Raw genomic sequence first — 54,622 nt, forward strand, 5'->3', positions numbered from 1 at the left:
CGTTGATGACGGGTTTCATGGATATCCTCTCGTCTTGGCGCCAGGCAAGGGCCGGGCATGTTGGCTTGGTTCGGCGCGGACGGCTTGCAGCAGGCGCGCCATGGTGATTTCGGTACTGGTGTCCGCAATCGGAAAAGCGCGGCTCCAAAGGCGCGCGCGCTGATCCGCCGCAGCGGCCGGAAACTGGACCACGAGGCGCAACCGCCTCAGGAACGCGCTGTCCAGGTTGGACTTCAAACCCGCGGCCCGTAGCGTCAGGCCGCGGTATGACTCCATGGGTTGCAGCAGATAGTTGACCTCGATATTGGCGTAGCGGTCATGGCTATTCTTGATGTCGGCGCGCTTGCCGAAAAGCGCGTCGGCTTCGTCAAAGAACAGAACGGCGCCGCGTTGCTCCACCGATTCGAACAGGCGGTTCAGATTCTTTTCGGTCTCGGCGATGTACTTGCTGACGATCTTCGACAAGTCGATGCGACGCAGCTCCAGTCCCGTTTCCCGCGCCAGGGCCTCGGCCGCTTCGGCGGCCTGCGCCAGCGCGCGCGGGCGGCTCTGGCTGCCCGTGTCCCACAGCGCGAGGATGCGCGATTCGGCAGGCACGTTCATGGCTGCTGTCCTTCTGTCCGGCCCGCGCGTTGCCGGACGCGGATGACCACGAACTCGGCCGGCCTGAGCGGCGCGAATCCCACCAGGATGTTGACCACGCCACGATCGATGTCTTGCTGCGTGGTGGTTTCGCCATCGCACTTGACCAGATAGGCGTCGCGCGGCGTGCCGCCCTGGAAGGCGCCCTGGCGGAACAGCCCGTTCATGTAGGCGCCGACGTTCAGCCTGATCTGCGCCCAGAGCGCTTCGTCGTTGGGTTCGAACGTGGCCCACTGCGTGCCTCGGCCGAGCGATCGCTCCAGATGCAGCGCCAGCCGCCGCACCGGCACGTACTTGTATTCCGAGGCGAAGTGGTCGGTGCCCTGCAAGGTTCGCGCGCCCCAGCAGACCGCGCCGTGCCCGGGGAAAGTGCGCAGGCAATTGACGCCCAGCGCATTCAGGTTCCGGCTTTCGTCATCGCTGACCGTGGCGGCCAGCGACAGGACGCCGGTGAGGCTGGCATCGGTGCCGGCCGGCGCTTTCCAGACGCCGCGATTGCTGTCGGTACGCGCATACAGACCGGCGATGGTGCCGCAGGGCGGAGTCAGGCGGGGCTGGCCGATTTTCAGCGGATCGGCCGTCCGGGTCCAAGGGAAGTACACCGCAGCATGGTCGGACTTGGGCAACGCCGTACCCATGACCGCCGCCGCCATGAAGGCTGCATCGGTTGCCTCCGGCGGAGCATCGACGATCATGAAGGCGCGCCGCTCCTTGCAGTAGGTCGCGGCAGCGGCAAGCACGCCGCCGTCCGTGACCCCGGGGAGGCATAGCAGATTGAACGGATGGGCCTGGTCCAGCGCATGGAGCCCCAGGCGTTGCGCGGGCTGGCCGATGAAGGCGGCGTGCACATCCTGCGGTCCGTTGTGCGTGGGCAGTTCCACGCGCACGACCCAGGCTTCGGCGCCGCCGTTAAGGAAGAATTGAAGCACCGCATAGCCGAGTTCGCAGTCCTCGACCAGGCCGCCGAACTCGCGTTCGTAGTCGGCAAAGCCCAGGATCCGGACCGGCTGGTTGAGCGGTCCGCGCACGGCCGTGCCCAGGAATGCGGCAACCGAGGTCGGCGCGCCAGCAATGCTGGGTACGCTCGCGGGCATTTCCTGGATATACACCCCGGGATGATTCAGGGCTGGGGCCATGAACTGCTCCTTTCCACGGCTACTTGACGGCGTGTGCTTGCAGCAGGAAAGTCTTCGAGGGACGGCCGGGATGCCGCGGACAGAGGTCCGGGCCTGGGCGCGACGCGCGGGAGTGCCGGCGTGTGGCGGGCGTTGCGCCGCGCTTCTAGTTGGATTGCAGCGGAAAGGCAATCGGGCAAAAGCAGCAGCCCTGATGAGATGTTTTATAGAAGGTCTGAGAAAAGCGGGCAATAGCTTTTCAGCGGTGTTAACGTTCTGTTGCTTATTCAAAAGCCAGCCCAGCCAGGACGCATGATTGGGGGGCCGGCAGACGCATGGCCCGTGGCGACGGCGCTGCGGGAAATCCGAGTGGCCGGGGGCCCGACTGGCGGCTGCGGCCCTCAACGAGGAGCGCAAGATGCATAGCCTGACCCGACTGTGGCGCGTGCGTGATTTCCCGGCAACCTCGTCAGCGGCGGCAGGCCCGCCTGGACGCCTTTCACGTCTTGCCCTTGCTGTAGCCATGGCAGGCATGGCCTGTGGCGTCAGCCTGGCGCCGACCACCGCGGCGCAGGCGCAGGGACAGACCCCGACCCAGACGTCGCCGTCACCATCCGATGCCCAGGCTGAGGCCGCGCGGTCGCTGCAGTGGCCGCGCAGTTTCGAGGCTGCCGACGGCACGCGGGTGGAACTCTATCAACCGCAGATCGACAGCTGGAAGGCCGATCGCATTTCGGGCCGCATGGCGGTGGCGGTCGGCGCCGCCAAGGGCAATCCGACCTACGGCGTGGCCGACTTTTCCGCCCGGGCCGAGGTCAACAAACCGGCTGGCCTGGTGCATCTGTCGGACTTCCGGATCGAGCGCGTGCAGGTGCCCACCGCGCCCCAGGAGGCCGACAGGCTGCGCAAGCAGCTCGAAGCGCGCCTGCCCGCCAAGGGCGTGGTTACGCAGCTTGATGCGCTGCAACTCAGCTATACGCTGTCCCAGAACAATCCGGCCACCAAGACCGTCCCGGTGGACAATGCGCCGCCGCGCATCATCTACCGCACGGTGCCTACTGTGCTGGTGCTGATAGACGGTGAGCCCGTCCTGGCCGAGGTGCCCGACGCGGCGGGCTGGCGCCGGGTGGTCAATACGCGTGCGCTAATACTGGCCGATGGCGCGGACCGTTACTTTCTGCAGGCGGCCGGCCATTGGTACGAAGCGCGCGGCGCCGCCGGGCCGTGGACGGACCACCCGCAGCCGTCCTCCGCATTGCTGGCCGCCGCCGACGCGGCGCGGCGCAAGTCCGAGCCCGACCCCTTGATGCCACATGGCGGCAAGCCGCCGCACCGGGCCCCTGCCATCGCGGCGTCCACCACGCCGGCCGAGTTGTTGGTGACTGTCGGCCAGCCGGAAATGCGACCCGTGCCGGGAACCTCGTTGCTGTCGGTGGCCAACGCCGATCATGCCCTGTTCATGAATCCCGGCGACAACCGCTACTACCTGCTGGTGTCCGGCCGCTGGTTCCGCGGCGCCAGCCTGGACGGGCCCTGGTCCTTCGTGCCGGGCAAGCAATTGCCGCGCGATTTCGCGCGGATTCCGGCCCACGATCCGCAATCGGGCGTGCTGGCTTCGGTGCCTGGCACGCCGCAGGCCAAGGAGGCGCTGATCGCCTCGACCATTCCGCAGACCGCCACGGTGTCGCGCAGCGCGGCGAAACTGCAGGTCGAATATGCCGGCGGCGAGCCTACGCTGCGGCCCATCGAGGGTACGGCGCTGTATTACGCCGCCAACTCGCAGGTGCCGGTGATCCAGGCCGAGGGGCGTTACTACGCCTTGTCGCGCGCCGTGTGGTTCGTTTCGGACTCGGCCCGGGGACCGTGGCGCGTGGCCGACCATGTACCGGCCGCCATCTACGCCATACCCGTCAGCTCGCCGCTGCACTACGTCACCTACGTGCAGGTGTACGGCTCCACCGCGCAGACTGTGGTGTTCGGCTACACGCCGGGTTACATGGGCGTGGTGGCCAGTCCGGACGGCACCGTGGTGTACGGCACGGGCTACGCCTACCCGCCGGTCATCGTGCAGGACACTTGGGTCGGCTATCCGCCCAGCTATGGCTACGACGCGGCCTTCGCCACGGCGACGGGCTTCGCTTTCGGCTTTGTCGCGGGCGAGACCTGGGGCGGCGCCGCGCCCTATTGGGGACCTTATTGGGGTGCGCCCTATTGGGGCGGCGTTAACGTCAACAAGGTGGACGTCTACGGCGCCTGGGGCGGTTCCGGCGTGGTCACGCATGCAGCCGGATGGAACGGCTGGACCGGCACCGAATGGCAAGGCACGCACGCCGAAGGCTACAACCCGCAGACCGGCGCGGCCTTCGAAGGCTCGCGCGGCGCCGCCTACAACGAGTACACCGGCAATGCGGCGGCCGGGCGGCGCGACGCCTACAACAACCCCGCGACGGGCGCATCGGGCGCGGGGCGCGCGGGCGTGGTCGCCAACGATGACGGCCAATGGGCTGCCGGCCGCCAGGATGTGCGCACCAACACGAACACCGGCCGCAGCACCATATCGTCCGCCACGGCGACCGGCACGGCCGGCGACGGCGTCAGCAGCATGGACCGGCGCGGCGCCACCTACGACCGCAACACGGGCAGCGGCATGGCGTGGAACAACGGCAACGTGTATGCCGACCACAACGGCAATGTCTACGAGCACAACGACAATGGCTGGCAACAGCACACCAGCTCGGGCTGGCAATCGGTGCAGCCCAGCGCGCAATCCGGTAGCAACTACCTGAACGGCCAGCGCCAGGCGCGCGATTATTCCAGCGAGCGTACCGGCGGCATGGACGGCGGCGGCTGGCAGGATCGCGGCATGCAGGGCGGAGGCTGGCAGGGCGGAGGTTGGCGCGACCGCGGCATGGGCGGCGCGGAGGGCGGCGGCTGGCAGGGGCGCGGCCGGGGTGGCTGGGGCGGCGGCTTCGGCGGCTTCCATGGGGGAGGATTCCGGCGCTGAGTCTGGCGCTGTTCGATCAAGCGCCTGGGCGGCTCGCGGGGCTTTTGCGGGCCCCGTCTTTCGTCCAGGCGCATTTGCGCACCCCTCTGCCGCGGACTAGACTGGCCGCTTTCCCCTCTCTTACGCATTCCGTCATGGCGCTGCATAGCTGGCTCATCTATCTGGTCGCGGTCATCGGTTTGTCGGTCACCCCAGGACCGAATACCCTGCTTGCGCTGACGCATGGCGCGCTGCACGGACACCGCAAGGCGTTGTGCACCATTGCCGGCGGCGCGGTGGGATTCGTGGCGCTGATCGCTTTGTCGATGCTGGGCATCAGCGCCTTGCTCAAGGCCTGGGGGCCTGCGCTGACGGTGCTGAAGTGGGCGGGCGGGGCCTATCTGATCTGGCTGGGCATCCAGCTCTGGCGCGCGCCGGGTGTGCAATTGCGGCCTGCCCCGGACATGCCACGCATAAGCGGCATGCGCATGTTCAGCCAGGGCCTCCTGTCAGCAATCTCCAATCCCAAGGCGCTGCTTTTCTACGGCGCCTTCCTGCCGCAGTTCATCGACCCGGCCCGCAGCCTGTACACGCAGTTCGCGGTCATGGCCGCGACTTTCGTGGTGGTCGAGTTCCTTGTCGAATATGTGCTGGCGCGCCTGGCGCATCGCGTGCGCCCCTGGCTGGAACGCTCCGGCCGGCGCTTCAACAAGGTGTGCGGCGGCCTGTTCGCCGCCATGGGCGCGGCGCTGCCGGGGTCCTGATCGCCGGCCTGCCCACCGGGCTTCCATAGCCGCCGATTCAATTTCGCTATGTGGACCTTTCATATGGTCTTTCCAGATCGTTCCAGATAATTTGTCTGGGAGAGCTCATGCCTGACTCTCGATGGGTGGTTCACACAGGGAGACATGGACGGTGGCGGATCTAAGTGGAAAGGGCACGGCCGGGGTCGCGGCGATTGCCGGCACGGGCCATACGGATTGGGTGGAGGACTACCGGCGGGTCCGCAATGGCGAAAAGCCGTTCGATTCCTACGGCTATGCGACGCTGGCGTTCAAGCGCGCGCTGGACGACGCCGGCCTGCGGCGCGAAGACATCGACGGCCTGATCGTCGGGCCGACCACGGCCTATGAGCGCATGGGAGAAGTGCTGAACATCGATCCGCGTTGGGGCGGACAGGCGGACGCGGTGCAGGCGGTGTTCCAGGCGGTGATGGCCATCCGGTCAGGCTTGGCGGAAGTGGTGGCGCTGGTCTATGGCAACGACCAGCGCTCGGCCGCGGTGCAATATGGCGGCCCGGAAGCGATGGGTGGCGGCGCCTTCCTTTCATACGTTTATCACAGTCCCTGGGGGCTGACTTCGCAGGGCGCGTTGTACGCGTTGATGTTCCAGCGCTACAAGGAGCTTTGGCAGATCAGCGAGCGCGACCTGGGCCAGGTTGCGGTAGGCCAGCGCCAGTGGGCGAGCCTCAATCCCAACGCGATCATGCGCAAGCCGATCACGCTTGATGACTACCTGGCCGCCGACTACATCGCGCAGCCGCTGCGCTTGAACGATTACTGCCTGATCAATGACGGCGGCGTGGCGCTGATCGTGATGGAGGCCGGCCGGGCGCGCAAGACGGCCGCGCGGCCGGTACTCATCGAAGGCATGGGCCGCTCCGACCTGAACCATCACGCAACCAGCCTCGGGCCGCGGTTGATCGATTTCTATCGTCCGGCGCAGCAGCGCGCGGCAGAGCAAGTGTATGCGGCTGCAGGCGTGGGACCGGCGGATATCGACGCCTTGCTGGTGTACGACAGCTTCAGCCCGCACATCCTGTTCGCGCTGGAGGGATTCGGCTTTTGCGGGCAAGGAGAAGCCGGTCGTTTCATCGCTGAACAAGGCATCGGGGTCGGCGGCAAGTTGCCGGTTAATACCAGCGGCGGGCATCTGTCGGAATCGTACATGCAGGGCTGGAACCACCAGGTGGAGGCGGTGCGGCAAGTGCGCGGCGGCCTGGGCGCGCGCCAGGTGCCGAATTGCCGGCATGTCCAGTACGTGTCCGACGTGGCCGGCAAAGCCATGTCCATCATCTACGGCCGATGAATCCGCCTGCCAGGAAGCAAACCATGAGCGCAACCCCCCGCCTGTATTCGCCCTACGATGCGCCAATGTGGGACAGCATCAATCAAGGACAGATGCGCCTGCAGCGCTGCACCGAAAACGGCGTCTTCCGCTATCCGCCAGGGCCGGCCTGCCCTGAATCGCTGAGTCTGGACTACGAATGGGCTCCTGTCTCGGGAAGGGCGAAGATCCTGTCCTGGACGGTTTTTCATCGCAAGTATCTGCCAGCCTACCCGGCGCCCCACGTGGTGGTGGCGGTGCAATTGGAAGAAGGCCCGATCATGATCTCGTACATGGATCGCCGAGAACTCGGCCGCCTCGAACTGGATGCCGCCGTACGCATGGTCTATGCCGATCATCCCGACGGCTACCGGGTGCCCAAGTTCACGTTGGCTGAGTGAGCCCACCCGCGGCGGCCGGATATTCCATCTCGAACCGAGGCATGGACATCGCCTGGAATCGGAAAATTCCAGGCGATGTCCATGGTTCAGCTATTTCATATGTTGGACTATTTGCGGCTTGCCTTGCCTGGATGCGGGAGGCGCCGTTGGATATCATTTCTGGCATGTCATCGGTGTCCGATACAGTCCAGAACGTGGACCATTCAAGGGAGCGCTCGCAAGGGCGGGAGGCAAAGTGAGCGTAGCGTTTCAACGGGTCGGGTTCATCGGACTGGGCGTCATGGGCGAACCCATGTGCCGCAATTTGTGTCGCAAGGCCGGGCTGCCCGTGCATGTGCATGACATCCACGAGCAGGCGGTGGGGCGTGTGCTGAATGACGGTGCGGTGGCGCACCAGTCCGTTCGGGATTTGGCCGGGCACGCCGAAGTGGTATTCCTGTCCCTGCCCAGCATCGATCATGTCGAGCAGGTCTGCCTGGGCGTCGACGGCTTGCTGTCCGGCGAGCGCAAGCCCCGCCTGATCGTGGATACCGGCACCAGCGATGTGGCGGGCACGCGGGCCCTGGCGGTCCGCCTCGCCGAACAGGGCGTGAGGTTCCTGGACGCGCCCGTGGCGCGCATGCCCGAAGCGGCGCGCGACGGCACCTTGCTGATCATGGTGGGGGGTGCGCAGGAAGACCTCGATGCCGTGCGGCCGCTGCTGGATTGTATGGGTAGCGACGTGGTGCTCTGCGGCGGGACTGGATGCGGGCAGATCGTCAAGATCGCCAACAACATGGTGCTGATGATGAATGTGGCCGTGCTGGCCGAGACGCTGCTCATCTGCGAGCGCGCCGGCATAGACGGCAAGCAGCTGCTGGACGTGCTGTCCACCGGGTCCGCCGCCAGCCAGGCGCTGAACGTCGTCGGCATCCGCGCCCTGGCGCCGCGCGAATTCTCGCAGGGGCGCTTCTCCACTGCGTATGCGCTCAAGGACGTATCGCTGGCCGCGTCCCTGGCGGAAGCTTCCGGTGTGGACGCCGCGATTCTTGCGCGCACGCGGGAACTGCTGCAGAGCGCGGTGGCGCAGGGCGACGGCCAGGCTTACTTCCCGATCTTCATCAACCAGATCGCGACGAAATGAAATGGCGGCCGGACAGCGCGTCGCGCGGATCGGCCATTCATGAAGAAGTCATCCGGAAAACAAGTTCCGGGCCGGCGTGATCGCGCGCGTCGGCATCACTCAACGACAGCACCGAAAGCGCCTGCGCCGCGATGCGTGGAGCGCAAGCACAGGAGACCATAATCATGTCGAAGAACGCCATGGAATATCCGCGGCTGGCGCTATACATCAACGGCGAATGGCTGGATGGGGCGGGGCGAGAGCAGAGCGAGGTCCTTGACCCCGCAACGGAGCAACCGCTGGGCGCACTGCCCCACGCCACGGATGCGGACGTCGATGCCGCCCTGCAGGCTGCCGACGCCGCCTTCCCCGCCTGGCGCCGTACCGCGCCGATGCAGCGGTCGGCCATTCTGCGCAATGCGGCGCAACTGCTGCGTGAACGTTCGGAGGCGCTTAGCTGGATCATTACGCGGGAACAGGGCAAGCCCTTGACCGAGTCCCGGGTTGAAGTGGACAAGACGGCGGAATTGTTCGAGTGGTCGGCCGAAGAGAGCCGCCGCATCTATGGCCGCATCATCCCCGCGCGCGAACCGCGCATGCGGCAGATGGTCGTCCCCGAGCCCATTGGTCCCGTGGCGGCGTTCTCAGGCTGGAATGCGCCTGCGATCACGCCCAGCCGCAAGATCGCCAGCGCGCTCGCGGCCGGTTGCACCGTAGTGATCAAGCCGGCGGAGGAAACGCCCGCCACGGCCCTGTTCCTGGCCCGCGTGCTGCACGACAGCGGTTTGCCTGCCGGGGTGCTCAACATGGTGTTTGGCAATCCGGGCAGGGTATCCGACCGGATGATCCAATCGCCCCTGATCCGCGCCGTTACCTTTACGGGCTCGACCGAGATCGGCACGAAAGTGGCCCAGATGGCGGCCGCAGGACTCAAGCGCAGCGTGCTGGAACTGGGCGGCCATGCGCCGGTCCTGGTGTTCGGGGATGTCGACCCCGAAGCCGCGGCGCGCACCCTGATCCAGGCCAAGATGCGCAACGGCGGCCAGATCTGCGTCTCGCCCACGCGCATGCTGGTCCACGAATCCATTGCCGAGCCGTTCGCGCGCAGCATGGCCGAGCTTGCGCGCCACTGGCGCGTCGGTCCGGGCACGGAAGAAGGCGTGCAGATGGGACCGCTGGCCAATCCGCGCAGGGTCGAAGCCATCCAGTCCATGGTGGAAGATGGCCGTGCGCGGGGTGGCCGGGTCCTGGCGGGCGGCGAGCGCATCGGCAGCCGGGGCTACTTCTTCCAGCCCACCGTCATGCAGGGCTACGACGACACCTGGCGCGCCGCCAACGTGGAGCCCTTCGGCCCGTTGGCCATCGTCGGCACCTTCTCGACTTTCGACCAGGCCATCGCCGAGGCGAATCGCCTGCCGTTCGGTCTGGCTGCCTATGTGTTCACCAAGCAGGCGGACACGATCGCCGATGCGACGGACGCCATTGAAAGCGGCACGATCTGCGTCAACCACTGCCAACACTCGCTGGCTGAAACGCCGTTTGGCGGGGTCAAGCAGAGCGGACTAGGCAAGGAAGGCGGCGTGGAAGGGCTGTCCGAGTTCTCACAGTTCAAATACGTGGCGCAGTGTTGAACTGATCCGCTTCATTCCTCAAGCAGCCACAAGCCGGACTCCGGGTCGATAGCGGCGCGCGCGCCGTTCACCCGGATCTGTTCCTCGTCCAGCTGCGGCGCCGTCACGGCATCGACATCGAATTCGATGCCGAGCGCGCCCGCGACGCGGGCGTCTTCGATGGGCAGTTCCCAGGTCAGGAACAACTGCGCCAGATCCAGGCCTTCCGCGAAGTCGGCCTCGCGAAAGCCCATGCCGCGCCGCAGGATGACGCCATGCGGCTGGCCGGTGTCGAAAATCATGGCGGTGCCGCGGACCAGGGGGATGCGCAGGCCGGTGGCCGGGAAATGCACGTCCAGGCCCCGGTTTTCGCTCAGGAACAGATTGCAGAAGGCGGCGCCGCCGTATTGCGTGCCGTCATGGTGGTAGCGGGCGCCGCGGCAGGCCATGAGGGCGATGTCGGCGGATGCCAGCACGCCGGGCAATCCCAGCGCTTGCGTCCAGTCGCGCATGGCTTGCAGGCAAAGGCCGTAGTCGGGCCAGCGCGCCTGCGTGCGTGCCAGGGGCATCTGCTCCACGTCTCCGGCTTCCAGGAACAGGCGCGAGGCCATCTCGCGCTCCCAGTCCGCCTGCACGCGGGCGGGCGGCACGGGCAAGTCCAGCGTGGCGCTCAGCACGGTATCGCTGACGCTGCGGCTGCGCATGGCGTCGCCGCTCCAGTAGTAGGACGTCAGGCGGCTGGATGGGCGTTGCGGTGGCGGGACGTGGTGCATCGGATGCGGGAGGATCCGGGCGGGCAGGGTTGCGCCGCGCAGGAACCGGCCTGGATAACGGCTGTGGAAAGCCGTTATCTTAACGGCGCCGCCATCCGCGCCCCGTCCGGCGGGCGCATGGCGGGACGCTAGTCCCGCATCAGCGCGGCCAGCCGCTGCACCTCGACCGCCAGCCGATAGACGCGTTTCAGGTAAAGCTGGGCGTCGTGCTCCCAGGAGAAGCCTATGCCCCCATGCACCTGGATGGAGAGCTTTACAGCGCGCCGCGCCGCGCTGGCGGCCAGGCGCGCGGCCAGCGCCGCAAGCTCGGGATCGGCCGTGGCGCGCGCTGCCTGCAAGGCCTCCACGGCATAGCGGCTGTTGTCCAGGCCGGTCCAGGCGTCGACCAGGGCATGCTTGATGGCCTGGAACTGTCCGATGGGCCGGCCGAACTGTTCGCGCTCCTTGGCGTAGGCGATGGCCAGGTCGAGCGAGGTTGCCGCGGCGCCCACCAGTTGCGCGAGCAGGAAGGCCAGATGGTTCTGCAGCGCAGGCAAGACCCGCGCTGCGGGTAATTCGGCCCGCGCCAGGGCAGGGCCGCGCAGGCGGGCCAAGGCCACGGTGGGATCCAGACCCTGCACCGATTCGAGCATCGCCGGGTCGTACCGCGCCAACAGCCAGACCTGGTCCTGACGGCTCAGGCGCAGATACTGGGCCGTGGGGCCGTAGGCGTCGATCCAGCCCTGCTCGTCGCCGGCGCGGTCGCAGCGGATGCTGGCCGGATGCGCGGCCAGGTCCAGCAGCACGTCCGCCACGGCGGGCGTTTGCGCCAGCAAGACGCTGGCGAGAAAGGCCGAAGCGCCATAGGGCAGGGTGAGCAGGGCGCGTCCAGCCCATTCGCCCATGAGCGGGGTGCCGGGGCCGTACTCGGCCTGGAAGGCTTCCGAGCCTGCTTCCAGCCAGCCTCCTTCTGCCAGCTCCTTCCACAGAGCGCGCTGGGCGGCGTCGTCCGCCGGCAGCGCGCGGCGGGCGTAGGCGGCGGGATGCTGTTCTTCCAGCAGGCGGCCGAAGGTGGAGGACAGCAATGTCCTGATTTCGCTATGCATGTTGTCCCCTGTCCTTGGGCAGGCCGAGCAGGCGTTCGCCCACGATATTGCGTTGGATTTCCGAGGTGCCGGCTACGATGGTTTCGGCGCGCGACCACAGGAATTCGCGCAGCACGCTGGCCTCCCCGGCATGGGGCGCGCCGGCTTGGGGGCCGAGGATGGCGGCCTCGCCCAGAAGCTCCACGCGTTGTTCCCAGACCCGTTGGCGGGTTTCGCTCCACAGCAGCTTGAGCATGGCGCCGTCGATGCCGGGCGTGTTGCCCGCGGCGACCTCGCGCAGCACACGGTCCACGCGCCAGCGTATGACCTGGCACAGGTCCGCCAATTCGCGCACGCGGCGCGCCTGCACGGCGCGCTCGTCCGGGGACAGCGGGGCCTGCGCCAGTGCCGTGGTCAGTTTTTGAAGCTCGTCTTCCAGCAGCACGACGCGCGGCATGAAGTAGATGCCGCGTTCGTACTCGGCGGCGGCCATGGCGATGCGCCAGCCCTCGCCGGCTTCGCCCAGGATGCGGCCTGCAGGCACCGGCGTGGCGTCGAACAGCACTTCGTTGTAGTCGGCCTCGCCGGTCATCTGGCGTATCGGCTCGACTCGCACGCCTTCGGCCTGCATGTCGATGAGCATGAAGCTCAGGCCACGATGGGCCTGGCTGTCGGGATCGGTCCGCACCAGCGCGAAGCACCACTTGGCCAGATGCGCCTGGGTGGTCCAGATCTTGCGGCCGCTGACGTTCCAGCCGGCGGCTTCGGCTTTGGCGCGGGTGCGCACGGAAGAGAGGTCGGAGCCGGTCTGGGGTTCGGAGTATCCCTGGCACCAGATCTCGCTGCCGTCGCGGATGCCAGGCAGGAACTGCGCCTTTTGCGCGGGCGTGCCAAAGCGCAGCAGGGTGGGCGCCAGGATGGCGTGCGCGATGCTGTTGATGGGTTGCGGCGCATGCAGGCGCGCGCACAGTTCGTGGAAGGCGATCAGCGTTGCGGTGCTGAGCTCGCGTCCGCCATATTCGCGCGGCCAGGTCAGCGCGATGAGGTCGGCCTCGCACAGCTTGCGGTTCCAGGCCTGGCGGCATTCCTGGGTATGCGAGGCAGTGACCGGATACTGCTCGCGCAGCTGGACCAGCGCGGCGCGCAGCCAGGCCTCGGCGTCTTCGAGAAAATGTTCGGTGCGTATCATGGTTGAGAGCAATCAGGAGTTGGGATGCAGGACGCGCGGCGCGTCCTCGACGCGTACCGGCGCGTCGATCCAGCGGTGCAGTTCGGAAGGCAGCAGGCCGTCCACCAGGGCCAGGGGCACGAAGGCCCCATCGCGCACGTCGAAGATGCCGATGTCGGCATAGACGCGCCCGACCACGCCCGCGCCGGTCAGGGGCAGGCCACAGCGGCTGCGCAGGCGCGGGGCGCCCTCGCGGGTCAGCGCTTCCATCATGACCCAGACATTGCGCGCGCCTACCGCCAGGTCCATGGCCCCGCCCACGGACGGCATGGGATCGTCCGCGCCCAGCGACCAGTTCGCCAGGTCGCCGTGGCAGGACACTTCGAAGGCGCCCAGCACCGTGATGTCTATGTGGCCGCCGCGCATGATGGAGAAGGAATAGACGTGGTCGAAGATGGCGGCGCCCTCGGTCAGCGCGATCGACTGCTTGCTGGCGTTGATGAGATCGCCGTCGGCGGTCTCGTGGTCTTGCAGCAGGCGCATGCCGAGGATGCCGTTCTCGCTATGCAGCTGCACGCCGCGCGCGGGATCGAGGCGGTCGGTGACCATGGTGGGCATGCCTATGCCCAGGTTGACCACGGCATAGGCCGGCAGGTCGTCGGCCACCAGGGCGGCCAATTGCTCGCGTGACAGTCTTTTCATTGCGGACTCGCCAACAGGCGGTGCACGAACAGGCTGGGCGTGACGATGGCGTCGGGATCGAGCGCGCCGCAAGGCAGGATCTCTTCGACTTCGACGATGGTGCTGCGGGCCGCCATGCACATGACTGGACCGAAGTTGCGCTGGGCGCGCCGGTAGACCAGATTGCCCAGCTGGTCGGCCCGGTGCGCGCGGATGAAGGCGTAGTCCGCGCGCAGCGGCTCCTCCAGCACGTAGCCGCGGCCGCCGAACACGCGCGTTTCGCGGCCTTCGGCCAGGGGCGTGCCATAGCCTGTCGGCGAGTAGAACGGCCCCATGCCCGCGCCGCCGGCGCGGATGCGTTCGACCAGCGTGCCTTGGGGCATGACTTCCACCGCCAGCTTGCCGGCCTGCACCCGCTCGCGGATGACGTCGTTGCCCGGCATGCGCGGGTAGGAGCAGACGATGCGGCTGACGCGGCCCGAGGCCACCAGGGCCAGGAAGCTTGCCTCGCCCGCGCCGGCGTTGTTGTTGATCAGGGTCAGGTCGTCCACACCTTGCTTGGCCAGCAGGCCGGCCAGCAGGCGCGCGGGTATGCCCGAGCCGCCAAAGCCACCCACGAAGATCACGGCGCCGGATTCGATGCCGCGCAGGGCTTCCTCGACGTTTGCGCAAGTCTTGTCTTTCATTGTTCCTCCTCGGCCCAGGCCGCGCGGCCCTGGGCGCACAGGGCGCCGGCCTGGTGGCAGGCCAGGGCCAGGCCTTGCGGCTGGCGCCATAGCGATACAGCCACATCCAGGCCGGGATAGACCGGCGCCATGAAGCGCAGGTCCAGTTCGCCCAGGCGCAGGCCCGGCAATTGCCGCAGGCAGGCTTCGAGGGCGCGGTTGACCATGCCCAGCAGCGCCGCGCCGTGCAGGATGGGGCGTTCATAGCCTGCTCGCCGCGCGGCAGCCGGATCCACATGCAGCGGATTGCGGTCAGCGTTCAGGCGGTACAGCGCGCCCTGGTTGCGGCTGGTGGGCAGGACGATGATGCTGTCCGGCGGCGTGGCGGGCGGCGCCGGGATGGGCACGGCCAGCGCATCGCTGAGCGCGGCGTCGCCACCCGAGTAACCGCCGTCGCCACGGCAGATGTTCAGCTGTTCGATGACGGCGATTTCCTTTCCCGTCGCCGCGTCGCTCAGCGTGCGCTGCGTTACGACGAAGGCGCCAGGGCGCTTGTCGGCGATGCGCGCGACTGTCATCTGGCAGATGACTTCGCCGCCTGCGGGCAGGCGGCGCGCGAAGCGCATGCGCTGTTCGCCATGCACCACCTGGCTCCAGTCCAGGCCGTGGCGCGGATCGCGCATCCAGAAGCCGGGGTAGGCCAGCACGCAGGCCATGGCGGGCAGGGCGCGCAGGCCCTGCTCGTAGATGAATTGCGTTTCGTCGCCGACCGTCTCGTCGTCGGACAGGCCGGCGCCCACGCCCAGGGCGTAGAGGATGCAGTCATCCTCGCCGTAGGCCTGGCGTTCCGGCGCGAAGACGTGCGACTTCAGACTGCGGTAATCCAGCGCCATGGCGGCCTCAGACCGGATCCCAGGCGAACACCTGGGCCGAGGTGTCCAGCGGCATGAACGACGCGCGCAACGCGGCCATGCCGTGCTCGGCGATGCTCTCCGTGGTCCAGCCATCCGAGCGATGCACCGAGCGCACCGGGCGCGACTGGCTCATCAGGAAGATCTCGTTCAGGCGGATGGCGAAGACCTGCCCAGACACCTCGGCGGAAGCGTCCGAGGCCAGGTAGCAGATCAGCGGCGCGATGGTTTCCGGACCCATGCGGCGGATCTTCTCGACGTGGCGCGCCTGTTCCTCGGTCTTGGCTGGAATGGTCTCCGTCATGCGGCTCCAGGCCAGCGGGGCAATGCAGTTCGAACGCACATTGAAGGCGGCCATGTCCAGCGCCATGGCCTTGGACAGGCCGACGATGCCGAGCTTGGCGGCGCAATAATTGGCCTGGCCGCGGTTGCCGATCACGGCTGAATTGGAGGTCATGTTGACCAGGCTGCCGCCGCCCTGTTCGCGGAAGTGCCGCGCGGCGGCGTGGCTGAGATTGAAGCAGCCGTACAGATGCACCTTGACCACGGCATCGAAGTCCTCGGGCGTGAGCTTGTGGAACATCTTGTCGCGCACGATGCCGGCATTGTTCACCACGGCGTCCACGCGGCCATAGGTGTCGGCGGCGGCTTCGATGATGCGCTGGGCGCTGGCGTATTCGGCCACCGAGTCGCCATTGGTGATGGCTTCGCCGCCCGCTGCGCGGATTTCCTCGACCACCTGAGCGGCCGTGCTTTGCGAGGCGCTGGTGCCGTCCAGCGACACGTTCAGGTCGTTGACCACCACGCGGGCGCCCTGCGCCGCCAGGGCCACGGCCGCGGCGCGGCCGATGCCGTTGGCAGCGCCGGTGACGACAACTACTTTTCCTTCCAGCATATTGAGTCTCCCTCAGTTCATCCAATTGGTCAGCACGGTGGTGGCCTGGGCGCTCAGCACCCCGCCGTTGCCGTGCACGAGCGCGGTGCGCGCATGCTTGACTTGCCGATCGCCGCATTCGCCGCGCAGTTGGCGTACCGCTTCCACCAGGCCGAACATGCTGTACATGCCCGGGTGCACGCAGGACAGCCCGCCGCCGTTGGTGTTCACCGGCAGTTCGCCGCCGGGAGCGATACGCCCGCCGGACACGAAGGCGCCGCCTTCGCCCTTGGCGCAGAACCCCATGTCCTCCAGGAACAGGATGGGGTTGATGGTGAAGGCGTCATAGAGCTGCACCAGGTCGATGTCTGCCAGCGCCACGCCGGCCCGCTCACGTGCCAGGTCGGCGCTTTGCCCCGCCACGGTACGTGTCAGGTCGGCCATGCAGGCGATCTGGCGATGCGAGTGCGCCATGGCCGTGCCTTGCACATACACCGGCCGTGCGGCGTCGGCGTGGTCTGCGGCGGTGACCACGATGGCGCCCGCGCCGTCGGTTACCAGGCAGCAGTCGCGCGCGGTCAGCGGCGAGGAGATCACGCGCGCGGCCAGCACTTCGGCGATGGACAGCGGCTCGCGCTTGTAGGCTTCCGGATTCAGCCGCGCCCAGGCGCGCGCGGCGACCGCCACTTCGGCCAACTGTTCGCGGGTGGTGCCGTACTCATGCATGTGGCGGCGCGTCGCCAGCGCGTAGCTGGTGGGCGGGTTGAAGGGCTGGAACGGTTCCTCGTAGGGAAACGGATCCAGCCGGGCGCGGGCGCCCGAGGTCGCCGAGACGCCGTTGCCGCCGCGCGGGGCGGCGCCGTAGGCGATCACGATATTGCGGCACAGGCCGGCCTGGATCGCCGCCGCGGCGATCAACAGGTGCCCGACGAAGGAGGCGCCGCCGATCTGGGTGCTATCCATGAAGCGCGGGTACAGGCCCAGATACTCGGAAAGCTTGTTCAGCCACATCGATGAGGACAGGCTGGCGCTCATCAGGCCGTCGATGTCCTCCATGCGCAGTCCGGCATCGCGCACGGCGGCGTGCACCGCCAGGGAGGTGATTTCCAGGTCGTTCAGTCCGCCCGCGTCGCCTATGCCCGCCGTGGCGCAGCCGGTGATGGCGATGGCGCCGCGCAGGTTCTTGTTCCAGTCCGTCATGGCGCTTCCTTTCCAAACACCACTCGGGCGCGCTGCGGGTCGGGCCGGGCCGTCAGCCGCATGCCGATGCGCGGCTCGCCCTCGTCCAGCAGCGTGGACATCATGCGGAAGCCTTCGTCCATGTCGGCCAGGATGACGTTGCGCGCGGGCGCCTGCGGCGTGGCGGGGATTTCCGAATAGGAATAGAGCGTGGCGCCGGCGCGCATGGGCCGCCAGGCATATTCCTGCGAACGGCAATGGGTGCAGTGCGTGCGCGGGAAGAAGAACGAGAGGCCGCAGCTGCGGCACACCTGGACTTCCAGGCGTCCCGCACGCAGCGCCTCGGCAAAATAGGCTTCCGGCGACAGCGAGCCGATGCGGACCTCACTCATCCTTGACCCCGGCCTGGGTGATGACGGCCTGCCACTTGTCCATTTCGTCGCTGACGAACTTCTGGTACTGGCCCAGATCCATGTCGCCCGGCTCGGAACCGGTGGAGCGGATGTACTCCTGCGTGGCCGGCTGCATCACCGATTTGCGGATCTCGCTGTTCAGCGTCTGCACGATGTCGGCGGGCGTGCCGGCCGGGGCGTAGACGCCTACCCAGGTGCTGAGGTCGAAGCCCCTGTAGCCCAGCTCGTTGAGCGTGGGCACGTCGGGATAGCGTGACTGGCGCTGGGCCGAGGCGATGGCCAGGGGCACGATCTTGCCGGATTGCAGATAGGCGTTGGCGGTGACCGACTCGGCCATGCCGACCGGCACCTGTCCCGACACCAGATCCGTCATCGCCGGGCCCGCGCCGCGATAGGAGACGTGCATCAGCGGCAGGCCGCTTTGCGCGCGCAGCAGTTCGCCGACGATGTGGGGCGCGCCGCCGGCGCCGGCCGTGCCGTAGGGCACCGACGGCTGTTTCTGCGCATAGCTCTTGAAGTCGGCGAAAGTCTTGATGCCCAGGTTGGCGTTGACCAGCAGGAAGTTCGGGCTGACCGCCAGCAGCGCCACCGGGGCGAAATCCTTGCGGGCGTTGTAGGGCAGCTTCTTCAGCACGGGGTTGATCACGTGGCTGGTCGCGCCCACCAGGATGGTGTAGCCGTCCGCCTTCTGCCGCGACACGTACTCGGTAGCGATCTGGCCGGTGGCGCCCGGCTTGTTTTCGACCACGAAGGGCTTGCCCAGGCGGGTCTGCAGATCGGCTGCGATGCGTCGCGTCAGGATGTCGGTCATGCCGCCGGGGGCGTAGGCCACCACCAGGGTGACGGGTTTGGCCGGATAGGTCTCGGCGGCGGCGATGGCGGGAACAACGGCGAGCAGCGTCAGCAGCTGCTTCAGGCCAGGCTTGAGTGTCATGTCGGAGGTCTCCTCGTGCTGCGGGCTGATTTGCCCTGCATGGTTATGGCGTCGAGGTGACCGTCTGGATAGCGCGTGGGGTGCGGGGCCTCGACGCGCTAATGATGGAAGCGGTCCATCATGCAAACAATTGATTAATTATCATGAAGGCATTCAGGAAAGAGATTAATCGCCGGCCGCGGCGGGCTGTCCCTGTTCACCAAGATGCGCTTCGAAGGCGGCAAGAAACGCCGCCGCGGCGCGCGACAGCCGGTAGTCGGCCCGGCGCAGGACGGACAGCTCGTGCAGGGCCTGAGGCCGGTCGGCGATGCACAGCGCCTTCAGGCCCATTTCCTGGCAGACCTTGCGCACGTAGCCCGGCATGACGGTAATGCCCATGCCGCCGCGGATCATGGCGAAGGCGGTGGTCAGGCTGCCGGTCTGGGCCACGCTGCGCACCGTCAGCCCCTGGTCCTGCAGGATCTGGTCCATCTTGCGGCGCACGGTGTAGGTGCCGCGCAGCAGGATGTGCGGGTAGCGGGCGAGTTCGCGCCAGCGCGTCTCGTCGCGCCGCGCCAAGGGGTGGCCGGCGGGCACCACGGCATACATGGGGCCGCGATAGACCACGCGGCAGTCCAGCCTGGGGTCCTGGCTTTCCATCGCCACCAGCCCCAGGTCGGCCTTGCCGTGCAGGACGTGCTCGGTGGCCTCGTCGCCGGTGAGTTCATGCAGGTCGAAGACGATGTTGGGGTGGCGCGCATGGAATTGCGCCACCACCGGCGCGATCAGCGTGTGCATCATGATGGGTGACGCCGCGATGGAGACCTCGCCGCGCTCCAGCCCCGCCAGACTGCTCAGGCTGCGTTCGGCGGCGCGCAGCGAACCGAAGGTTTCCTGCGCGTAGGCATACAGCTCGGCCGCGCCTTCCAGCAGTTCGACGCCGCGCGCCGAGCGCTCGAACAGCGCCATGCCTATCGCCCTTTCCAGTTCGGAGCAGAGCTTGCTGACGGTCGACTGCGTCAGGTTGAGCGCCTCGGCGGCGCGGGTGAAGTTCTTCAGCTCGTACACGGCGCAGAAGGCCCGGAGCTGGCGCAGCGTGATACCCATGGTGCGACTCCCGCAAGAGGCGGCTATCGTAACCAAGCCGCCGGGGCTACGGTATTTATTCCATTTAAGACTTATTTCATGAAAATTACTCGTTTGTTGTGATGAAACCCTGCCCTTAGCATCGGTGGCCATAACCCTAGCTGGAGTTTCCATGACTGCGCCTATCCCTGCTTTCGCCCATGCCCTCGTGACCCGCGACGAGCGCGGTGTCTATACCCTGCAGATCCACGACGCCAAGAGCCTGAACATTCTGGCCTCGGCGGTCACGCTGAGCCTGACCGAGGCCGCCCGCTGGATCGCGGTCCAGGACGATGCCCGCGCCGTGGTCATCCGCGGTTCGGGCGAGCGCGCCTTCGTGGGCGGCGCCAACATATATGAGATGGCCGAGCTTGATCCGCAGGGCGCGCGCGAATTCATCACCCGGCTGCGCGATCTGTGCGACGCGGTGGCCGCGATTCCCGTGCCCACCATTGCCCGTATTCCGGGCTTCTGCCTGGGCGCGGGCATGGAGTTGGCCGCGGCCTGCGACATCCGCCTGGGATCGAAGGACGCGGTCTTCGGCATGCCCGAGGTGCGCGTGGGCATCCCGTCCGTGATCCACGCCGTGCTGTTGCCGGCCATCATCGGCCCCGGCCCCACCAATTGGCTGCTGCTGACCGGCGAGACGGTGGACGCTGCGCAGGCGCAGCAGTGGGGCTTCCTGGAATTCGTCAGCGAAACCGGCGCGCTGGACGCGCTGGTCGAACGCACGGTGGCGCCCATCGCCGAAAGCGGCCCGATCGCGGTGCGCTCGCAGAAGGCGCTGCTGCAATACTGGAGCGAGTCCACCGTGGAAGCCGGCCTGGACCGCAGCGTGGCCGCGTTCGGCGAGGCCTTCACCACCGACGAGCCGCGCCGCTACATGGCGCCCTTCGTCAACCGCAAGAAGCAGCAGGAGGCCAAGTAATGGCTGGCCCGCTCGCGGGCGTGCGGGTCGTCGACATGACTTCGGTGGCCATGGGGCCGTACGGCACCCAGATCCTGGCCGACATGGGGGCGGAGGTGATCAAGGTCGAGGCGCCCGAAGGCGACGTGTTCCGCACCTCGGCCCCGGCGATGAGCCCGGGCATGGGGCCGGCCTACCTGAACCTCAACCGCAACAAGTACAGCGTGACGCTGGACGCCAAGACGCCGGCCGACCGCGACAGCCTGCTGCGCCTGATCGACGGCGCCGACGTGTTCGTGTCCAACGTGCGCCCGGCGGCCCTGGCGCGCCTGGGCCTGGACGCGGACACGCTGCGCGCGCGCAACCCGCGCCTGATCCATTGCTCGGCGGTGGGCTTCGGCCAGGACGGCCCCTACGCCGCGCGTCCGGCTTTTGACGACATCATCCAGGCCATGAGCGGAATGGCGGACCTGCAAGGCCGCAACAGCGGCGCGCCGGCCTATGTCAACACCATCATCGCCGACAAGGTGGCGGGGTTGACGCTGGCGTATGCGATTCCCATGGCCTTGTACGAGCGCGAGCGTTCGGGCCAGGGGCAGGCAGTCGAAATCCCCATGTTCGAAACGCTGGTCTCCTTCACCCTGGTCGAGCACATGAGCGGGCACAGCTTCGTGCCGCCGCTGGGACCCATGGGCTACAGCCGGGTGCTGTCGCCGCAGCGGCGTCCCTACCGCACACGCGACGGCTATCTGGCCTTGCTGCCCTATACCGATGCGCAATGGCGGCGCTTCTTCGCCCTGGCCGAACGCGCCGACCTGGCGGCGGACGCGCGCTACGTCGACGCGGCCTCGCGCGCGCGGCACTTCGACGAGCTCTACCAGGACCTGGCGGACATCGTCGCGCTGCGCGGCACCGGGGAGTGGCTGGCGCTGCTGGCGGACGCGGACATTCCGCATTCGCGCGTGAACACGCCGGAAGCCCTGTTCGAGGATCCGCACCTGCAGGCGACGGGGTTCTTCCAGCGCGTGGAGCACCCGACCGAAGGGCCTTTGATGGCCGCGGGCATCCCGGTGCGCTTTTCGCGCACGCCGGGCGAGATCAAGCGCCAGGCGCCGCGCCAGGACGCCGATCGCGATATGCTCGAGCCTGCGCGCTGAGGCCGGCATGGCCGGCGGCGCCTGGCGGCGACTTCGACCATGAACATCACTCTCAAGCAATTGCGCGTGTTTTGCGCGCTTTACGAACTGCGCAGTTTCACGGCGGCCGCGCGCGCGGCCTTCGTGACCCAATCGGCCGTCAGCAAGCTCTGCGCCGAACTGGAGGCCGAGGTCGGCCAGCCGCTGTTCGAGCGCTCCACCCGCAGCGTCACGCCTTGCGACGGCGCGGCGGATTTCTATGCCTACGCCCAGGAAATCCTGGGCACCGTGCGCGCGGCCGAACGCAGCATGTCGGGCCTGCGCACGCTGGAACGCGGTACCGTGGGCGTGGCCACCTCGCCGCTGATGATGGTCGGGTTGCTGGGCGAGGTGGTGGCCGACTATCACCGGGCCCATCCCAGCGTGAAGCTGGACCTGTTCGAGCTGTCCACCGACGACACCATAGAACACGTGCGCAATGGCCGCGCCGACTTCGGCATCGTTTCGGTCGAAACCCCTTCGGAAGAACTGGCCACGCGGGTCATCTACCGCGACACCATGTACGCGGTATGCGCGCCGCGCCACGCTTTGACGCGCAAGCGTTCCGTGTCGTGGGCCGACGTGGCCGCCCACGACCACATCATGCTGCGCAACGTGTACAGCGTGCGGCGCAGCCTGGACCGCGTGGCGGCCGACCTGAACCTGGAATTCCGTTATCGCATCGAGGCCGGCATGCTGGTCTCGGCGCTGAAGCTGGTCGGCGCGGGGCTGGGGATAACCGTGGTGCCCGGCTATGCCTGCGACCTGGCGCGGCAGCTGGGCTTGCGCATCCTGGAGATCGACGGCGCCCGCAAGCACGGGCACGAGCTCTGGCTGATCCAGCGCCGCAACGCGCGTCTGTCGTTGGCGGCTTCAGCCTTTTTGCAGGCCACCGAAGACTATCTGCGCGAGCGCCAGTCTGAAGGCAATTAATCCTGGTTTGGAATAAGTCTATGAAAATTAGTCCCTTGTTGGGATAAGCGGGTCGCAAGCATCATACGGTCAGAGTTAAAGAGGCCGACCCGCGGCCCCTGACAGGAGACAAGCATGAATCGACCGTTCGGCGTGCGCCGCAGCCTGCTGGCCGCTGGCAGCCTCACCGTCCTGACCGCGCTGGCTGGCGCGCTGCCGCCCGCGGCGCTGGCGCAGGGCGCCTATCCCGACAAGCCCATCACCATCGTCGTGCCGTTCTCGCCGGGCAGCGCCACCGACACCAGCGCGCGGATCATTGCCGAAAAGCTCGGCCCGCGCCTGAACGTGCCGGTCGTGATCGAGAACAAGCCGGGCGCGTCCGGCACCATCGGCGCCTCGTTCGCCGCGCGCGCCCAGCCCGACGGCTATACGCTGATCCTCACCAGCAGCTCGACGCACTCGGCTACGCCGGCGTTGTTCCGCAAGCTGCCGTTCGATCCTACTGGCGACTTCACCCACGTCATCCGTATCGCCACCATCCCGATGATGCTGGTGGTGCGCGAGGATGCGCCCTACAAGTCGCTGCAGGAACTGGTCAAGGCCACGCAGGCCAAGCCCCTGAACTACGCCTACGGCTCGCCCACCAGCCAGATCGCCGGCGCTACCTTCAACACGGTGGCGGGCGCCGCCGCCAACGGCGTGCCCTACAAGAGCCAGCCGCCGGCCGTGACCGACCTGCTGGGCGGCCACGTCGACTACCTGTTCGCCGATCTGTCCGTCGTCACCTCGTTCATGCAGGCGGGCAAGCTGCGCGGCCTGGCGTATACGGGCCACGAGCGCGCCAAGGAATTCCCCGGCGTGCCGACCTTGGCGGAACTGGGTTACCAGAAGTTCGACTTGGTGGTGTGGGTCGGCGTGGCCGTGCCGGCCAAGACGCCCGACGCCATCGCGCAGAAGCTGAACCAGGAAGTCGCCGCCATCCTGCGCGAACCCGACGTGCTGCAACGCTTCGAATCCCTGGGCATGCAGGTCTCGCCCAACACCGTGGCCGAGCACCAGGCCTTCGCGCAATCGCAGCGCCAGGTCTGGACGCAACGCGCGATCGACGCGAAGATCGAACCGCAGTAAGCGGCGGGAAGCCGCAAGGGCGTCCGCGGACGCCCTTCTTTTTTTGCTCTGTTTTTGTGGTTGTTGCTGTTGCTGCGGCTCGTGCTTCGTAGGTCGCCCGTCGGCGCGGGCGGCGTGGCGGCGAGCGCCCACGATTGCGGTCCGGAGCCTTCGCTCCGGACTGCCCCATCCTCATCCTCGTCCTCGCCTTCGGCGACTCCTTCGGATTCCGTCGGGCGCATCGAGGTTGCTCGCCGCCACGCCGCCCGCACCGACGGGCTACGCGTGTCTTGGGTCGTCGCGCTGCCGGAGCTGTGGTCAGGGGCGAGTCTTGGGCTGCCCGTGTTATTCGGCCGCGCGGGCGGCCGAATAACACATACATGCTTTTTTTGATTGCTACTGTGTTCGCTGGTGCGAATGCGGCGATTGATTTTCTGATGGCGTCACCGCCCACCCCAAGAAGCTAAAGGACATCAGCAAACCGCTCACCGCGTCCGCGCCAGCGAACACAATAGAAATTTACGAAATCATGTATGTCATTCTCGGCCGCCCGGGCGGCCGAGAATGACGGGCAACCCAACCCCGCGCCTTTGCGTACTCAGAAGATCTCGAACAACCCCGCCGCGCCCATGCCGCCGCCCACGCACATGGTGACCACCGCATACTTGGCGCCACGGCGCCTGCCTTCCAGCAGGACATGGCCGGTCAGGCGCGCGCCGGTCACGCCGAAGGGATGGCCCACCGCGATCGAACCGCCGTTGACGTTGAGCCGCTCCAGCGGGATGCCCAGACGGCGCTGGCAGTACAGCGCCTGCGAGGCGAAGGCTTCGTTCAACTCCCACAGGTCGATGTCCTCGACCTTCAGACCGTGGCGCTCCAGCAGGCGGGGCACGGCGTAGACCGGGCCTATCCCCATTTCATCGGGAGCGCAGCCGGCCACGGCCAAGCCGCGGAAGGCGCCCAGCGGTTCCAGGTTGGCGCGTTCGGCGTCGCGGGCGTCCATCAGCACGCAGGCCGAGGCGCCGTCGGCCAGTTGCGAGGCATTGCCCGCGGTCACGTAGCGGTCCGGGCCCATGACGGGAACCAGACCGGCCAGGCCTTCGGCGGTGGTCGACGCGCGGTTGCAGTTGTCGGCGCTGACGGTGACTTCTTCGCGGCGGGTGGCGCCCGTCGCCTTGTCGGTGATTTCCATGGTGGTGCGCACGGAAATGATCTCGTCGGCATAGCGGCCTTCGCGCTGCGCTGCGGCGGTGAGCTGTTGGCTGCGCAAGGCAAAGGCGTCCTGGTCCTCGCGGCTGATGCCGTAGCGCTGCGCCACGATATCGGCGGTGGCGATCATGGGCAGGTAGAGGCCGGGGATCTGGTCCTGCAGCCAGCTATCGATGCCGCTGACGCCGTCGTCGCGGGTGCGCAGCAGCGAGCAGCTTTCCACGCCGCCGGCTACGACCGGGCCGGATTGGCCCATGACCACGCGCGCCGCTGCATCGGCCACGGCCTGCAGGCCGGAGGCGCAGAAGCGGTTGACGGTGGCGCCGGCGACGCTTTGCGGCAGGCCGGCGCGCAACGCCGCCTGGCGGGCCACGTTGCGGCCGGTGGTGCCTTCCGGGTAGCCGCAGCCCAGCACCACGTCCTCGATGCTGTGCGGATCCACGCCGGCGCGTTCCACCGCGGCCTGGATGGCGTAAGAGGCCAGGGTCGGTCCCTGGGTGATGTTGAACTCGCCGCGCTTGGACTTGGTGAGCGGGGTGCGCGCGGTGGCGACGATGACGGCTTCTCGCATGATGCGGCGATTCCTTATTGGGGTTGGTTCAGTTTGCCGAAGGTCGCGCCTTCGCGCGCCAGGCGCCGCAGCAGTTCGGAGGGGGCCCAGAACGTCGCGTCTTCCTTGGCATAGGATTCGATGTCGGCCAGGACGGCCGCCAGGCCGACGTCGTCGGCGTATTTCATGGGGCCGCCGCGCCAGCGCGGAAAGCCGTAACCGTTGACCAGCGCGGCGTCGATGTCCGCGGGCCGCAGCGCGATGCCGTCGTCCAGCACCTTGGCGGCTTCGTTGACCAGCGCGGCCATGTAGCGCCGCACGATGTCCTCGTCGCTGAACGGGCGGGCTTCGATGCCGCGCGCGGCGCGCTCCTCGTCGATCAGCGCCAGCACCTCGGCGTCGGGCTTGCCGCGCTGGCCGCGTTCGGGGTAGAGGTAATAGCCCCGGCCGGTCTTCTGGCCGAACCAGCCGCGTTCGCACAGCCGGTCGGCCACCTGCACGTAGCGGGCTTCGGGCGGGCGGGTGGCGGCCTTGCGCTTGCGGGTCGCCCAGCCGATGTCGCCGCCGGTCAGGTCGGCGGTGCGGAACGGTCCCATGGCGTAGCCGAAGCGCTCCAGCGCCTGGTCGATCTGGTAGGGCGAGGCGCCATCCTCCATCATGTGGTTGGCGGCCTCGCGGTACACGTAGAGAATGCGGTTGCCGATGAAGCCGTCGCACACGCCGGCGCGCACCGGCACCTTGCCCAGGCGCCGCGCCAGCGCGAAGCCCGTCGCCACCACGTCGTCGGCGACCTGCTCGGGCACCACGATCTCCAGCAGCTTCATGATGTTGGCGGGCGAGAAGAAGTGCAGCCCGATCACGTCTTGCGGACGCGAGATGCTGCGCGCGATCTGGTTGATGTCCAGGTACGAGGTATTGGTGGCCAGGATGGCGCCGGGCTTGCAGACCCGGTCCAACTGCGCGAAAACTTGCGTCTTCACGTCCATGTCTTCGAACACCGCCTCGACCACCAGGTCGACCGCGGCCAGCGCCGCGTAGTCGGTCGCCGTGCTCAGGCGCGAAAGGCGCTGCTCGCGCGTGGCCGCGTCGAGCCTGCCCGAGTTGACCTGCCGTTGGTAGACGCCGTCGATCCGCTCCTGGCCGGCCTGCAGCGAGGCGGCGTCGCGTTCGATCAGCACCACGTCCAGGCCGGCATCGAGCATGGCCACGGCAATGCCGGCGCCCATGGTGCCGCCGCCGATGACGCCGGCGCGTTGTACGGGGCGCGGCCGGGCCGCGCCAGCCGGAGATTTTCCGGCCAGTCTTTCGGCGAAGAAGGCGTGCGCCAGGCCCTTGTGCTCGGGGCTGGCCACGCATTGCAGAAAGGCCTCGCGCTCGACCTTCAGGCCCTCTTGCAGCGGCAGTTCGAGCGCAGCTTGCAGGCAATCCAGCAGCAGATGCTGGGCCGGCAGGGAATGGGGCTTGGCGGCCAGGCGCTCGCGTTGCGCTGCCACGGCGGCCAGCCCGGCCTGCTTGTCGTCGGCCGCAGCGGCGCCGCGGCGCGCGGCGGCATGGTCTGCGCACAGCGCCCGTGCCTTGCGCACGGCGCAGTCCAGCAGGCTGGCTTCGTCGCAGACTTGGTCCAGCAGGCCCAGCGTCAGCGCGGCCTTGCCGTCCACGCTACGGCCTTCCAGGATCAGGGGCAGGGCAGCCGCCGCGCCGATCAGGCGGGGCAGGCGTTGCGTGCCGCCGCCGCCAGGCAGCAGGCCCAGCTTGACCTCGGGCAGGCCCAGCCTGGCGTTGGCGGCGCCGACGCGGGCATGGGCTGCCAGCGCCAGCTCCAGGCCGCCGCCGAGGGCCACGCCTTGCAGCGCCGCGACGATGGGCTTGCTGCTGGCGGCGATGAGATTGGCGACGTCGCCGGCCCAGGGCGCCTGCCTGGGTTGGTCGAATTCGCGGATGTCGGCGCCAGCGCTGAAGTTGCCCTGTGCGCCGTGCAGCACGATGGCTTGCACCGACGCATCCTGGGCGGCGGCCTGCAAGGCTTCATGCACTTGCTGGCGCAGGGGATGGTCCAGCGTATTGAGGGGCGGGTGGTTCAGGCCCAGCAGCAGGACGTCGTCCTGTCGCGTGGCCTGGATGCGTTGGTTTGCGGGGGTTGCCATGGCGAGATAGGAAGGAATGATCAAAGCGGATGTCAGGCGTCGGCGGGCGCTGCCAAGCCTTCGGACAGCAGGGCCAGATGGTCGTCCTGCGAGCCGAAGGCCGCGTCGCAGCACAGCAGCTTGCGGTAGTAGTGGCCGATGGGATATTCGTAGGCCATGCCCATGCCGCCGTGCACCTGGATGGCCTGGCCGCCCACGTGGCGCGCGCTGCGGCCCACGGTCAGCTTGGCCAGGCTGAGATCGCGCTGCGCCTCGGCATCGCCAGCGGCGGCTTCGTCCGCGCGTAGCGCGGCCAGCAGGGTCATGGAACGCGCCCGTTCGGCCGCGATCAGCATGTCCACGTAGCGGTGCTGCAGGACTTGCAGCGCGGCCAGCGGCTTGCCGAACTGGCTGCGTTCGTGCAGGTAGTCGCGGCAGATTTCCAGCGTACGTTCGATGGCGCCCAGCGCCACCGCGCAGCTGGCCGCGAGGCCACGGTAGACGGCGCGCAGCAGCAGGGCTTGGGCTTCCTGGCCGCTGGCCAGGCAGGCCGCGGCCGGCGTGTTCTGGAACACCAGGTCGGCGCTGCGGGCGCCGTCGGCCAGCGGGGCGCCGGTACGGGTCAGCCCCGCGGCGTTGCCCTGCACCAGCAGCAGCGCCAGGCCGGCTTCGCTGCGGGCCGTCACCACCAGCCAGTCGGCGTCCGCGCCGTTGTCCACCAGCGTCTTGCGGCCGCTTACGCGCCAGCCCTCGCCGTCGCGTTCGGCGCGGGCGTTCGCCTGCAGCGGCGCGAAGCCGCGATCGGTTTCAGTCCAGGCCAGGGCCAGGCTGGCCTGGCCCGCGATTGCGGCTTCCAGCGCCTGCGCGGCAGGCGATCCCGCGGCCGCGCCCGCCAGCAGCGGCGCCGTCAATACCGCGCTGGCCAGCAGCGGTTCGGTGCTGAGCGAGGCGCCCGCGCCTTCCATCAACAGCATGGTTTCCTGCGGCCCCAGGCCCAGGCCGCCGTCGTCCTGCGGCACGGTGAGCCCCAGCCAGCCCAGTTCGCCCATGGCCTGCCAGGCGGCGCGGTCGGTCTTGGCGGGGTTGGCCAGCCGTTCGAGATGGCGGTCGAAGCCGTAAGCGGTCGAAAAATAATCGAACACGCTCGCGCGGATCATCGCTTGTTCGTCGGAGAGGTTCAGATTCATGGCGTGTCCTTGCTTATTTCTGGAATCGGCTCTTGGCGATCACGGACTTCTGGATTTCGGAGCTGCCGCCGTAAATCGTGGCCACGCGGTTGAACAGGTGGTCGCCCAGCAGGCCGTGCGCCGTGGCGTCGCCGATGGGCGACTGGGTGTAGCGGCCGGTGTAGACCATGCCGTAGCGGCCGGCGAGGTCCAGCAGCAGTTCGGTCAGGGCCTGGCAGATCTCGGAGCCTTCGATCTTCAGCATGGAAGAATCGGCGACGTCGAAGCCGGATCCCGGGCGGTAGGCCGACAAGGCGCGCAACTCGGTCAATTCCAGTGCGCGCAGGCGCGCTTCGATGTCGCACAGGCGCTGGCGGTAGATCGGGTTGTCGATGGGACGGCTGCCGTCGGCCAGCGGATGCGAGGCCAGGCGTTGCGCGCGCGCCAGCTGCATGCGCGAGCGGCCGACGCGGGCGATCATGGCGCGCTCGTGGCCGAGCAGGAACTTGGCGTAGGTCCAGCCTTCGCCTTCCTTGCCGACCAGGCCGGACTTCGGCACGCGGACGTCGTTGAAGAACACTTCGCAGATGCTGGCGCCTTCATCGATGGTGCGCACCGGCCGGACCTCGATGCCCGGGGTCTTCATGTCGAGCAGCAGGAAGGAAATGCCTTGCTGTGGCTTGCCGGTGTCGCTGGTGCGGGCCAGGCAGAACATCATGTCGGCATGGCGCCCGTGGGTGGTCCAGGCTTTCTGGCCATTGAGCAGATAGTGGTCGCCGCAATCGACCGCGCGGGTGCGCAGCGAGGCCAGGTCGGAGCCGGCGTTGGGTTCCGAAAAGCCCTGGCACCACCAGGTTTCAGAACCGAGTATGGCGGGCAGGTATTGCGCCTTCTGCTCGTCCGAACCGAAGGTGTAGATCACCGGGCCGACCATGGAAATGCCGAATGGAATGGTCTCGGGCGCGCATTGCAGGGCCAGCTCGTGCAGGAAGATGCGCTGTTTTCCCAGGCTCCAGCCGGTGCCGCCGTATTGCACGGGCCATGCCGGCGCGATCCAGCCCTGGCGGTGCAGATGCCGCTGCCAATCCACGTATTCGTGTTTCTCCAGTTTCTCGCCATACAGCACTTTGCGGCGGACGCCTTCGGGCAGGTGGGCCTGCGCGAAGCTGCGGACTTCCTGGCGGAATTCCCGCTCTTCAGGCGTGATTTCAATATCCATGGTGATGATCGCTCTATGGGGCGCCTTCAGATCGGCGAAATGGGATGGGCGGCCTTGATGTGTATGGGGACATCGGGCAGAAATTCGGCGGCAACTTCATTGACCGTGCGGGGGATATCGCGCAGGCGCGCGGCCACGTCCTGGCGCGTGCCGGCGATGGCCAGGCCCATCAGCCCGGTGTGGTCGCCGGCGCCTGGGTCGGTGACCAGCGCGAAGGAGAAGGAGGCGCGGTTGGCGCTTTGCAGCCGGTGCGAGTAGACGAAGCCGGCGCTGCGGGCCTTGTCGACAATGGTCAGGACCTGGCGCAGGGTCGTCACCGGCGATTCGTGCTCGGCGCGCGCCAGGCAGACGCTGGCAATGGCGCAGACTTCGTCGTCGGGCAACTGCGCCAGCAGCGCGTAGCCCAGGCCAGTGTCGATCAGTGGACGCACTACGCCGATGGGGACCTGGGTCTTGCGGTCCTTGGCGCCGTAGAGCACGTGGGCGTACTGCACATAGCGGCCGCTGCGCTGGCCGAGGATGATGCTCAGGCCCAGCCGTTCGCCCAGTGCGCGCATGGCCAGGCGCAGGTTGCTGCGGGGCAGGGCCAGGTCATGCACCCAGCCGCCCAGCATGTTGAGCCGCAGGCTGGGCATGTAGGTGCCATCGTCCGGGTTGTGGCACAGATAGCCCATGCGCATCAGCGTCTGCACCAGCATCCAGGTGCTGGACTGCGGATAGCCGCTGGCGCGCACGATCTCCGCCAGCGTGACGGGCCGTCCGAGCTGTTCGAGCAGCTCGATCAGTTCGAGCACGCGCTGGGCCGACTTCACCGAGCGCTGGCCCAGGTCGCGCGTGCTGTCCTTGATGGACGCGTCAGGAAGTTCGAGCCGGCGAGATGAACGGGACATGGCGTGCCTCGGGATCAGTCGGTGCGGATATTGGCCTTGTCTGCCAGTTCTGCCCAGCGCTTCAGATCGGTCTGGAAGAACGTGGCGAAGGTCTTGGGATCGCTGCCCACGGGATCCAGGTTCATGCCGACGAGCTTGGACTGGACCTCGGGCGCCTTGACCGCGTCGGCGATCTGCGTCGACATGGCCTGGACGATGGCGTCGGGCGTGCCCTTGGCCGCGAACAGGCCGAACCAGGCGCCCAGGTTGAAGCCCTGGTAGCCCAGTTCCGTCATGGTGGGCGTCTGCGGCAGGGTCGCCATGCGCTTGTCGCCGGTCACGGCCAGCACGCGCAGGCGGTCGGAATTCAGGTGCGGCAGGGCCGAGCCGATGTCGGGAAAGGCGAAGGAGACCACGCCGCCCAGCAGGTCGGACATCATGGGCGCAGCGCCCTTGTACGGCACGTGTTGGGCGCTGGTCTTGGTTTCCTGCAGGAACTGGGCGCCCAGGAAATGGCCGGTCGAACCGTTGCCGTAGGACCCGTAGCTGTATTTCTGGGGAGCGGCGCGCAGCGCTTCCACCAGGGCCTTGACCGAATCCACGTCCACGCTGCTGCGATTGACCACGAGCACGTTGGAGGAGCGGGCCACCAGGGATACCGGAATGAAGTCGCGGTCCACTTGGTACGGGATCTTGACCGTCGAGGTCGCGGGCAATTGCGACATGGTGGTGAAGCCCAGCATGAAGGTGTAGCCGTCGGCCGGCGCGCCCAGCACGGCATTGCCGGCGATCACGCCCGAGCCCCCGGCGCGGTTCTCGACCACGATCGGTTGCTTGAGCACGCCGCCGATGTGCTGAGCCAACAGGCGCGCAACCGTGTCGGCCCCGCCGCCAGCGGCGCTGGGCACGATGAAGCGGATCGGCTTCTCGGGCCAGGCGTTGTCGGCCGCCTGCGCCGGCAGGCTGCAAACCGCGGCCAGGGCGGCGGCGGCCGCCAGGAAATGCCTTCGTGCTGCGAATTTCATGGTTGTCTCCTGTGGATGGGTATTTTGTTTTGGTGAGTCAGTTGCAATGCGCGCGCGCCATGTCGACGACGGCCTTGCGGAGGATCTTTCCATTATCTGCCGCTGGCAGCCTGGAAAGCAGGATGATTTTCTGCGGGCGCTTGTAGGGCGCGAGGCGCTCGCGCGCAAAGGCCTGCAAGGCTTCCGCCTCGATGCTGAGGCCGTCTTCCGCTTCGACGAAGGCGATGATCTGCTCGTCGCCGTCGAGTGGTACGCCAACCACGCAGGATTGGCGCACGCCGGCATAGGCGTTCAGCGCGGCCTCGACTTCGCTGGGATAGACGTTGAAGCCCGAACGAATGATCAGGTCCTTGATCCGGCCCATGACGAACAGCGCGCCGTCCGGCTCCGCGCGCAGCAGGTCGCCGGTGCGCAGCCAGCCCGCGGCGTCCAGCGCCTGCGCGGTCTGCTCGGGCGCCTTGTAATAGCCCTTCATGATGTTGGGGCCGCGCACTTGCAGTTCGCCGACTTCCCCGGACGCCACTTCCTGGCCGTCTTCACCGACGATGCGGGCCTGCATGCCCGGAATCAGATAACCCACGCTCAGGTCGGCGCGCCGTTGGCGGTAGGGCACCATGCTGATCGTCGGCGAGGCCTCGGTGAGGCCATAGCCGTTGTTGATGGGTTCCCCGAAGATTGCTTCGATGCGCGCCTTGAGCGACGGATCCAGCGGCGCGCCGCCGCAATGCAGCAGGCGCACGCGCGGCGCGGGAATCGGCGTGCCTTGCTCATGCGCCTGCAGCAGGCGCACGTACATCGCGGGTACGCCGTGCAGCATGGTGATGCCGCCGGCCAGCGCGGCGATCGCGTGCGCAACGTCGAAGCGGCTGCCCAATTGCAGCGTCGCGCCGGCGCCGAGCGCGGCCAGGGCCACGGTGCTCAGGCCATACACGTGCGAGATGGGCAGCGCCGAATAGATCCGGTCATCGCGGCTGGTGCCGCGCGCGTGGCGTGCGACGGCGGACGAATGGCCCAGGTTGGCATGCGTAAGCATCACGCCCTTGGGCGTGCCGGTGGTGCCGCTGGTGTAGATCATCACCGCCACCTGTTCGCGCGAGTCCGCTTGCGCCGGCTCGGCTTGGGCGGCGGGGTCCGCTTCGGTGCAGGCAAAGCGCAGGCCGGCAAGCTCGACCTCGCGCGCGCCATGGCGCAGGCCGTGGGCCTGGGCTTCCGTCGACAGGCCGCTGGTGGCGAGCAGCAGCCGCGGCTGGCAGTGCGCCTTGATGGCGTCGACTTCCACGCCGGTCATGCGGGCGTTGACGACCACGGCCCAGGCGTCCAGCCGGCTGCAGGCCAGCACGGCGGCCAGCTGGGTGCCGCCGCTTTCCCCGGCGATCAGCAGGCGGTCGCCAGCGCGCAGGCCCTGGGTCCGCAGATAGGCGGCCAGCGCGTCGACCACCGTGTCGAGTTCCGCATAGGTCCAGCTTCCTTCATCGGAAATCAGGGCGGTATGCGCGGCCAGGCCAGGCAGGTGCCGGCTGACCAGCTGGTGTATGCGGAAATCGGTATCGGGTAGATCAACGGACATGGTGTGGCGGGGCGTCTGTACTGGGCTGCTATTGAGCGGAATCATAGGAATGACATCTCGCCATTTCCATCACATATGTGAATTCTTCGTGAACCGCGGTGACCGCTCCTTGGCCGCGCCGCGTGCCGGCCTGGGGCAAAACGAATAAAGTGCCAGTCAGCGCCCGCGCAGTGGCCGCGGGCAATCATCGAAAAATGGAGACAGTATGGATACGGCAGGCAAGGGCGCCAGCGTGCGCGAACAGGTCAGCGCAACGGAATGGGAGGTCCGCAAGGATCTGGCGGCGCTATACCGGCTGGTGGCGCTGTTCGGCTGGGATGACCTGATCTTCACCCACATCACGGCCAAGGTGCCCGGGACCGAACACTTCCTGATCAACCCCTACGGCATGATGTTCGACGAGATCACCGCATCCAGCCTGGTCAAGATCGACCTCGATGGGCGCAAGGTCATGGACTCGGAATATGACATCAATCCGGCCGGCTTCACCATCCACAGCTGTATCCACGCGGCCCGCAAGGACGCCATGTGCGTGCTGCACACGCATTCCATCAACGGGGTGGCGGTGTCGGCGCAGAAGGCCGGGTTGCTGCCGCTGTCGCAGTTCGCGTTCATCGTGCTGCGCTCGCTCAGCTACCACGACTACGAAGGCCTGGCGTTGAATCCCGAGGAACAACCGCGACTGGTGCGGGACCTGGGCAGCAATTCTTATCTCATCCTGCGCAACCACGGCCTGTTGACCGTGGGGCAGAGCATGGCCGAAGCCTTCCAGGCCATGCACCGGCTGGAGGCCGCCTGCATGGTGCAGGTGCGGGCCCAGGCCGGCGGCGAGCTGACCTACATACCGCCCGACATTCTGCAGAACGCGACGGTGGAATCGCAGGCCGACCGGGCGCACAAGGCCATGCTGGCCTGGCCGGGCTTGCTGCGCCGGCTGGATCGCCGCAACCCCGGCTACGCGGAGTAGCGGGGATGCGGGCCCCGCGGGAGGGGCCCGCAGTGGTGGATCAATACTTGCCCATGTAATCGCGCTTGCCGATTTCCACGCCGTTGTGGCGCAGGATGTCGTAGGCCGTGGTGACGTGGAAGAAGAACTGCGGCAGGCCATAGTGCAGCAGGTAGGCGCTGCCGCTCAGCTTCTTTTCCTTCGGCGTGCCAGGGCGCAGCACGATTTCGCGGGCTTCGCTCTGCGCGAACTGTTCCGGGCCGAAGGAACCCAGGTGCTCCAAGGTCTTGGCGATCAGGGCCTGCAGGCCGGCGAAGCTGGCTTCGCTGTCCGGCCACGACGGCACTTCCGCGCCGGCCAGGCGCGAGGCGATGCCTTTGGCAAAATCCGACGCGATCTGCACCTGACGCGCCAGCGGGAACATGTCGGGGAACAGGCGGGCGCCGAGATAGGCGTCCGGATCGATGTTCTTTTCCGTGGCCTGGGCTTCTGCCTTCTTCAGCACATCGGACAGGGCCGACAGCATTTGCGTCAGGACGGGAACGGAGGCGCTGTGCATGAAACTGCTCATATCGTGTCTCGCTTGAGAGTGGGCGCCGGCGCGGGAGGCGCCGGCCGGGCCTGCGAAGACTACCAGTTGCTGGCGACTCCGTTGTAACGCGGGGAGCTGCTTGCATCATCATGACATCATGATGTTATGATGTCATGATGCAAAATCAATCCGAAAATGCCCCCCTCTATGCCCGGGTGGAAACGGCACTGGCCGCGGAAATCGCGGCCGGCAGCCTGGCGCGGGGCAGCCAATTGCCGACGGAAGACCAACTGATCGAGCGCTTCGCCGTCAGTCGCACCACGGTGCGCAAGGCGGTGGAAAACCTGGTTGCCCGCGGGCTGGTGGAAATCCGGCGCGGCAAGGGCACGTTCGTCACGGAACCCAAACTGACGCAGGCGCTGACGGCGCTGAGCGGATTCGTCGAAGACATGGACGCGCTCGGCCGCCAGGCCACGGCGCGCCTGCTGGACAAGCGGCCGGTGCCGGCCACGGCAGACGTCGCGCGCCAGCTGGGCGTGACGCGTGGCGCGCAGGTCTACCGCATCGAGCGCGTGCGGCTGGCGGACGGCGTGGCCATGTCGTTCGATGAAACCTATCTGCCGCTGGACATAGGCGTAAAGGTTGCCAGCAACGACCTGGAAGCCGAACCCATCTTCGACCTGCTGGAATTGCGCTACGACCTGCCGCTGATCGAGGCCGAATACCAGCTTGAAGCGGTGACGGCGGACGAGCGCGTCGCGCAGGCGCTGGGCGTTGCCGTGGGCAGCCCGATCTTCCTGATCGAGCGCACTTCCTACACCGAGGGACAGCGGCCGGTCGACTACGAGAAGCTGTATTACCGCGGCGACCTGATCCGGTTCACCACCCGCCTCTCGCGGCAACCGCGCAAGCGGGCCTGAGCCGGCGGCCATGGAGACGTCGACCCTTTTCTGGCTGTTCGCCGCCGCTTTCGGCGCCAGCGCGCTGGGCGGGGTGCTGGGGATGGCCAGCGGCATCTTCATCGTGCCCATCCTGACGTTGTTGTTCGGCGTGGATATCCATGTGGCCATCGGGGCCAGCATCATCTCGGTGATTGCCTGTTCCTGCGGCAGCGCGGCGCCGTTCCTGAAGGGGCGGCTGACCAACGTCCGGCTGGCGATCGTGCTGGAGACCGCCACCACGCTGGGCGCGCTGACCGGCGTGTATCTCATCGGCATTGTCTCCACCGAATTCCTCTACGGTTTGTTCGCCGCCATCCTGGCCGTGTCCGCGCAGCAGATGCTGGCACGTCGCCGCGAGGCCGTGGCAATCGCGCCCGACGCCGCAAGCTGGGCCACGGCGTTGCGCCTGCATTCCAGCTTTCCCGACCGAGCGCAGGGCCGCGAGGTGCACTATCAGGTGGACCGCGTGCCGCTGGGCCTGTCGCTGATGTATGGCGCGGGCCTGATTTCGGCCTTGCTCGGCATAGGCTCGGGCGTGCTCAAGATCCCCGCCATGGACGCCGCGCTGAAGCTGCCGATCAAGGTCTCGTCCGCCACTTCCAACTTCATGATCGGCGTGACGGCCGCAGCCAGCGCGGGCGCCTACTTCGTGCGCGGCGACATCGACATCGGCATCGCCGGTCCCGTCGCGCTGGGTTCGGTCGCCGGCGCGCTGCTGGGCGCCCGGATGCTGATGGGGCTGCCCGCCGACAAGCTGCGCATTTTCTTCGTGGTGGTGCTGGCCCTGTTGGCGATGCAGATGCTGCTGAGTGCGCTGGGTGTGCATATTCTTGGAGGCCCGGCATGACCCAGGCGGCAGAAAAGCAGGCGCGGCGCGACCGCGTCATCGCCGGGTTGCTCTGGTATGGAACATGGCTCGCCTGGGCCCTCATCGCCGCGGGCATGGCAATTGATTTCCTGCCGCAAGCGCCGGCCGGCCTGCGCGGACTCGAACTGGTCAGGGCCGGCGTGGCCCTCTTCATCCTGCTGCCGGTGGCGCGGGTGGCGCTAATGCTGGCCATCTTCCTACGCGAACGCGACTACGCCTATACGGCGATTTCCGCGTTGGTGCTGCTCATCATCGCCGCCGGCGTGGTGTCCGGACTGCGGTGAGGCTTCCGGCTTTCCTATAATCGGAGCGCGGTGCGATGGCGCATCGCCGCATACTCTCCCCAGGACTTTTCATGCTTGCCATTACCAGCCAGGATGTCTACGTGCACACCCGCCAGGGCCGTCTTTTCGCGCGGCGCTGGGACCCCGCAGGGGAGGCGGTGGCCGCGGCGCCCATCGTGATGTTCCACGATTCGCTGGGTTGCGTGGAGCTGTGGCGGGATTTTCCTGAGCAGCTGGCGCAAGCGACCGGACGCAGCGTCATCGCCTACGACCGTCTGGGTTTTGGCCGCTCCGATCCCAATACGGCAGTGTTCGAGCCTGGCTTTGTGGAAGACGAGGCCCGCGAGGGGTTCCGCAGCCTGCGCGAAGAACTGAACATCGGCGCCTTCGTGGGGTTCGGCCACAGCGTGGGCGGCGGCATGGCTGTCTGCAGCGCCGGCGTGTACGCCGACGATTGCCGCGCGCTGATCACCGAGTCGGCGCAGATGTTTGCCGAAGACCGCACGCTGGAAGGCATACGCGCGGCCAAACAGAGCTTTGCGGAACCCGGCCAACTGGACCGCCTGAAGAAGTACCACGGCGAAAAAGCCGCATGGGTGCTGGGCGCCTGGATCGACACCTGGCTGTCGCCGGACTTCGCCGATTGGAACCTGGACGAGCAACTGCGCCAGGTCCGTTGCCCGGCGCTGGCCTTGCACGGCGAAGTCGACGAATACGGCTCCCCCAGGCATCAGGACAAGCTTGTCGCCTTGGCGGGTGCGCGCCCCTTGCTGCTGGAGAACTGCGGCCATGTCCCCCACCGTGAACAAAGCCGCATCGTGCTGGACGTGGTGAGCGAATGGTTGAGGGCGGTGCCCTGACGAACCCGGTGCATTCATCCACAGTCCGCGCTTAGAATCGGACTAGCCTTTCCGCGCCGCCGCGCTCGTTTTCTTGAGGTCCCAGATCCGATGTCCGACCGTCAACCCGAATCCCAAGCCGTACACAACACGACCACCCGCCACGCGATTTTCATCGTCGCCACGCTCAACCAGGGGGCTGCCGCCGCAGGCACCGTGCGCGACTGGTGCGCCGATATCGCAGGCGTCGTCCGCACGGTGTCCACGCGCGCGCCCGAGCAGAATCTTTCCTGTGTCACCGCCTTCGGCTCCACGGCCTGGGACACGCTTTTCGGCGCGCCGCGCCCAGCTGCGCTGCATCCTTTCCGCGAATTTGGCGCGGGCGAGCGCCTGGCCGTCGCTACCCCGGGAGACCTGCTGCTGCACATCCGCGCGGATTCGATGGATTTTTGTTTCGAGCTGGCGACCTTGCTGCTAGGCGGGCTGGGCGATGCCGTGACCGTCGTCGATGAAGTCCATGGCTTCCGCTACTTCGACCGGCGCGCCATCATCGGCTTCGTGGACGGGACCGAGAACCCGGAAGGACGCGAGGCGTTCGACTTCACCGTCATCGGCGACGAGGACGCCGAGTTCGCCGGCGGCAGCTATGTGCTGGTGCAGAAATACCTGCACGACATGGCGGCATGGAACGCGTTGACGGTGGAGGGCCAAGAAGGCGTCATCGGCCGCCACAAGTGGTCCAACGTCGAACTCGACGATGACATCAAACCTACGTCTTCGCACAGCGCCCTGACCACCATCGAGGAAAACGGCCAGGAACTGAAGATCCTGCGCGACAACATGCCATTCGGCAGGCCGGGGGCAGGGGAGTTCGGTACCTATTTCATCGGCTACGCGCGTTCGCCGCGTCCCATTGAACTGATGCTGGAGAACATGTTCGTCGGGCGTCCACCCGGCAACTACGACCGCCTGCTCGACTTCAGTCACGCGGTCACGGGCGGCCTGTTCTTCGTGCCTTCGGCAGATTTGCTGGAAGAACTCGCGGAGCGCAGCCCGGCTGCCTGTACGGATGCGGACGAGCCTGCGGCGCCGACGCTCGCATCGGCGGGCAAGGCCAACTAAAGCGCATCGAGGCGCAGCCTTGGCTGCGCCAGCAAAAATTCCTGGCGCGGCCGCGATGGTGGCCGCGCCAGTTTTCATTCTGACCATGCCACGCGAAGTCGTTTCGCGGTCCGGGCAGCGTGCCTCTTGCCGCGATTATGTCCCCAAAAATCGCGCCTTTCTGCGCGGTAGTTTTAGCTTTATCAATAAAGCGCCTGAGAATCGTTTGCATTACACTTTCTTCCGATTTGAAGTTTCAAACAGGGAAAGGAAGCCAACATGCAACACCTCAGGCCTGCCGGCCGCGCTCGTCTCATCCGTCCGCGCTTCGTCCTGCGGCGCACGCCATGCCTGGTGCTGATGGCGCTGGCATGCGGCGTAGCCGCCGCGCAGGAGGAGGGCGTGGCCACCTTGCCGTCGGTGCAGGTGGTCGGCAATGCAGACAATACGACCACCGAGGGTACCGGTTCGTATACGCCGCGCGCCACCGCCGCCAGCACGGGACTGCCGCTGACATTACGCGAAACGCCGCAGTCGGTCACGGTAGTCACGCGCCAACGCATGGATGACGAGAACATGCTGTCGCTGGTCGACGTGATGGCGAGCACACCGGGTATTTCGGTGCAGAACTATGACAGCGAGCGCTATTCGTTCAATTCGCGCGGGTTCAGCGTCAGCAACTACATGTATGACGGCATCCCGACGAGCTTCGACACGGGTTACGCGGCGGGCGAATCATCGCTTGACCCCATCATCTACGACCGCGTCGAAGTGGTGCGCGGCGCGACCGGTTTGCTGACCGGTGCAGGCAATCCGTCCGCATCGATCAACCTGGTGCGCAAGCGCGCCACCAGCCGCGAGTTCAAGGCGGACATGAGCGTCAGCGCCGGGAACTGGGACACCTACCGCGCCACCGTGGATCTGTCGACGCCGCTTAACGCTGCCGGCAGCGTGCGCGGGCGCATCGTCTCGGCCTACCAGGACAATCATTCCTACCTGGACGGCTACCAAAACCGCAAGAAGATCTTCTACGGCGTGGTGGACGCCGACATCACTTCCCGCACGACGCTGAGCGTGGGTTTCAATTATCAGGACAACGATCCGAAACGCAGCAGTTGGGGCGGCTTCCCGCTATGGTATGCGGACGGCGGCCGCACCGACTGGAGCCGATCGCTGAACACGGGCGCGGATTGGTCGTCGTGGGGCAGCACCACCCAGGGGGCCTTCGCCAGCCTGGAGCACCGCTTCGACAACGGCTGGACCGTCAACGCAGTGGGATCGCACTCCAAGAACGAAATGGACGCCAAGCTTCTTTATCTCTATGGCTGGCCCGACCGCAATACCGGCCTGGGCATGGGCGCATCGCCCAGCTGGTATCTGGGAGACCGCAAGCAGAACAGTCTGGATGTGAAGGCGTCCGGTCCATTCACACTGTTCGGCCGGCGCCACGAAGCTGTCGTGGGCGCCAGCTTCAACCGCCAGCACGGCGATTTCGACTACCGTTCGGCCCTGTCAAGCGCAGCCGTGGGCAACTTCCTGGACTGGGACGGCTCGTATCCGGAACCGGAGTGGAACAGCGACTCGGTCACCGCCAACCGCTATACCACCAAGCAGACGGGCTGGTATGGCGCCTTGCGGCTGAACCTCGCCGATCCGCTCAAGCTCATCGTGGGCGGGCGCTACAGCACGTGGGAGACGGATTCGGTCGGCTTCGGCGGCGGCAGCCGCCAAGCTTTCAAGAAGAACGAATTCACGCCCTATGCCGGGTTGCTTTACGACATCAACGATACCTATACCGCCTACGTCAGCTACACCGGAATCTTCAATCCGCAGAGCTATCAGGACCGCAGCGGTAGCTGGCTCGATCCTCTCGAGGGCAAGGCTTACGAGGCCGGCATCAAAGGCGAATTCCTGGAGGGCAAGCTGAACGCCAGCGCCGCCGTGTTCCAGATCGAGCAGGACAATGTGGCCCAGGTTGATCCGGGCTACATGGTGCCCGGCACCATCAATCAGGCTTATACCGCCGCGCAGGGCACGCGCAGCCGCGGTTTCGACCTGGAAGTCTCGGGTGAGGTGATGCCGGGCTGGAACCTGGCCGCAGGCTGGTCGCACTGGACCGCGCGCGATGGAGACGGCAACGCGATACAGACCGATCAGCCGCGCAGCCTGGTGCGCGTGTTCACGACCTATCAGTTGCCCGGCGACTGGAACCGGCTGACGGTCGGCGGCGGCGTCAACTGGCAGAGCCATGTGTACACCATGGCCACCGGACCCAATGGCGAAGAGCGCGTGGGCCAGGGCAGCTACGCGATCACCAATCTGATGGCTCGCTATCGCTTCAATCGCAACCTGAGCGCCCAGCTCAATGTGAATAACCTGTTCGACCGCAAGTACTACAGCCAGATCGGGTTTTACAGCCAGGGGGCGTGGGGTGCGGGCCGCAGCGCCATGCTGACGATGCGCTATCAGTACTGATGCGTCGGCAGCCGGGACGGGGGCGCCGCGCGCCTACCGTTCCTGCTCCAGCGTCGTCTTCATCCGCACCATGCTTTCCTGGCTGACCATGATGACGCCCGTGGCGGGCTGGTCGATGTCCAGGATGAAGGTCAGCACCAGGGAAATAAGCATGGCGAACAGGCCGGTCGAGATCAGCCGCCTGCGCTTGTGCAGTCCGGTGCCGTAGGCGATGAAGCCCATGGCGCCCGCCGTGACGATGAAGAGCAGATAGAAGACGGGCTCGGGAACGTGGTTTTCCAGCGCGACGCGGCGTTTTTCGTTGACTTGCGCCATTTCGTTGATGGCCTGGATGAACATGACCGCGGAAATCGAGGGCGGATTTTCCAGGACGCTGGCCGCGGTGCTCCGGATCTGGCGCTCGATGCGCCGCGACGCCGCGCTGGCCGCTGTCAGACGTTCCTTGTCGTTGTCGGCGTCGCTGAACTCCAGCGCCGTCGTCGTGTAGTCCAGCAACAGCTTTGCGATGGGCTCGCGGGCGGCGGGAGGCAGCAGCTGCGAACGCCAGTAGGCGTTGCCGATGGCGTTGGCCTCTTCCAGCACCAGGTTCTTGCGCGTCTCGAAGCGCGTTACCGACATCGCGAAGGTAAAGCCCAGCAGCAGCGCCAGCAGGCCCAGCAGGGCGGTCTGGAGCGCGCCGATATGGGTCTTGGCGGCGTCGTCGGAGGCCCGGCGGCGCTTGCGTCCCAGCTGGAAGCCCAGCTCGATGATGGCCAGGCAAACGATGACGCAGATGAAGAACACATAGGTTTCATCAATTTCGCGCAGCACGTCGATTCCTGGTGGTTATTTGGGGATAAAGCGTATGCCGAGAGGAATGCGGCGGGCAAGGGGCGAATAACCCGCAGCCGGAGCGAGTTGCCAGGTTCTTGAAAACCGTCTTGGAGTAAGGTGTCGCTTCCCTTGTAAGCGACACCGCACGGAGCAGAAATTGAAATACCGCAAACTCGGCCGTACCGACCTGGATGTCAGCCTGATCGGACTGGGCACCATGACCTGGGGCGAGCAGAACACCGAAGCCGAGGCGCACCAGCAGCTGGACTACGCCCTGGAGCGTGGCATCAATCTGGTTGACGTTGCCGAGATGTATCCGGTGCCTCCCAAACCCGAAACGCAAGGCTTGACCGAGACCTATATCGGCACCTGGCTGGCGCGCAGCAAGCGCCGCCAGGACATCGTGCTGGCCAGCAAGGTTGCGGGCCCGGTGCGCGACGCCAAGCGCCCCGGCCACATCCGCGACGGCAAGACCCACCTGGACCGCAAGAACTTGACCGAGGCCCTGGACGCCAGCCTGAAGCGCCTGCAGACGGATTACCTGGACCTGTACCAGTTGCACTGGCCCGACCGCACGACGGCCACCTTCGGCAAGCTGTCCTATCCCTGGGTCCAGGATGAATACACCGTGCCGATCGAGGAGACGCTGGAGGTGCTGCAGGACTTCGTGCGTGCCGGCAAGGTGCGCCACATCGGCGTGTCCAATGAAACGCCCTGGGGCGTGGGGCAGTTCCTGCGCCATGCCGAGAACAAGGGCCTGCCGCGCATCGCCACCATCCAGAACGCCTACAGCCTGCTGAACCGCGTCTACGAGATCGGCCTGTCAGAGTTCTCGCATCACGAAGGCGTGGGACTGCTGGCCTATTCGCCGCTGGCAATGGGCATGCTTTGCGGCAAGTATCTGGACGGCGCGCGCCCGGCCGGGGCCCGCCTGACGCTGTACACGCGCTTCACCCGCTACAGCAACGAGCAGGCCGAGGCCGCCACCCGCGCCTATGTCGAGCTGGCGCGGGCGCACGGCATTTCGCCTACGCATCTGGCCCTGGCCTGGGTCAACCAGCGCCCCTTCGTCACCAGTAACCTGATCGGTGCCACCACCGTCGAGCAGCTGAAGGAGAACATCGACAGCATCGACGTGACCCTGTCGGCGGAAGTGCTGGAGGCGATCGACAAGATCCACGCCCGCCAGCCGAATCCGGCGCCGTGACGGGCTGAGCGTCCCGTCCGCAAGGGGGGCCAGGACCCATGATGCTCTCCGGGCGTCATGGGTTTTTTCATTGGGGACGTTGCGCCGCTCCGACCTTGGATACATTTTTTTTCGCGGCGATTGTCGATTTCGCCTGGCGCGGTTCGTCGTGTCGATGGAGCATGCAAGTTCCACCATCCACACAAGGAGACCGAGATGCGATTCATGGTTCAAGTCAGGGCCACCGCCGATAGCGAAGCAGCGGTGATGCCTACTCAGCAGTTGTTGGAGGACATGGGGCGGTTCAACGAGGAACTGGTGAAGGCGGGCGTGATGCTGGCGGGCGACGGCCTGAAACCGAGTTCCGCGGGGGCGCGGGTACATTTTTCCGGCAGCAGCCGGCAAGTGATAGACGGTCCCTTCGCCGAAACCAAGGAGCTGATCGCCGGCTACTGGCTCTGGGAGTGCGCTTCCCTGGAAGAGGCGATCGAGTGGGTCAAGCGCTGTCCCAATCCAATGCCGGGCCCGTCCGATATCGAAATCCGCCCGCTGTACGAGGCCGAGGACTTCGGCGACGAATTCACGCCTGAGCTGCGCGCCCAGGAGGAACGGCTGCGCGACCAGTTGGAGAAAGCGTCCAAGCAGTGACCGCAATGCCTGAGCGGAATGGGGAAGTTTTCAGTTGATAATACAATTGCGAATCAGTCCTATTCATTAAAATTATTGTTTCTTCCCCTCCCGCTCTGGAGTATTCAACGTGGTCCGTCCCGCTTCCGCCAGGAAGTGCCGCGCGCGCAAGCACGCGCGGCATGCAGTTGCGCCCTATGCCCTAGCCCTGACCCTGGGCATCGTCCATTCCGCGGGCGTCCATGCCCAGGCTGCCGGCGTGCCGCCGCCCAAGGGCGCGGGGGATACGCAAGGCGTGGCCCAGTTGCCCGCAGTGACCGTCAACGCGACCTCGGTGGACGACACGCTAGAGCATCTGTCTGCGCCAGTAAACAGTGGGGCGCTGGGCAACCGCAGCCAGCTGGAGACGCCGTTTTCCACGGCCGTGGTCACCGCCGCGGATATCGAAGAGCGGCAGGTCCGCAAGCTGGGCGACGTGTTCGCCCTGGACGCATCGGTCACCGACAACAGCGCCTCCTACGGCGCCTGGGCGAGCTATCTGAGCGTGCGCGGCCTGCCGCTGGATTGGCAGAATTCCTACCGCATCGACGGCAAGCCCTTCCTTAGCTACGTCACAACCTTGCCCTACGAGCACTTCGAGCAGATCGACCTGCTCAAGGGCGCGTCTGGTTTCATGTACGGCTTCGGTTCGCCAGGTGGACTGATCAACTACGTCACCAAGAAACCGACCGATGAGCCGGTGCGCAGCATTGAACTGGGCTATGTGTCCAAGGGACTCTTGCGCGAGCACGTCGATCTGGGCGGACGCGTGGGCGGCGAGGGCAGGTTCGGCTATCGCCTGAACGCCACGCATGAAGAGGGCAATACCTACAACGGCGGTTCGCTGTACCGGGATTCGGTGTCGCTGGCGCTGGATGCGCGCCTGACCGACAAGCTGAGTTGGGACTTCCAGTCGATCTACCAGGACCGCAAGGCGATCGGCCAGGAGCCGACCATCTACGCGGGCCAGATGGCGGGTTCGGAGTTGCCGTCGCCGGTGCGCAACGACAACGGCAGATTGGTGGGCGAGGGCCCGTATGCCGACAACAAATTCCGCTTTTATTCGACCGGGTTGAAGTACCAGTTGTCTTCCGACTGGTCAGTGCGCACCGACTACAGCTACAGCTCCACCCGGACCCGCCGCAATGAATCGGTGCTGTTCCTGCAGAACCAGGCGGGCGATTACCAGGATTACCGCTCGGACTACGGCGAAGCCTATGCCTACAACCAATGGCAGGGCATGGTCGAAGGCAAGTTCAACACCGGCCCCTTGAAGCATCAGGTAGTGGCCGGCGCGTCATGGCAGAAGCAGAAGAACGACTACAGCGTCAACGGCGTGTATCAGCTGCAAGGCACGGGCAATCTGCGCTCCCAGAACACCAACACCTACTACAGCCAGGGCAGCCTGGACCTGTATCGCGCTGCCGAGATCACGCAGAAGGCGCTGTTCGCCAGCGACACCATAGACCTGACCGGCGGCTGGTCCGTGCTGGGCGGTCTGCGCTATACCAACTACGAGCAGGTCGGCTTCGATGCGGCGGGGGCGCGCAATTCGCGCTACGACAAGAACGGCGTGCTGACGCCGACGGTGGCGCTGATGTACAACATCACGCCGCAGACCATGGCCTATGCCAGCTACATCGAATCGCTGGAGCCGGGGTCGTCGGTGGGCAATACCTATGCCAACTACGGCGCGCTATTGGACCCGCTCAAGAGCAAGCAGTACGAACTGGGCATCAAGACCAACCAGGATGGCTGGGCGGCCACGGCTGCGCTGTTCCGCATCGAGAAGAAGGCGGAATACACCAATGCCGCCAATGAACTGGTGCAGGACGGCAAGTCGATCTATCAAGGCCTGGAGTTGGGAGCATCCACGCGCATTGCCACGAACTGGAACGTGGGCGGCAGCCTGATGCTCCTGGACACCGAATACAAGAAGGGCTCCAGCTTCACTGGCAACCGCGTCGCGGGCGCACCCAAGTTCGTCGCCGCCGCCCAGGTCGCATACTCGGTGCCGCAGCTGCCTGGCCTGAAGCTCAGGGCCGACGTGAAATACACCGGCAGCACCATGCTGGGCGCTTCCAACGCGGTCCAGGTACCCGACTACGCCATCGTCAACATCGGCGCCACCTACGACACGCGCATCTACGGCTACGAAACCACGTTCCGCGCGGGCATCAACAACCTGGCGGACAAGCGCTACTGGCTGTACCAATCCCCGGACTACGTGAAGGCGGGCGATCCTCGCACCTATGCCTTGAGCGCAAGTCTCAAGTTCTAGGCGCCGCTACCTCCCACAACCGATCCGGCGCGAAGTCCTGCTGCTCTCCCTTCTTGGCGTAGCCCAGCGGATTGGCCACGATGCGGCAGCCATCCTTCACGTAGTCCTGCGGGCAGTGGAGATGGCCGTGCATCCAGACGTCGGCCAGGGGCAGCAGGGCGTCAAGCGCGTTGCAGAACCCGGCGGTGCCTGGGGTGACGCCGTAGCGCGGATCCGCGCTCGCCAGCGTGGGGGCGAAGTGGGTGACGGCCACGGTCGGGCCGTCATGGGGCACGCGCAGGGCGTCCTGCAGCCATTGCTGGCAAAGCAGCCCCTGCTCGCGCATTTGCTCGGCCATGAAGGGCGCGCCGTTGCGGCGCATCTCGGCCTTTTCCAGGTAGAAGTCGGCCGCGCGGAAAGCCTTCTCGCGCTTTTTCAGGGCCGCGCCCACCGTGTCGCCGGGGGCGGCCAGCGCGTCGAAATCCGTCCACAGCGTGGTGCCGATGAAGCGCACCCCATCGACCACCAGTGTTTCGCGTTCCAGCCAGTGGATGCCGAGTTCCTGGCAGAGCCCGCGCAGCCGCTCGTGGGTTTCGTCGAAATCCACGTTGTCGTACTCGTGGTTGCCAGGCACGTACACCACGGGCGTGGGCCAGCCCTTGCGCGGCGCATAGCTGCCCAGGCCGAAGTCGGTCCCCGTCATGAGCGAGCCGCGGCGGTAGGAGCCTATGTCTCCGGCCAGCACCAGCAGATCGGCGCCGGGCGCGGGCCGCGCCAGGAAGTCCGGGTCGGTTTCAAGGTGCAAGTCTGAGAGCAGTTGGATCTTCATAGCCGCCATCTTAGGCCACCGGCGACGGAGCCGCCGCTGCATGGGGTCATTGTTCCATGCGACACTTTCCGGGTTCACCCAGTCACACAGGAGGAATTCCATGCGTATCGCCATCATGACCGCCGCTGCCGCCCTTGCGCTGGCCGCAAGCGCACAGGCGCAGCCGCTGGACTGCGGCAACGCGGCCACGCAGACGGACATGAGCCTGTGCGCCGACCAGGCGTACCGCAAGTCCGACGCCGCCTTGAACGCCGCCTACAAGGAGGTGGGCGCGCGCCTGAAGAACGACCGGGACGTGACGACCCAGCTGCATGCCGCCCAGAAGGCCTGGCTGTTCTTCCGCGACGCGGAGTGCGCCTTTGCGTCCAGCAGCACGTCCGGCGGCAGCGCCTATCCCATGACGCTGAGCCTGTGCCTGGACAAGCTGACGCAGGCGCGCACCAAGGAATTGCGGGCCTACTTGAAGTGCGAGGCAGGCGATCTGAGCTGCCCGGTGCCGGGCAAGCAGTAAGCCACCGCATGAAGACCAACGAGATGAGCCCGACCAATCCAGGCCTGATCACGGACGGGCAGGGCGCGGCGCGCTGCTTCTGGCAGCCGTCCATGCCCGACTATCACGACCACGAATGGGGCATGCCGGTGGCGGACGACCGCCGCTTGTACGAGAAAATCTGCCTGGAGGGTTTTCAGGCCGGCATGGCCTGGATCACGATCTTGCGCAAGCGCGAAGCGTTCCGCGCGGCCTTCGACGACTTCGATTTCGAGCGGGTGGCGCGCTACACCGAGCGTGACGTAGAACGCCTGATGGGTGACGCCGGCATCGTGCGCAACCGCAGCAAGATCTTGTCCGCCATCAACAACGCCAAGCGCGCGCAGGCCCTGGCCCATGAGTCGGGTTCGCTGTCGGCCTGGCTCTGGCGCCATGAGCCGCCGGTCCAGGACCGGCCCGCGACGGTGGACCTGGATTACTGGAATGGCAATCCGACCTCGCCAGCGTCGGCGGCTCTGTCGCGCGAACTGAAAAAGCGTGGCTGGACCTTTGTCGGGCCGACGACCATGTATGCCTTCATGCAGGCTGTGGGCATGGTCAACGACCATATGAGCGGCTGCGTCTGCCGCCAGGCGGTCGAGGCGGCGCGCGCGGGCTTCAAGCGGCCCCAGTAGGCCGCGGCAGGGACGCCGATAAAATTGTTGAGTTGGTTGCGCTTCGCAAGTATATTGGTTGCGAACCGCAACTTTAAAGGCGCGCCATGGATCTGATCGACCCTCCTGTCCAATCCCGCGACCAGACGATCCGGGACCTGCGGGAGTTCTCCCGCAAACTGGTGCGCGAACTGGGCTTCATGCGCAGTTCGCTGGCAGGCAGCGAACTGGCGCCGTCCGCGGTCCACGCCATCATCGAGATCGGGCTGCAGCCGGGCATCCAGGCGCGCGACCTGGCGGCCATCCTCAGGCTGGACAAGTCCAATACCAGCCGTCAGGTCGCCAAGCTGGAGTCTGCCGGACTGCTGACGCGCGAGGCCGACAGCGAAGACGCCCGCTCGTCGCGGCTGCACTTGAGCAAGGCGGGGAACCAGCTGCGCGCCCAGATCGACCAGTTCGCCACGGACCAGGTGTCGCGCGCCTTGCGGCAGCTGGCGCCGGCGGACCAGCAGTCGCTGATACGGTTCCTCTCGCTCTATGCCGACGCCCTGTCGCACGAGAACCCCAACACCGCGCCTGCCGCCGCCAGCAGCATCGAAGACCAGATCCGCGCCGGCTATCTGCCAGGCTGCATCGGTGACGTGGCCAGCCTGCATGCGCGCTATTACGCACAGGCCTCGGGATTCGGCGTGTACTTCGAACGCAAGGTGGCGACCCAGCTGGCCGAATTTGCCGAAAGCCTGCCCGCCGCCGGCAAGAACATCTGGCTGTACGTGGACAACGGCAGGACGCTGGCTTCCATCGTCATCGATGGCGATCTGGCCAAGCGCCAGGCGCACCTGCGCTGGTTCATCGTTGACGAGTCGCTGCGCGGCATGGGCGTGGGCCGCGCGCTGCTGGCACGGGCCCTGGCCTTTGCCGACGCGAACTACGATGAAACCTACTTGTGGACCTTCAAGGGGCTGGACGCCGCCAGGCACCTCTACGAGGCTGCGGGCTTCACCCTGGCCGAGGAATCCGAAGGCAGGCAGTGGGGCAGCGTGGTGGTCGAGCAGCGCTTCGTCCGCCGCAGCCAGCGCGCCTCAGATCACGCTGATGCGTAGTTCGGCCAATAGCGCCGCCGCCTGAGTCTTGGATATGGTGGCGCCGGCCAGGCGCGCGGCCGAGTTCAGGTCCAGGCCGCCGAGGTCGGCTTCGCGCAGGTCCGCGCCTTCGAAGCGTACGTTCTTCAGGACGGCGTTGCGCAGGCTGCCGCCATGGAATACGGTGTCGCGGAAATCGCTGCCGGTCAGGTCGGCATCAGAGAAGTCCAGCTGCTGCACGTCGCTCTTGCGAAACGACAGGCCGCGCAGCAGCGCGCCGACCAGCAGGCATTCCCGCAGGGACCAGCCCAGGCAGGCGATGCCGTCGAAATCGCTGCCGGTGAGCTTGCAGCCCTGGAAACGGGCCGCAGCCAGCCGTGCACGACGCCAGTTGGCATTGTTGAGATCGCAATTTTCGAAGACGGCGTCGCTGGCGTCGCACGAGGCGAAGTTGACCTGGCCGCCGCGGCAGCGCAGCCAGGCCGAGTCCGCCAGGTTGGCGCCCTGAAAGGAGGCTCCCGCGATGGCGCAGGCCGTCAGTTGCGCGCCGCGCAAATCCAGGCGCGAGAAATCGGCGTCCTGGAAGTCGCAGTCCTGGAACGACAGCGCGCGCCCGGCGGACTGTTCGATCAAGGCCTGCATCATCTTGCGGTCCACTTCCTGGCCCGTCACTGTCCCGATTGCTGCTTGTGTCATGCCGCGCGTTCCTGCCTGAATTTCTGCAAAAGACGGAAAGCCTACTGGAAAATCTCGCTTTCCACGCAGAAGGCGATCAGTTCCTGGTCGGTGCGGACGTTGAGCTTGCGCATGGCCGAGATTTTCTGGCCGCTGACCGTCTTGACGCTGCGCTTGAGCGCCTCGGCCACCTGCATCATGGATTCGCCGCGGATGAAATGACGCAGCACCTCGAATTCCTTGGGCGACAGGCTGTTGATGCGTTCGCCGATGAACTTGCTGCGCTCATCGGGCGCGCCGTCGCGCTGGAAGCCCGGCGGATAGTATTTGCGGCCGGCATGCAGCGTTTCCAGCGCGGTCATGATTTCGCTGAGATTGTCGCGCTTGAGCACCACGGCGGCCACGCCGGCGTCGTAGAGCGCCGAGATGATCATGGAATTCGACACCATGGTCAGCACCACGATCTGGACCTGCGGGTAATGGCGCGTCAGGTACTTGACCAGGCGGATGCCATCGCCGTAGGTATCGTCGCCGGGCATGGAATAGTCGGTGATGACCACGTGTGGCGCGTCGCGTTGCAGGTGCTGGATCAACGCGGTTGGCCCGGGCAGGGTGGCCGTGACCTCGAAATTGAGGTCTTTTTCCAGCAGGTCGCGCATCCCCATCAAGACCAGGGGATGGTCGTCGACCAGGACGATTCGGAGTCTTTCCATGCGGGGGAGTGCCGTCAGGCGAGCCCTGGTTGCAAGCGGAGATAGGGCGGTCGGGCTCGGGGTTGGGGTCGGAGGCAAACCGATAGCGTAGTGGTTTTTGCGAAGCTGCGCGCCCCGCGCCGATGCTCCGGAGCGGGGGGAGGTCCGAGGGACTGGCGTCAGACGGCTTCAGGCCGCCGCTTCGGCCTGCATGCGCCCCAGGATGAAGCCGTCGACCGCGCTGGTGCGGCCGCGCCAGAGCGTGGGCTGGCCGGCGATGGGGGTGCCATCGGCCGTGAAGAACAGGGCATCGGCGAGATGGATGTAGTTCGGCAGCGGATCCGCCGGCTGCGGCACGCGGAAGACGTCGCCCAACTCCGCCAGGGAGACATGCACGGCCTTGCGGGTAGCTTCGTCCACGGTGTTCAGCGACCCCGTGAAACTGGCCGCGAAGCTGTCGAAGTAATCCGCGCCGGACACGATGGAGCCCGACACCAGCATGCCGCCCATTTGCAGGGTGACGCCGATGCTCTCGATCTGGCTGCCGTTGTTCACCAGGTTGACCAGGAATTGCAGAAAGGCGTCGGCGTCGGGCGTGGCGCTGGCGCCCAGGCTGGCGTTGGGAGCGGTGCTCATGGCGTGATCTTCTGGAATATTTGGAAAGCAGCCAAGATACTCGAATCGCGGGCGAAATACACAGAATGGGATCGCCCGAAAAACAGCCAAATCCGACCCCTATCCCCCGGCTTCGGGTGCTGGCATTTTTTCCAGGGCGCGCGCCAGCCTTCCGGCGGCCAGCCGCAGGCGGTCCCGCAGCGCTGCCGGGGCCAGAACCTCGAACTCCACGTCCAGCGCCATCAGCCAATACACCAGCGCGTCCAGGGAAGGCACGGCGCATAGCAGCAGGCAGCGCGTTTCGTCCAGGGGTTCGATCTGGCCGGCGCCCGGCGGGATCCGCGCGGCCATGACGGCGCGCGGCGCGTGCAGGACCACGCGCGCAGGTTCCGGATGCGGCGTCATCTTGACCGAGCGCGACACGTAGGCGCGCAGGTCGCCGCCTTCGGGCGGAGGCCGCGGCGCGAAATGCGCGCCGACCTGCGGGGCGCCCGCGATGCGGTCGATGCGGAAGGTGCGCCAGTCGTCGCGCGCAGGGTCCCAGGCCACCAGATACCAGCGATACCCCGTATGCGCCAGCCCTTGCGGTTCGACCAGCCGGCTGCTGGCCCGGCCCCTGCCGTCCGCGTAGTCGAAGCCGAGCCGCAGCTGGTCGCGGCAGGCGGCCGCCAGCGTGGCGAGCAGGGTGGCGTCGACGGTGGCGCCATCGCGCGGTATGGGCACGATGGCCGAGCGCAGGGCGTCGACCCGGCGGCGCAGGCGCTGCGGCATGGCCTGCTCCAGCTTCACCAGGGCCCGCAGCGCGGTTTCCTCTATGCCGCCCACCGTGCCGGTGGCCGCGGTGCGCAGGGTGAGCGCCACGGCCAGGGCTTCATCGTCGTCCAAAAGCAGGGGAGGGAGGGCTTGCCCTGCGCGGAAGGCATAGCCGCCTGCCACGCCGCTGCTGGCATGGATGGGATAACCGAGCTCGCGCAGCTTGTCGATGTCGCGCCGCAGTGTGCGGGGATGGATGACAAGGGTCGCGGCCAAGTCGGTCCCGGCCCAGTGGCGGCGGGTTTGCAGCAGCGACAACAGGCGCAGAAGGCGGTTGCTGGAAGTAAGCATGGAGGCACGATAACGCGTATTGAGGGCGGAATCTGTCCTCAATGGGTTTTACAGTGGCTCCCGTAGTCAGCGGCAGGGGCCGCGACGCTCATCCCTTGATTGAATTGGAGATTTGCCCATGTCTATCGTCTTCTATTGGCACCCCATGTCCAGCGCGACCCCGGTGGCCTGCGCGCTTGCCGAACTGGCCGTGCCGCACGAACGCGTCAAGGTGGACATCAGGACGGGCGAGCAGCGCCGCCCCGAATTCCTGGCCCTGAACCCCAACGGCAAGGTTCCCACCCTGACGGTGGACGGCGCGCCCTTGTTCGAGACCCTGGCGATACAACTGTGGCTGGGCGAGCGCTACGGCGTGGAGCGCGGCCTGTGGCCTGCCGCCGGCACGCCCGAACGCCTGCTGGCGATGTCGTGGTGCGCCTGGTCCTATGTCAGCTACGGTGCGGCGGTGATGCGCCTGTTTCTCGCCACGCAGGCCGAGGGCGCGCCCGGCGGCGCCGAAGCGGAACGCGTGCTGGACGACGTGGATGCATTGCTGGCCGTGTTGGACGGCCATCTGTCGCAGCAGCCCTGGATGTTGGGCGCGGCCTACTCGCTGGCCGACCTGGTGGTGGGTTCGGTGGTCGGCTATAGCGCCTATCTGGGCGCCAGGGTGGCTTTGCACCCGCATGTGCAGGCATGGCTGGGCCGGGTCCAGGCCCGGCCCGCCATGCAGATCGATGCCTAGCGCCGGCTGACTGGCGCCGCGGCCTACCAGCCCCAGCAGGTGCCGGCCGCGGGCTTGCCGCAGTTGCGGTAGTTCACGGCGAACCACAGCTTGCCCGCGCCCCGCGGGCTGCCGTCGGCCTTGGCATCGTTGCGCGGCAGTTCCTCCAGGGTGTCGCGCGCCTTCTTGGTGGGCGAGCCGCTGGCAGCGTCGGCCACCAGGACGATGCGCCCCAGGCCGGCGGCGTCGCGGTCGTCGAAGACGATGTCGCCGTCCTTGAGCGCCGCCATCTTCAGGGAGGCGTCGCGCACTGCGGCAGCATAGCTGTCGCTCGCGCCGGCAGGCGCCAGGCTCTTGTTCAGCGTGCTGACGGCGAGGATCTGTGCGGGGGCGGCGGGCGCCATCATCTTGTACTGGTCCAGGCCGGGCAGTTGGCCGCCGGCGGCCTGGCGGCGCAGCCAGTCGCCCCACAGGAACTCGGCGAACTCCGGCAGGTTGCCGTTGCTGTAGGCGACGTCGCGGGTGAAGTACACCAGCGAGCGGTAGCGGTCCTCCTGCATGCCGCCGGCCTCCTGGGCGCTGGCCAGGCCCAGGCGGGCGGGCAGCTGATCCACGGTGATGGGCTGGTTCTGGCCGTCGCGCAGCCAGGCGCGGCGTTCGTCGACCATGCGCTGCCAGAAGGCGGCGGCGTTGGGCAGGCTGCTGTAGTTGGCGTCCACCTTGACCCAGACCGGCAGCTTGGGGCCGCCATCGGCGATCTCGCGCAGCGACGAGAAGGTATGGTGGCCGTCGGTCAGATACAGATTGCCGTCCCAGCCGACCACCACGGTCTTGAGGTTGGCCGCATTGGTGCCGGGGGCGTTCTTGCAGGCGTAGGTGGCGGGCTGGTCCAGGCGGGCGGCGCGCGCCTCGGCGATGCTCTGGAATTCCTGCGCGCGCTCGGCGCCGCCCATGTCTTCGCAGTAGTCGTCGAACTTCTTGCCTACCGTGCGGTTGAGGTAGTCCAGCTGCTGCACCGGCTTGTCGGTCCAGGTCGGGCGCTCGAAGTCGCCTTGCCAGCGGCCCAGCTTGTAGTAGATCTGGTCGTAGCCGATGGCGGCTTGGGTGGGGTGCAGTTCCTCGATGCGGACCTGGATCACGTCGCCCGGCTTGGCTTCGAGGTAGGCAGTGTTGCGAGGCGGCTGGGTTTCGACGGGCGGCGGCGTTTCCCCGGTGGGGGGAGGCGTGACGGCGACGGGTTCGTCGTCATGGTCGTCGCCGCCGCCGTTGCAGGCCGCCAGGGCCAGCGGCAGCAAGGCCGCGGCCAGGATGCGC

Annotated in this window: 54 protein-coding genes (2 of these 54 running past the window's edge); 24 read left to right on the plus strand and 30 right to left on the minus strand. The window is 66.8% G+C overall.

What is annotated here, in order from left to right:
- The 3 genes in view from AC3WOB_RS05165 to AC3WOB_RS05175 are tightly spaced (each overlapping or abutting the next) and all read right to left on the minus strand, a layout consistent with a single transcriptional unit that may run on beyond the window.
- A protein-coding gene (locus AC3WOB_RS05165) for a hypothetical protein (protein WP_492274394.1) crosses the window boundary here: on the minus strand, positions 1-19 show its 5' end (the start). It extends 197 nt beyond the left edge of the window; 19 of the gene's 216 nt are visible here — the first part of the coding sequence; the start codon lies at positions 17-19; its stop codon lies beyond the left edge, outside the window.
- Positions 16-603: an ATP-binding protein gene (locus tag AC3WOB_RS05170; protein WP_013396022.1), complete on the minus strand. Its 588-nt coding sequence runs from the start codon at positions 601-603 to the stop codon at positions 16-18. Before AC3WOB_RS05170 ends, AC3WOB_RS05165 begins: the two co-directional genes overlap by 4 nt.
- Positions 600-1,778, minus strand: coding sequence for a phage tail sheath family protein (locus AC3WOB_RS05175; protein WP_492274395.1), 1,179 nt, complete (start codon positions 1,776-1,778; stop codon positions 600-602). The genes AC3WOB_RS05170 and AC3WOB_RS05175 overlap by 4 nt, the downstream gene beginning before the upstream one ends.
- A 397-nt stretch (positions 1,779-2,175) precedes the next feature.
- Between AC3WOB_RS05175 and AC3WOB_RS05180 the strand changes: the two genes are divergently transcribed.
- The 5 genes from AC3WOB_RS05180 (at position 2,176) to AC3WOB_RS05200 (ending at position 8,370) form a co-directional block, all read left to right on the plus strand.
- Positions 2,176-4,761 (plus strand): carbohydrate-binding family V/XII, encoded by a 2,586-nt coding sequence (locus AC3WOB_RS05180; protein WP_492274396.1) that lies wholly within the window; start codon positions 2,176-2,178, stop codon positions 4,759-4,761.
- Between the two features lie 134 nt (positions 4,762-4,895).
- A complete protein-coding gene (locus AC3WOB_RS05185; RefSeq protein WP_013396019.1) occupies positions 4,896-5,504 on the plus strand; it encodes a LysE family translocator in 609 nt (202 codons plus the stop codon).
- A gap of 151 nt (positions 5,505-5,655) precedes the next feature.
- Positions 5,656-6,828 carry a thiolase family protein gene (locus tag AC3WOB_RS05190; protein ID WP_013396018.1) on the plus strand — a complete coding sequence of 391 codons (1,173 nt, stop codon included), beginning with the start codon at positions 5,656-5,658 and terminating at the stop codon, positions 6,826-6,828.
- A 23-nt stretch (positions 6,829-6,851) separates the two neighbouring features.
- Entirely contained in the window at positions 6,852-7,247 is a 396-nt protein-coding gene (locus tag AC3WOB_RS05195) for a Zn-ribbon domain-containing OB-fold protein (protein WP_013396017.1), read from the plus strand.
- Positions 7,248-7,482: 235 nt separating this feature from the next.
- A complete protein-coding gene (locus AC3WOB_RS05200) occupies positions 7,483-8,370 on the plus strand; it encodes an NAD(P)-dependent oxidoreductase (RefSeq protein ID WP_492274397.1) in 888 nt (295 codons plus the stop codon).
- 37 nt (positions 8,371-8,407) lie between these two features.
- On the opposite strand, the gene AC3WOB_RS05205 is transcribed toward AC3WOB_RS05200, so the two are convergent.
- Entirely contained in the window at positions 8,408-8,551 is a 144-nt protein-coding gene (locus tag AC3WOB_RS05205) for a hypothetical protein (RefSeq protein ID WP_158307670.1), read from the minus strand.
- On the opposite strand from AC3WOB_RS05205, the gene AC3WOB_RS05210 reads away from it, so the two are divergent.
- The gene (locus AC3WOB_RS05210; RefSeq protein WP_492274398.1) at positions 8,535-9,980 is read left to right on the plus strand and encodes an NAD-dependent succinate-semialdehyde dehydrogenase; all 1,446 of its coding nucleotides are present in this window, start codon (positions 8,535-8,537) and stop codon (positions 9,978-9,980) included. The two genes, AC3WOB_RS05205 and AC3WOB_RS05210, sit on opposite strands and share 17 nt — an antisense overlap.
- An 11-nt stretch (positions 9,981-9,991) precedes the next feature.
- Here AC3WOB_RS05210 and AC3WOB_RS05215 read toward each other — a convergent pair whose 3' ends face one another.
- The 11 genes from AC3WOB_RS05215 to AC3WOB_RS05265 all read right to left on the minus strand — a co-directional run bounded on the left by AC3WOB_RS05215 (position 9,992) and on the right by AC3WOB_RS05265 (position 19,707).
- Positions 9,992-10,732: a hypothetical protein gene (locus AC3WOB_RS05215; protein ID WP_492274399.1), complete on the minus strand. Its 741-nt coding sequence runs from the start codon at positions 10,730-10,732 to the stop codon at positions 9,992-9,994.
- Between the two features lie 128 nt (positions 10,733-10,860).
- Positions 10,861-11,817 (minus strand): acyl-CoA dehydrogenase family protein, encoded by a 957-nt coding sequence (locus AC3WOB_RS05220; protein WP_013396013.1) that lies wholly within the window; start codon positions 11,815-11,817, stop codon positions 10,861-10,863.
- A complete protein-coding gene (locus tag AC3WOB_RS05225; RefSeq protein WP_492274400.1) occupies positions 11,810-12,985 on the minus strand; it encodes an acyl-CoA dehydrogenase family protein in 1,176 nt (391 codons plus the stop codon). Before AC3WOB_RS05225 ends, AC3WOB_RS05220 begins: the two co-directional genes overlap by 8 nt.
- Positions 12,986-12,997: 12 nt before the next feature.
- Positions 12,998-13,666, minus strand: coding sequence for a CoA-transferase (locus tag AC3WOB_RS05230; RefSeq protein WP_013396011.1), 669 nt, complete (start codon positions 13,664-13,666; stop codon positions 12,998-13,000).
- Positions 13,663-14,331, minus strand: coding sequence for a 3-oxoacid CoA-transferase subunit A (locus tag AC3WOB_RS05235; protein ID WP_492274401.1), 669 nt, complete (start codon positions 14,329-14,331; stop codon positions 13,663-13,665). The genes AC3WOB_RS05230 and AC3WOB_RS05235 overlap by 4 nt, the downstream gene beginning before the upstream one ends.
- Positions 14,328-15,203, minus strand: coding sequence for a MaoC/PaaZ C-terminal domain-containing protein (locus tag AC3WOB_RS05240; protein WP_492274402.1), 876 nt, complete (start codon positions 15,201-15,203; stop codon positions 14,328-14,330). Before AC3WOB_RS05240 ends, AC3WOB_RS05235 begins: the two co-directional genes overlap by 4 nt.
- A gap of 7 nt (positions 15,204-15,210) precedes the next feature.
- Positions 15,211-16,116 (minus strand): SDR family NAD(P)-dependent oxidoreductase, encoded by a 906-nt coding sequence (locus AC3WOB_RS05245; RefSeq protein WP_492274403.1) that lies wholly within the window; start codon positions 16,114-16,116, stop codon positions 15,211-15,213.
- A gap of 12 nt (positions 16,117-16,128) precedes the next feature.
- Positions 16,129-17,295 (minus strand): acetyl-CoA acetyltransferase, encoded by a 1,167-nt coding sequence (locus AC3WOB_RS05250; RefSeq protein WP_492274404.1) that lies wholly within the window; start codon positions 17,293-17,295, stop codon positions 16,129-16,131.
- Positions 17,292-17,666: a Zn-ribbon domain-containing OB-fold protein gene (locus AC3WOB_RS05255; protein WP_013396006.1), complete on the minus strand. Its 375-nt coding sequence runs from the start codon at positions 17,664-17,666 to the stop codon at positions 17,292-17,294. Before AC3WOB_RS05255 ends, AC3WOB_RS05250 begins: the two co-directional genes overlap by 4 nt.
- Complete coding sequence (locus AC3WOB_RS05260) at positions 17,659-18,621, minus strand: Bug family tripartite tricarboxylate transporter substrate binding protein (protein ID WP_492274405.1); 963 nt, start codon at positions 18,619-18,621, stop codon at positions 17,659-17,661. The genes AC3WOB_RS05255 and AC3WOB_RS05260 overlap by 8 nt, the downstream gene beginning before the upstream one ends.
- A 165-nt stretch (positions 18,622-18,786) precedes the next feature.
- Positions 18,787-19,707, minus strand: coding sequence for a LysR family transcriptional regulator (locus tag AC3WOB_RS05265; RefSeq protein ID WP_492274406.1), 921 nt, complete (start codon positions 19,705-19,707; stop codon positions 18,787-18,789).
- Between the two features lie 151 nt (positions 19,708-19,858).
- Here AC3WOB_RS05265 and AC3WOB_RS05270 point away from each other — a divergent pair, with 151 nt between their 5' ends.
- The 4 genes from AC3WOB_RS05270 (at position 19,859) to AC3WOB_RS05285 (ending at position 23,847) form a co-directional block, all read left to right on the plus strand.
- The gene (locus tag AC3WOB_RS05270; RefSeq protein ID WP_013396003.1) at positions 19,859-20,653 is read left to right on the plus strand and encodes an enoyl-CoA hydratase; all 795 of its coding nucleotides are present in this window, start codon (positions 19,859-19,861) and stop codon (positions 20,651-20,653) included.
- Complete coding sequence (locus AC3WOB_RS05275) at positions 20,653-21,789, plus strand: CaiB/BaiF CoA transferase family protein (protein ID WP_492274407.1); 1,137 nt, start codon at positions 20,653-20,655, stop codon at positions 21,787-21,789. Before AC3WOB_RS05270 ends, AC3WOB_RS05275 begins: the two co-directional genes overlap by 1 nt.
- A 39-nt stretch (positions 21,790-21,828) precedes the next feature.
- The gene (locus AC3WOB_RS05280; RefSeq protein ID WP_013396001.1) at positions 21,829-22,740 is read left to right on the plus strand and encodes a LysR family transcriptional regulator; all 912 of its coding nucleotides are present in this window, start codon (positions 21,829-21,831) and stop codon (positions 22,738-22,740) included.
- Between the two features lie 114 nt (positions 22,741-22,854).
- Positions 22,855-23,847 carry a Bug family tripartite tricarboxylate transporter substrate binding protein gene (locus tag AC3WOB_RS05285; protein WP_492274408.1) on the plus strand — a complete coding sequence of 331 codons (993 nt, stop codon included), beginning with the start codon at positions 22,855-22,857 and terminating at the stop codon, positions 23,845-23,847.
- 577 nt (positions 23,848-24,424) lie between these two features.
- Here the strand turns inward: AC3WOB_RS05285 and AC3WOB_RS05290 are convergent.
- The 7 genes from AC3WOB_RS05290 to AC3WOB_RS05320 are packed head-to-tail and all read right to left on the minus strand — an operon-like array spanning position 24,425 to position 33,554.
- Positions 24,425-25,606: an acetyl-CoA C-acyltransferase gene (locus AC3WOB_RS05290; RefSeq protein ID WP_492274409.1), complete on the minus strand. Its 1,182-nt coding sequence runs from the start codon at positions 25,604-25,606 to the stop codon at positions 24,425-24,427.
- Positions 25,607-25,620: 14 nt separating this feature from the next.
- Positions 25,621-27,729 (minus strand): 3-hydroxyacyl-CoA dehydrogenase NAD-binding domain-containing protein, encoded by a 2,109-nt coding sequence (locus AC3WOB_RS05295; RefSeq protein ID WP_492274410.1) that lies wholly within the window; start codon positions 27,727-27,729, stop codon positions 25,621-25,623.
- A gap of 32 nt (positions 27,730-27,761) precedes the next feature.
- Positions 27,762-28,895 carry an acyl-CoA dehydrogenase family protein gene (locus AC3WOB_RS05300; protein ID WP_492274411.1) on the minus strand — a complete coding sequence of 378 codons (1,134 nt, stop codon included), beginning with the start codon at positions 28,893-28,895 and terminating at the stop codon, positions 27,762-27,764.
- A 13-nt stretch (positions 28,896-28,908) separates the two neighbouring features.
- Positions 28,909-30,093 carry an acyl-CoA dehydrogenase family protein gene (locus tag AC3WOB_RS05305; RefSeq protein WP_207465935.1) on the minus strand — a complete coding sequence of 395 codons (1,185 nt, stop codon included), beginning with the start codon at positions 30,091-30,093 and terminating at the stop codon, positions 28,909-28,911.
- A 26-nt stretch (positions 30,094-30,119) separates the two neighbouring features.
- Complete coding sequence (locus AC3WOB_RS05310) at positions 30,120-30,983, minus strand: IclR family transcriptional regulator (protein WP_013395995.1); 864 nt, start codon at positions 30,981-30,983, stop codon at positions 30,120-30,122.
- Between the two features lie 14 nt (positions 30,984-30,997).
- On the minus strand, positions 30,998-31,987 hold the full coding sequence (locus tag AC3WOB_RS05315; protein WP_013395994.1) for a Bug family tripartite tricarboxylate transporter substrate binding protein: 990 nt from the start codon (positions 31,985-31,987) through the stop codon (positions 30,998-31,000).
- Positions 31,988-32,024: 37 nt separating this feature from the next.
- A complete protein-coding gene (locus tag AC3WOB_RS05320) occupies positions 32,025-33,554 on the minus strand; it encodes a class I adenylate-forming enzyme family protein (RefSeq protein WP_041656191.1) in 1,530 nt (509 codons plus the stop codon).
- A 205-nt stretch (positions 33,555-33,759) separates the two neighbouring features.
- Here AC3WOB_RS05320 and AC3WOB_RS05325 point away from each other — a divergent pair, with 205 nt between their 5' ends.
- Positions 33,760-34,521, plus strand: a complete 762-nt coding sequence (locus AC3WOB_RS05325; protein WP_492274412.1) for a class II aldolase/adducin family protein — start codon at positions 33,760-33,762, stop codon at positions 34,519-34,521.
- Between the two features lie 40 nt (positions 34,522-34,561).
- On the opposite strand, the gene AC3WOB_RS05330 is transcribed toward AC3WOB_RS05325, so the two are convergent.
- Positions 34,562-35,071: a DUF1993 domain-containing protein gene (locus AC3WOB_RS05330; RefSeq protein ID WP_013395991.1), complete on the minus strand. Its 510-nt coding sequence runs from the start codon at positions 35,069-35,071 to the stop codon at positions 34,562-34,564.
- A 137-nt stretch (positions 35,072-35,208) separates the two neighbouring features.
- Between AC3WOB_RS05330 and AC3WOB_RS05335 the strand changes: the two genes are divergently transcribed.
- The 6 genes from AC3WOB_RS05335 (at position 35,209) to fhuE (ending at position 41,540) form a co-directional block, all read left to right on the plus strand.
- Positions 35,209-35,952: a GntR family transcriptional regulator gene (locus AC3WOB_RS05335; RefSeq protein ID WP_492274614.1), complete on the plus strand. Its 744-nt coding sequence runs from the start codon at positions 35,209-35,211 to the stop codon at positions 35,950-35,952.
- Between the two features lie 10 nt (positions 35,953-35,962).
- A complete protein-coding gene (locus AC3WOB_RS05340; protein ID WP_492274413.1) occupies positions 35,963-36,820 on the plus strand; it encodes a sulfite exporter TauE/SafE family protein in 858 nt (285 codons plus the stop codon).
- The gene (locus AC3WOB_RS05345; RefSeq protein ID WP_492274414.1) at positions 36,817-37,125 is read left to right on the plus strand and encodes a DUF1634 domain-containing protein; all 309 of its coding nucleotides are present in this window, start codon (positions 36,817-36,819) and stop codon (positions 37,123-37,125) included. Before AC3WOB_RS05340 ends, AC3WOB_RS05345 begins: the two co-directional genes overlap by 4 nt.
- Before the next feature lie 71 nt (positions 37,126-37,196).
- Positions 37,197-37,985 carry an alpha/beta fold hydrolase gene (locus AC3WOB_RS05350; protein ID WP_492274415.1) on the plus strand — a complete coding sequence of 263 codons (789 nt, stop codon included), beginning with the start codon at positions 37,197-37,199 and terminating at the stop codon, positions 37,983-37,985.
- A gap of 90 nt (positions 37,986-38,075) precedes the next feature.
- Positions 38,076-39,086: a Dyp-type peroxidase gene (locus AC3WOB_RS05355; protein ID WP_492274416.1), complete on the plus strand. Its 1,011-nt coding sequence runs from the start codon at positions 38,076-38,078 to the stop codon at positions 39,084-39,086.
- Between the two features lie 258 nt (positions 39,087-39,344).
- Positions 39,345-41,540: a ferric-rhodotorulic acid/ferric-coprogen receptor FhuE gene (gene fhuE / locus AC3WOB_RS05360; RefSeq protein ID WP_492274417.1), complete on the plus strand. Its 2,196-nt coding sequence runs from the start codon at positions 39,345-39,347 to the stop codon at positions 41,538-41,540.
- A gap of 33 nt (positions 41,541-41,573) precedes the next feature.
- Here fhuE and AC3WOB_RS05365 read toward each other — a convergent pair whose 3' ends face one another.
- A complete protein-coding gene (locus AC3WOB_RS05365) occupies positions 41,574-42,350 on the minus strand; it encodes a bestrophin-like domain (protein ID WP_013395984.1) in 777 nt (258 codons plus the stop codon).
- Positions 42,351-42,510: 160 nt separating this feature from the next.
- On the opposite strand from AC3WOB_RS05365, the gene AC3WOB_RS05370 reads away from it, so the two are divergent.
- From AC3WOB_RS05370 to AC3WOB_RS05380, 3 genes are all read left to right on the plus strand, one after another.
- On the plus strand, positions 42,511-43,560 hold the full coding sequence (locus AC3WOB_RS05370) for an NADP(H)-dependent aldo-keto reductase (RefSeq protein WP_492274418.1): 1,050 nt from the start codon (positions 42,511-42,513) through the stop codon (positions 43,558-43,560).
- Positions 43,561-43,755: 195 nt separating this feature from the next.
- Positions 43,756-44,187 carry a YciI family protein gene (locus tag AC3WOB_RS05375; RefSeq protein ID WP_013395982.1) on the plus strand — a complete coding sequence of 144 codons (432 nt, stop codon included), beginning with the start codon at positions 43,756-43,758 and terminating at the stop codon, positions 44,185-44,187.
- A 109-nt stretch (positions 44,188-44,296) separates the two neighbouring features.
- Entirely contained in the window at positions 44,297-46,486 is a 2,190-nt protein-coding gene (locus tag AC3WOB_RS05380; RefSeq protein WP_492274419.1) for a TonB-dependent siderophore receptor, read from the plus strand.
- On the opposite strand, the gene AC3WOB_RS05385 is transcribed toward AC3WOB_RS05380, so the two are convergent.
- A complete protein-coding gene (locus AC3WOB_RS05385; RefSeq protein WP_492274420.1) occupies positions 46,476-47,294 on the minus strand; it encodes a metallophosphoesterase in 819 nt (272 codons plus the stop codon). The genes AC3WOB_RS05380 and AC3WOB_RS05385 overlap by 11 nt on opposite strands.
- Before the next feature lie 100 nt (positions 47,295-47,394).
- Here AC3WOB_RS05385 and AC3WOB_RS05390 point away from each other — a divergent pair, with 100 nt between their 5' ends.
- The 3 genes from AC3WOB_RS05390 to AC3WOB_RS05400 all read left to right on the plus strand — a co-directional run bounded on the left by AC3WOB_RS05390 (position 47,395) and on the right by AC3WOB_RS05400 (position 49,540).
- Positions 47,395-47,805: a lysozyme inhibitor LprI family protein gene (locus AC3WOB_RS05390; RefSeq protein WP_492274421.1), complete on the plus strand. Its 411-nt coding sequence runs from the start codon at positions 47,395-47,397 to the stop codon at positions 47,803-47,805.
- 8 nt (positions 47,806-47,813) lie between these two features.
- Entirely contained in the window at positions 47,814-48,458 is a 645-nt protein-coding gene (locus AC3WOB_RS05395; protein WP_492274422.1) for a DNA-3-methyladenine glycosylase I, read from the plus strand.
- An 86-nt stretch (positions 48,459-48,544) separates the two neighbouring features.
- Positions 48,545-49,540: a GNAT family N-acetyltransferase gene (locus tag AC3WOB_RS05400; protein ID WP_492274423.1), complete on the plus strand. Its 996-nt coding sequence runs from the start codon at positions 48,545-48,547 to the stop codon at positions 49,538-49,540.
- Here AC3WOB_RS05400 and AC3WOB_RS05405 read toward each other — a convergent pair.
- The 4 genes from AC3WOB_RS05405 to AC3WOB_RS05420 all read right to left on the minus strand — a co-directional run bounded on the left by AC3WOB_RS05405 (position 49,520) and on the right by AC3WOB_RS05420 (position 52,605).
- On the minus strand, positions 49,520-50,215 hold the full coding sequence (locus AC3WOB_RS05405) for a pentapeptide repeat-containing protein (protein WP_013395976.1): 696 nt from the start codon (positions 50,213-50,215) through the stop codon (positions 49,520-49,522). The genes AC3WOB_RS05400 and AC3WOB_RS05405 overlap by 21 nt on opposite strands.
- A gap of 41 nt (positions 50,216-50,256) precedes the next feature.
- The gene (locus AC3WOB_RS05410; protein WP_013395975.1) at positions 50,257-50,907 is read right to left on the minus strand and encodes a response regulator; all 651 of its coding nucleotides are present in this window, start codon (positions 50,905-50,907) and stop codon (positions 50,257-50,259) included.
- A gap of 168 nt (positions 50,908-51,075) precedes the next feature.
- Positions 51,076-51,522 carry a gas vesicle accessory protein GvpU gene (gene gvpU, locus AC3WOB_RS05415; protein WP_207465905.1) on the minus strand — a complete coding sequence of 149 codons (447 nt, stop codon included), beginning with the start codon at positions 51,520-51,522 and terminating at the stop codon, positions 51,076-51,078.
- Positions 51,523-51,621: 99 nt separating this feature from the next.
- The gene (locus AC3WOB_RS05420) at positions 51,622-52,605 is read right to left on the minus strand and encodes a helix-turn-helix transcriptional regulator (RefSeq protein WP_492274424.1); all 984 of its coding nucleotides are present in this window, start codon (positions 52,603-52,605) and stop codon (positions 51,622-51,624) included.
- Positions 52,606-52,723: 118 nt separating this feature from the next.
- Between AC3WOB_RS05420 and AC3WOB_RS05425 the strand changes: the two genes are divergently transcribed.
- Positions 52,724-53,329: a glutathione S-transferase family protein gene (locus tag AC3WOB_RS05425; RefSeq protein ID WP_013395972.1), complete on the plus strand. Its 606-nt coding sequence runs from the start codon at positions 52,724-52,726 to the stop codon at positions 53,327-53,329.
- 23 nt (positions 53,330-53,352) lie between these two features.
- Here AC3WOB_RS05425 and AC3WOB_RS05430 read toward each other — a convergent pair whose 3' ends face one another.
- Positions 53,353-54,622, minus strand: the 3' portion of a protein-coding gene (locus AC3WOB_RS05430; protein ID WP_013395971.1) for a ParB/Srx family N-terminal domain-containing protein. Its footprint extends 56 nt past the window's final position; only the last 1,270 of its 1,326 coding nucleotides appear in the window; the start codon falls outside the window, past its right edge; its stop codon occupies positions 53,353-53,355.

It is taken from the genome of Achromobacter sp. FW305-C-30-7 (genome assembly GCF_058783105.1).

Bases quoted from the DNA above. Each gene is read 5' to 3' on its own strand.
- AC3WOB_RS05170 (WP_013396022.1), bottom strand. From the start codon at position 603: ATGAACGTGCCTGCCGAATCGCGCATCCTCGCGCTGTGGGACACGGGC.
- AC3WOB_RS05175 (WP_492274395.1), bottom strand. From the start codon at position 1,778: ATGGCCCCAGCCCTGAATCATCCCGGGGTGTATATCCAGGAAATGCCC.
- AC3WOB_RS05180 (WP_492274396.1), top strand. From the start codon at position 2,176: ATGCATAGCCTGACCCGACTGTGGCGCGTGCGTGATTTCCCGGCAACC.
- AC3WOB_RS05185 (WP_013396019.1), top strand. From the start codon at position 4,896: ATGGCGCTGCATAGCTGGCTCATCTATCTGGTCGCGGTCATCGGTTTG.
- AC3WOB_RS05195 (WP_013396017.1), top strand. From the start codon at position 6,852: ATGAGCGCAACCCCCCGCCTGTATTCGCCCTACGATGCGCCAATGTGG.
- AC3WOB_RS05210 (WP_492274398.1), top strand. From the start codon at position 8,535: ATGTCGAAGAACGCCATGGAATATCCGCGGCTGGCGCTATACATCAAC.
- AC3WOB_RS05205 (WP_158307670.1), bottom strand. From the start codon at position 8,551: ATGGCGTTCTTCGACATGATTATGGTCTCCTGTGCTTGCGCTCCACGC.
- AC3WOB_RS05215 (WP_492274399.1), bottom strand. From the start codon at position 10,732: ATGCACCACGTCCCGCCACCGCAACGCCCATCCAGCCGCCTGACGTCC.
- AC3WOB_RS05220 (WP_013396013.1), bottom strand. From the start codon at position 11,817: ATGCATAGCGAAATCAGGACATTGCTGTCCTCCACCTTCGGCCGCCTG.
- AC3WOB_RS05225 (WP_492274400.1), bottom strand. From the start codon at position 12,985: ATGATACGCACCGAACATTTTCTCGAAGACGCCGAGGCCTGGCTGCGC.
- AC3WOB_RS05230 (WP_013396011.1), bottom strand. From the start codon at position 13,666: ATGAAAAGACTGTCACGCGAGCAATTGGCCGCCCTGGTGGCCGACGAC.
- AC3WOB_RS05235 (WP_492274401.1), bottom strand. From the start codon at position 14,331: ATGAAAGACAAGACTTGCGCAAACGTCGAGGAAGCCCTGCGCGGCATC.
- AC3WOB_RS05240 (WP_492274402.1), bottom strand. From the start codon at position 15,203: ATGGCGCTGGATTACCGCAGTCTGAAGTCGCACGTCTTCGCGCCGGAA.
- AC3WOB_RS05245 (WP_492274403.1), bottom strand. From the start codon at position 16,116: ATGCTGGAAGGAAAAGTAGTTGTCGTCACCGGCGCTGCCAACGGCATC.
- AC3WOB_RS05250 (WP_492274404.1), bottom strand. From the start codon at position 17,295: ATGACGGACTGGAACAAGAACCTGCGCGGCGCCATCGCCATCACCGGC.
- AC3WOB_RS05255 (WP_013396006.1), bottom strand. From the start codon at position 17,666: ATGAGTGAGGTCCGCATCGGCTCGCTGTCGCCGGAAGCCTATTTTGCC.
- AC3WOB_RS05260 (WP_492274405.1), bottom strand. From the start codon at position 18,621: ATGACACTCAAGCCTGGCCTGAAGCAGCTGCTGACGCTGCTCGCCGTT.
- AC3WOB_RS05265 (WP_492274406.1), bottom strand. From the start codon at position 19,707: ATGGGTATCACGCTGCGCCAGCTCCGGGCCTTCTGCGCCGTGTACGAG.
- AC3WOB_RS05270 (WP_013396003.1), top strand. From the start codon at position 19,859: ATGACTGCGCCTATCCCTGCTTTCGCCCATGCCCTCGTGACCCGCGAC.
- AC3WOB_RS05275 (WP_492274407.1), top strand. From the start codon at position 20,653: ATGGCTGGCCCGCTCGCGGGCGTGCGGGTCGTCGACATGACTTCGGTG.
- AC3WOB_RS05280 (WP_013396001.1), top strand. From the start codon at position 21,829: ATGAACATCACTCTCAAGCAATTGCGCGTGTTTTGCGCGCTTTACGAA.
- AC3WOB_RS05285 (WP_492274408.1), top strand. From the start codon at position 22,855: ATGAATCGACCGTTCGGCGTGCGCCGCAGCCTGCTGGCCGCTGGCAGC.
- AC3WOB_RS05290 (WP_492274409.1), bottom strand. From the start codon at position 25,606: ATGCGAGAAGCCGTCATCGTCGCCACCGCGCGCACCCCGCTCACCAAG.
- AC3WOB_RS05295 (WP_492274410.1), bottom strand. From the start codon at position 27,729: ATGGCAACCCCCGCAAACCAACGCATCCAGGCCACGCGACAGGACGAC.
- AC3WOB_RS05300 (WP_492274411.1), bottom strand. From the start codon at position 28,895: ATGAATCTGAACCTCTCCGACGAACAAGCGATGATCCGCGCGAGCGTG.
- AC3WOB_RS05305 (WP_207465935.1), bottom strand. From the start codon at position 30,093: ATGGATATTGAAATCACGCCTGAAGAGCGGGAATTCCGCCAGGAAGTC.
- AC3WOB_RS05310 (WP_013395995.1), bottom strand. From the start codon at position 30,983: ATGTCCCGTTCATCTCGCCGGCTCGAACTTCCTGACGCGTCCATCAAG.
- AC3WOB_RS05315 (WP_013395994.1), bottom strand. From the start codon at position 31,987: ATGAAATTCGCAGCACGAAGGCATTTCCTGGCGGCCGCCGCCGCCCTG.
- AC3WOB_RS05320 (WP_041656191.1), bottom strand. From the start codon at position 33,554: ATGTCCGTTGATCTACCCGATACCGATTTCCGCATACACCAGCTGGTC.
- AC3WOB_RS05325 (WP_492274412.1), top strand. From the start codon at position 33,760: ATGGATACGGCAGGCAAGGGCGCCAGCGTGCGCGAACAGGTCAGCGCA.
- AC3WOB_RS05330 (WP_013395991.1), bottom strand. From the start codon at position 35,071: ATGAGCAGTTTCATGCACAGCGCCTCCGTTCCCGTCCTGACGCAAATG.
- AC3WOB_RS05335 (WP_492274614.1), top strand. From the start codon at position 35,209: ATGCAAAATCAATCCGAAAATGCCCCCCTCTATGCCCGGGTGGAAACG.
- AC3WOB_RS05340 (WP_492274413.1), top strand. From the start codon at position 35,963: ATGGAGACGTCGACCCTTTTCTGGCTGTTCGCCGCCGCTTTCGGCGCC.
- AC3WOB_RS05345 (WP_492274414.1), top strand. From the start codon at position 36,817: ATGACCCAGGCGGCAGAAAAGCAGGCGCGGCGCGACCGCGTCATCGCC.
- AC3WOB_RS05350 (WP_492274415.1), top strand. From the start codon at position 37,197: ATGCTTGCCATTACCAGCCAGGATGTCTACGTGCACACCCGCCAGGGC.
- AC3WOB_RS05355 (WP_492274416.1), top strand. From the start codon at position 38,076: ATGTCCGACCGTCAACCCGAATCCCAAGCCGTACACAACACGACCACC.
- fhuE (WP_492274417.1), top strand. From the start codon at position 39,345: ATGCAACACCTCAGGCCTGCCGGCCGCGCTCGTCTCATCCGTCCGCGC.
- AC3WOB_RS05375 (WP_013395982.1), top strand. From the start codon at position 43,756: ATGCGATTCATGGTTCAAGTCAGGGCCACCGCCGATAGCGAAGCAGCG.
- AC3WOB_RS05385 (WP_492274420.1), bottom strand. From the start codon at position 47,294: ATGAAGATCCAACTGCTCTCAGACTTGCACCTTGAAACCGACCCGGAC.
- AC3WOB_RS05390 (WP_492274421.1), top strand. From the start codon at position 47,395: ATGCGTATCGCCATCATGACCGCCGCTGCCGCCCTTGCGCTGGCCGCA.
- AC3WOB_RS05395 (WP_492274422.1), top strand. From the start codon at position 47,814: ATGAAGACCAACGAGATGAGCCCGACCAATCCAGGCCTGATCACGGAC.
- AC3WOB_RS05400 (WP_492274423.1), top strand. From the start codon at position 48,545: ATGGATCTGATCGACCCTCCTGTCCAATCCCGCGACCAGACGATCCGG.
- AC3WOB_RS05405 (WP_013395976.1), bottom strand. From the start codon at position 50,215: ATGACACAAGCAGCAATCGGGACAGTGACGGGCCAGGAAGTGGACCGC.
- AC3WOB_RS05410 (WP_013395975.1), bottom strand. From the start codon at position 50,907: ATGGAAAGACTCCGAATCGTCCTGGTCGACGACCATCCCCTGGTCTTG.
- gvpU (WP_207465905.1), bottom strand. From the start codon at position 51,522: ATGAGCACCGCTCCCAACGCCAGCCTGGGCGCCAGCGCCACGCCCGAC.
- AC3WOB_RS05420 (WP_492274424.1), bottom strand. From the start codon at position 52,605: ATGCTTACTTCCAGCAACCGCCTTCTGCGCCTGTTGTCGCTGCTGCAA.
- AC3WOB_RS05425 (WP_013395972.1), top strand. From the start codon at position 52,724: ATGTCTATCGTCTTCTATTGGCACCCCATGTCCAGCGCGACCCCGGTG.